At 45.9% G+C, this 57,671-nt stretch carries 55 protein-coding genes and 1 other annotated feature; of the genes, 4 read left to right on the top strand and 51 right to left on the bottom strand.

Annotated elements, in window-relative coordinates:
* Positions 1 to 411: 411 nt before the first annotated feature.
* On the top strand, positions 412 to 1,584 hold the full coding sequence (gene trpB / locus VB077_RS02285) for a tryptophan synthase subunit beta (protein WP_323413684.1): 1,173 nt from the start codon (positions 412 to 414) through the stop codon (positions 1,582 to 1,584).
* A 178-nt stretch (positions 1,585 to 1,762) separates the two neighbouring features.
* Here the strand turns inward: trpB and mltG are convergent, their stop codons facing one another.
* The 15 genes from mltG to VB077_RS02210 all read right to left on the bottom strand — a co-directional run bounded on the left by mltG (position 1,763) and on the right by VB077_RS02210 (position 14,740).
* A complete protein-coding gene (gene mltG, locus VB077_RS02280; protein WP_323413596.1) occupies positions 1,763 to 2,803 on the bottom strand; it encodes an endolytic transglycosylase MltG in 1,041 nt (346 codons plus the stop codon).
* A gap of 24 nt (positions 2,804 to 2,827) precedes the next feature.
* Positions 2,828 to 4,132 (bottom strand): VanW family protein, encoded by a 1,305-nt coding sequence (locus VB077_RS02275; RefSeq protein WP_323413595.1) that lies wholly within the window; start codon positions 4,130 to 4,132, stop codon positions 2,828 to 2,830.
* A 142-nt stretch (positions 4,133 to 4,274) separates the two neighbouring features.
* A complete protein-coding gene (locus VB077_RS02270) occupies positions 4,275 to 4,595 on the bottom strand; it encodes a DUF1292 domain-containing protein (protein ID WP_323413594.1) in 321 nt (106 codons plus the stop codon).
* 54 nt (positions 4,596 to 4,649) lie between these two features.
* On the bottom strand, positions 4,650 to 5,063 hold the full coding sequence (gene ruvX, locus VB077_RS02265; RefSeq protein ID WP_323413593.1) for a Holliday junction resolvase RuvX: 414 nt from the start codon (positions 5,061 to 5,063) through the stop codon (positions 4,650 to 4,652).
* Between the two features lie 30 nt (positions 5,064 to 5,093).
* A complete protein-coding gene (locus VB077_RS02260) occupies positions 5,094 to 6,056 on the bottom strand; it encodes an aldo/keto reductase (RefSeq protein ID WP_323413592.1) in 963 nt (320 codons plus the stop codon).
* 66 nt (positions 6,057 to 6,122) lie between these two features.
* Entirely contained in the window at positions 6,123 to 6,389 is a 267-nt protein-coding gene (locus VB077_RS02255; protein ID WP_323413591.1) for an IreB family regulatory phosphoprotein, read from the bottom strand.
* Positions 6,390 to 6,464: 75 nt separating this feature from the next.
* Entirely contained in the window at positions 6,465 to 9,095 is a 2,631-nt protein-coding gene (gene alaS / locus VB077_RS02250) for an alanine--tRNA ligase (protein WP_323413590.1), read from the bottom strand.
* A 72-nt stretch (positions 9,096 to 9,167) separates the two neighbouring features.
* Positions 9,168 to 9,385: a binding site (T-box leader), on the bottom strand.
* 39 nt (positions 9,386 to 9,424) lie between these two features.
* On the bottom strand, positions 9,425 to 10,507 hold the full coding sequence (locus VB077_RS02245; protein WP_323413589.1) for an AI-2E family transporter: 1,083 nt from the start codon (positions 10,505 to 10,507) through the stop codon (positions 9,425 to 9,427).
* 83 nt (positions 10,508 to 10,590) lie between these two features.
* On the bottom strand, positions 10,591 to 10,722 hold the full coding sequence (locus tag VB077_RS02240; protein ID WP_323413588.1) for a hypothetical protein: 132 nt from the start codon (positions 10,720 to 10,722) through the stop codon (positions 10,591 to 10,593).
* 25 nt (positions 10,723 to 10,747) lie between these two features.
* Complete coding sequence (locus VB077_RS02235; protein ID WP_323413587.1) at positions 10,748 to 10,942, bottom strand: hypothetical protein; 195 nt, start codon at positions 10,940 to 10,942, stop codon at positions 10,748 to 10,750.
* Positions 10,939 to 11,430 carry a PRC-barrel domain-containing protein gene (locus VB077_RS02230; RefSeq protein WP_323413586.1) on the bottom strand — a complete coding sequence of 164 codons (492 nt, stop codon included), beginning with the start codon at positions 11,428 to 11,430 and terminating at the stop codon, positions 10,939 to 10,941. The genes VB077_RS02235 and VB077_RS02230 overlap by 4 nt, the downstream gene beginning before the upstream one ends.
* Positions 11,431 to 11,508: 78 nt before the next feature.
* Positions 11,509 to 12,636 carry a tRNA 2-thiouridine(34) synthase MnmA gene (gene mnmA / locus VB077_RS02225; protein WP_323413585.1) on the bottom strand — a complete coding sequence of 376 codons (1,128 nt, stop codon included), beginning with the start codon at positions 12,634 to 12,636 and terminating at the stop codon, positions 11,509 to 11,511.
* 15 nt (positions 12,637 to 12,651) lie between these two features.
* Positions 12,652 to 13,023: a Fe-S cluster assembly scaffold protein NifU gene (gene nifU, locus VB077_RS02220; RefSeq protein ID WP_323413584.1), complete on the bottom strand. Its 372-nt coding sequence runs from the start codon at positions 13,021 to 13,023 to the stop codon at positions 12,652 to 12,654.
* A 37-nt stretch (positions 13,024 to 13,060) separates the two neighbouring features.
* On the bottom strand, positions 13,061 to 14,251 hold the full coding sequence (gene nifS, locus VB077_RS02215; protein WP_323413583.1) for a cysteine desulfurase NifS: 1,191 nt from the start codon (positions 14,249 to 14,251) through the stop codon (positions 13,061 to 13,063).
* Between the two features lie 36 nt (positions 14,252 to 14,287).
* On the bottom strand, positions 14,288 to 14,740 hold the full coding sequence (locus tag VB077_RS02210) for an Rrf2 family transcriptional regulator (RefSeq protein WP_323413582.1): 453 nt from the start codon (positions 14,738 to 14,740) through the stop codon (positions 14,288 to 14,290).
* Between the two features lie 156 nt (positions 14,741 to 14,896).
* On the opposite strand from VB077_RS02210, the gene VB077_RS02205 reads away from it, so the two are divergent.
* Positions 14,897 to 16,189, top strand: coding sequence for a replication-associated recombination protein A (locus VB077_RS02205; protein ID WP_323413581.1), 1,293 nt, complete (start codon positions 14,897 to 14,899; stop codon positions 16,187 to 16,189).
* 345 nt (positions 16,190 to 16,534) lie between these two features.
* Here the strand turns inward: VB077_RS02205 and trxA are convergent, their stop codons facing one another.
* The 27 genes from trxA to VB077_RS02070 form a co-directional block, all read right to left on the bottom strand.
* Positions 16,535 to 16,864 carry a thioredoxin gene (gene trxA / locus VB077_RS02200; protein ID WP_323413580.1) on the bottom strand — a complete coding sequence of 110 codons (330 nt, stop codon included), beginning with the start codon at positions 16,862 to 16,864 and terminating at the stop codon, positions 16,535 to 16,537.
* A 74-nt stretch (positions 16,865 to 16,938) separates the two neighbouring features.
* Positions 16,939 to 17,220 carry a metal-sensitive transcriptional regulator gene (locus VB077_RS02195; protein ID WP_323413579.1) on the bottom strand — a complete coding sequence of 94 codons (282 nt, stop codon included), beginning with the start codon at positions 17,218 to 17,220 and terminating at the stop codon, positions 16,939 to 16,941.
* Positions 17,221 to 17,392: 172 nt separating this feature from the next.
* Positions 17,393 to 19,168, bottom strand: coding sequence for an aspartate--tRNA ligase (gene aspS / locus VB077_RS02190; RefSeq protein WP_323413578.1), 1,776 nt, complete (start codon positions 19,166 to 19,168; stop codon positions 17,393 to 17,395).
* Positions 19,165 to 20,436: a histidine--tRNA ligase gene (gene hisS, locus VB077_RS02185; protein ID WP_323413577.1), complete on the bottom strand. Its 1,272-nt coding sequence runs from the start codon at positions 20,434 to 20,436 to the stop codon at positions 19,165 to 19,167. Before hisS ends, aspS begins: the two co-directional genes overlap by 4 nt.
* 346 nt (positions 20,437 to 20,782) lie before the next feature.
* Entirely contained in the window at positions 20,783 to 21,280 is a 498-nt protein-coding gene (locus tag VB077_RS02180) for a DNA-deoxyinosine glycosylase (protein WP_323413576.1), read from the bottom strand.
* Between the two features lie 23 nt (positions 21,281 to 21,303).
* Positions 21,304 to 22,521: an EAL and HDOD domain-containing protein gene (locus tag VB077_RS02175; RefSeq protein ID WP_323413575.1), complete on the bottom strand. Its 1,218-nt coding sequence runs from the start codon at positions 22,519 to 22,521 to the stop codon at positions 21,304 to 21,306.
* Between the two features lie 165 nt (positions 22,522 to 22,686).
* Positions 22,687 to 24,252 carry a coproporphyrinogen dehydrogenase HemZ gene (gene hemZ / locus VB077_RS02170; RefSeq protein WP_323413574.1) on the bottom strand — a complete coding sequence of 522 codons (1,566 nt, stop codon included), beginning with the start codon at positions 24,250 to 24,252 and terminating at the stop codon, positions 22,687 to 22,689.
* Positions 24,249 to 24,866, bottom strand: a complete 618-nt coding sequence (locus VB077_RS02165; RefSeq protein WP_323413573.1) for an MBL fold metallo-hydrolase — start codon at positions 24,864 to 24,866, stop codon at positions 24,249 to 24,251. The genes hemZ and VB077_RS02165 overlap by 4 nt, the downstream gene beginning before the upstream one ends.
* 57 nt (positions 24,867 to 24,923) lie before the next feature.
* On the bottom strand, positions 24,924 to 25,373 hold the full coding sequence (gene dtd / locus VB077_RS02160) for a D-aminoacyl-tRNA deacylase (protein WP_323413572.1): 450 nt from the start codon (positions 25,371 to 25,373) through the stop codon (positions 24,924 to 24,926).
* Positions 25,374 to 27,554 (bottom strand): bifunctional (p)ppGpp synthetase/guanosine-3',5'-bis(diphosphate) 3'-pyrophosphohydrolase, encoded by a 2,181-nt coding sequence (locus VB077_RS02155; RefSeq protein ID WP_323413571.1) that lies wholly within the window; start codon positions 27,552 to 27,554, stop codon positions 25,374 to 25,376.
* 35 nt (positions 27,555 to 27,589) lie between these two features.
* Positions 27,590 to 28,102, bottom strand: coding sequence for an adenine phosphoribosyltransferase (locus VB077_RS02150; RefSeq protein ID WP_323413570.1), 513 nt, complete (start codon positions 28,100 to 28,102; stop codon positions 27,590 to 27,592).
* Positions 28,103 to 28,163: 61 nt separating this feature from the next.
* On the bottom strand, positions 28,164 to 30,635 hold the full coding sequence (gene recJ / locus VB077_RS02145; RefSeq protein ID WP_416337013.1) for a single-stranded-DNA-specific exonuclease RecJ: 2,472 nt from the start codon (positions 30,633 to 30,635) through the stop codon (positions 28,164 to 28,166).
* A 60-nt stretch (positions 30,636 to 30,695) separates the two neighbouring features.
* Entirely contained in the window at positions 30,696 to 31,640 is a 945-nt protein-coding gene (locus tag VB077_RS02140; protein ID WP_323413568.1) for a cation diffusion facilitator family transporter, read from the bottom strand.
* Positions 31,641 to 31,879: 239 nt separating this feature from the next.
* On the bottom strand, positions 31,880 to 32,320 hold the full coding sequence (locus tag VB077_RS02135; RefSeq protein WP_323413567.1) for a hypothetical protein: 441 nt from the start codon (positions 32,318 to 32,320) through the stop codon (positions 31,880 to 31,882).
* A gap of 380 nt (positions 32,321 to 32,700) precedes the next feature.
* Entirely contained in the window at positions 32,701 to 33,195 is a 495-nt protein-coding gene (gene ilvN / locus VB077_RS02130) for an acetolactate synthase small subunit (RefSeq protein ID WP_323413566.1), read from the bottom strand.
* A 4-nt stretch (positions 33,196 to 33,199) separates the two neighbouring features.
* The gene (gene ilvB, locus VB077_RS02125) at positions 33,200 to 34,891 is read right to left on the bottom strand and encodes a biosynthetic-type acetolactate synthase large subunit (RefSeq protein ID WP_323413565.1); all 1,692 of its coding nucleotides are present in this window, start codon (positions 34,889 to 34,891) and stop codon (positions 33,200 to 33,202) included.
* 278 nt (positions 34,892 to 35,169) lie between these two features.
* Positions 35,170 to 37,368 (bottom strand): protein translocase subunit SecD, encoded by a 2,199-nt coding sequence (gene secD / locus VB077_RS02120; RefSeq protein ID WP_323413564.1) that lies wholly within the window; start codon positions 37,366 to 37,368, stop codon positions 35,170 to 35,172.
* 78 nt (positions 37,369 to 37,446) lie between these two features.
* A complete protein-coding gene (locus VB077_RS02115) occupies positions 37,447 to 38,109 on the bottom strand; it encodes an HD domain-containing protein (protein ID WP_323413563.1) in 663 nt (220 codons plus the stop codon).
* 148 nt (positions 38,110 to 38,257) lie between these two features.
* A complete protein-coding gene (gene yajC, locus VB077_RS02110) occupies positions 38,258 to 38,653 on the bottom strand; it encodes a preprotein translocase subunit YajC (RefSeq protein ID WP_323413562.1) in 396 nt (131 codons plus the stop codon).
* A gap of 86 nt (positions 38,654 to 38,739) precedes the next feature.
* The gene (gene tgt, locus VB077_RS02105; RefSeq protein WP_323413561.1) at positions 38,740 to 39,876 is read right to left on the bottom strand and encodes a tRNA guanosine(34) transglycosylase Tgt; all 1,137 of its coding nucleotides are present in this window, start codon (positions 39,874 to 39,876) and stop codon (positions 38,740 to 38,742) included.
* A 63-nt stretch (positions 39,877 to 39,939) separates the two neighbouring features.
* Positions 39,940 to 40,965, bottom strand: a complete 1,026-nt coding sequence (queA, locus tag VB077_RS02100) for a tRNA preQ1(34) S-adenosylmethionine ribosyltransferase-isomerase QueA (protein ID WP_323413560.1) — start codon at positions 40,963 to 40,965, stop codon at positions 39,940 to 39,942.
* A 26-nt stretch (positions 40,966 to 40,991) separates the two neighbouring features.
* Positions 40,992 to 42,404, bottom strand: coding sequence for a SpoIID/LytB domain-containing protein (locus VB077_RS02095; RefSeq protein WP_416337012.1), 1,413 nt, complete (start codon positions 42,402 to 42,404; stop codon positions 40,992 to 40,994).
* A 52-nt stretch (positions 42,405 to 42,456) separates the two neighbouring features.
* Positions 42,457 to 43,479 carry a Holliday junction branch migration DNA helicase RuvB gene (gene ruvB, locus VB077_RS02090; protein ID WP_323413558.1) on the bottom strand — a complete coding sequence of 341 codons (1,023 nt, stop codon included), beginning with the start codon at positions 43,477 to 43,479 and terminating at the stop codon, positions 42,457 to 42,459.
* 24 nt (positions 43,480 to 43,503) lie between these two features.
* Positions 43,504 to 44,106 carry a Holliday junction branch migration protein RuvA gene (gene ruvA, locus VB077_RS02085; protein ID WP_323413557.1) on the bottom strand — a complete coding sequence of 201 codons (603 nt, stop codon included), beginning with the start codon at positions 44,104 to 44,106 and terminating at the stop codon, positions 43,504 to 43,506.
* A complete protein-coding gene (gene ruvC / locus VB077_RS02080; RefSeq protein ID WP_323413556.1) occupies positions 44,103 to 44,600 on the bottom strand; it encodes a crossover junction endodeoxyribonuclease RuvC in 498 nt (165 codons plus the stop codon). The genes ruvA and ruvC overlap by 4 nt, the downstream gene beginning before the upstream one ends.
* A 154-nt stretch (positions 44,601 to 44,754) precedes the next feature.
* The gene (locus tag VB077_RS02075; RefSeq protein ID WP_323413555.1) at positions 44,755 to 45,513 is read right to left on the bottom strand and encodes a YebC/PmpR family DNA-binding transcriptional regulator; all 759 of its coding nucleotides are present in this window, start codon (positions 45,511 to 45,513) and stop codon (positions 44,755 to 44,757) included.
* 66 nt (positions 45,514 to 45,579) lie between these two features.
* On the bottom strand, positions 45,580 to 45,999 hold the full coding sequence (locus VB077_RS02070; protein ID WP_323413554.1) for a DUF3842 family protein: 420 nt from the start codon (positions 45,997 to 45,999) through the stop codon (positions 45,580 to 45,582).
* 400 nt (positions 46,000 to 46,399) lie between these two features.
* On the opposite strand from VB077_RS02070, the gene VB077_RS02065 reads away from it, so the two are divergent.
* Positions 46,400 to 46,618: an alpha/beta-type small acid-soluble spore protein gene (locus tag VB077_RS02065; protein ID WP_323413553.1), complete on the top strand. Its 219-nt coding sequence runs from the start codon at positions 46,400 to 46,402 to the stop codon at positions 46,616 to 46,618.
* A 125-nt stretch (positions 46,619 to 46,743) separates the two neighbouring features.
* On the opposite strand, the gene VB077_RS02060 is transcribed toward VB077_RS02065, so the two are convergent.
* Positions 46,744 to 48,375, bottom strand: coding sequence for a long-chain fatty acid--CoA ligase (locus tag VB077_RS02060; protein ID WP_323413552.1), 1,632 nt, complete (start codon positions 48,373 to 48,375; stop codon positions 46,744 to 46,746).
* 198 nt (positions 48,376 to 48,573) lie between these two features.
* Here VB077_RS02060 and VB077_RS02055 point away from each other — a divergent pair, with 198 nt between their 5' ends.
* Positions 48,574 to 50,130 (top strand): ABC-F family ATP-binding cassette domain-containing protein, encoded by a 1,557-nt coding sequence (locus VB077_RS02055; protein ID WP_323413551.1) that lies wholly within the window; start codon positions 48,574 to 48,576, stop codon positions 50,128 to 50,130.
* On the opposite strand, the gene VB077_RS02050 is transcribed toward VB077_RS02055, so the two are convergent.
* The 8 genes from VB077_RS02050 to dsrK form a co-directional block, all read right to left on the bottom strand.
* Complete coding sequence (locus VB077_RS02050) at positions 50,127 to 51,014, bottom strand: nitrilase-related carbon-nitrogen hydrolase (RefSeq protein WP_323413550.1); 888 nt, start codon at positions 51,012 to 51,014, stop codon at positions 50,127 to 50,129. The genes VB077_RS02055 and VB077_RS02050 overlap by 4 nt on opposite strands.
* Before the next feature lie 17 nt (positions 51,015 to 51,031).
* Positions 51,032 to 52,000: a LysR family transcriptional regulator gene (locus tag VB077_RS02045; RefSeq protein WP_323413549.1), complete on the bottom strand. Its 969-nt coding sequence runs from the start codon at positions 51,998 to 52,000 to the stop codon at positions 51,032 to 51,034.
* A gap of 198 nt (positions 52,001 to 52,198) precedes the next feature.
* Positions 52,199 to 53,548: a YeiH family protein gene (locus tag VB077_RS02040; protein WP_323413548.1), complete on the bottom strand. Its 1,350-nt coding sequence runs from the start codon at positions 53,546 to 53,548 to the stop codon at positions 52,199 to 52,201.
* Positions 53,549 to 53,834: 286 nt separating this feature from the next.
* Positions 53,835 to 54,152 (bottom strand): TusE/DsrC/DsvC family sulfur relay protein, encoded by a 318-nt coding sequence (locus tag VB077_RS02035; RefSeq protein ID WP_323413547.1) that lies wholly within the window; start codon positions 54,150 to 54,152, stop codon positions 53,835 to 53,837.
* Positions 54,153 to 54,258: 106 nt separating this feature from the next.
* Entirely contained in the window at positions 54,259 to 55,410 is a 1,152-nt protein-coding gene (dsrP, locus tag VB077_RS02030) for a sulfate reduction electron transfer complex DsrMKJOP subunit DsrP (protein ID WP_323413546.1), read from the bottom strand.
* The gene (gene dsrO, locus VB077_RS02025; protein WP_323413545.1) at positions 55,403 to 56,206 is read right to left on the bottom strand and encodes a sulfate reduction electron transfer complex DsrMKJOP subunit DsrO; all 804 of its coding nucleotides are present in this window, start codon (positions 56,204 to 56,206) and stop codon (positions 55,403 to 55,405) included. Before dsrO ends, dsrP begins: the two co-directional genes overlap by 8 nt.
* Entirely contained in the window at positions 56,203 to 56,667 is a 465-nt protein-coding gene (dsrJ, locus tag VB077_RS02020) for a sulfate reduction electron transfer complex DsrMKJOP subunit DsrJ (protein ID WP_323413544.1), read from the bottom strand. Before dsrJ ends, dsrO begins: the two co-directional genes overlap by 4 nt.
* On the bottom strand, positions 56,667 to 57,671 hold a 1,005-nt coding region (gene dsrK / locus VB077_RS02015; RefSeq protein WP_323413543.1), incomplete at its 5' end, for a sulfate reduction electron transfer complex DsrMKJOP subunit DsrK. The genes dsrK and dsrJ, both read right to left, overlap by 1 nt.

Below are 57,671 nucleotides of genomic sequence, written 5' to 3'. Positions count from 1 at the left end.
AATACTAAAACAAACGATGAGAAGAAATAGTAATCCTCTATGAACTGGTTCAGCGAGTCGGGAAGGGTGGAAGCCTGATGCAATCTCTTGAGGATGAATGGCTCTTCGAGTTGCAATCCGAAAACGATGGTTAGTAGGTGATGCCGGGGGTTTCCCGTTATAGAAACAGGATATCGAGAAGACGCTTATTCAAACGACCTAAAAGTATTTGAAAGAAGCGGGCTGAATCCGTATCTGGGAATAAGGTATTGAATTATATTCTTTTTTGGGGAATTTAAGGGATATAATTCAATATGAACAAGGTGGCACCACGGAAGTAAACCTTCTGTCCTTGCAAGCATATCGCTTGCAAAGACGGAAGGTTTTTTATTTTGCCCAGTAAAATTTAGGGAGGAATTTCTTATGGAAAGAATGCAAAAAGGATACTTTGGAGAATTCGGCGGGAGCTATGTTCCCCCGGAATTACAAACCGTCATGGACCAAATCGAAGCCGCTTTTGAAATGTATAAGAATGATCCGGAATTCAATGCGGAATTAGACTACTATCTCCGCCAATACGTTGGACGCCCTAATCCGTTGTATTATGCCGAAAAACTCACGCATAAACTTGGCGGTGCTAAAATCTATCTCAAACGCGAAGAGCTTAATCACACAGGTGCCCACAAAATTAACAACGCTATTGGTCAAGCCTTGATCGCTAAACGCATGGGCAAGACTCGGGTTATTGCCGAGACAGGTGCCGGACAGCATGGTGTGGCAACCGCTACGGCCTGTGCGTTATTTGATCTTGAATGTACCATTTATATGGGCGAGCATGACACACGTCGCCAGGCGCTCAATGTTTTTCGCATGGAAATTCTCGGTGCTAAGGTTGTTGCCGTAAACCACGGCGACGGAAGCATGAAAGAAGCGATCGATGAAGCCTTGGATGACCTCGCTAAGAACTATGACAACACATTCTATCTGTTGGGTTCCGCGGTTGGGCCCCATCCCTACCCTTCAATCGTTAAACATTTTCAAGCCATTATCAGTAAAGAAGCTCGGGAGCAGATTCTCCAAGCAGAAGGTCGCCTCCCCGATGCAGTCCTGGCTTGCGTCGGCGGCGGAAGTAATGCGATCGGTGCTTTTGCGAATTTTATGGAGGATTCCAGCGTTCGCCTCATTGGGGTTGAACCCGCCGGCTTAGGCTTGGAAACAGGTAAGCACGCCGCCCCCATTGCGGCAGGCAAACCGGGTATTATTCATGGTTTCCGCTGTTACTTGATGCAGGATGAGAACGGCGAACCCTTGCCAACGCACTCTATTTCCGCGGGATTAGATTATCCCGGAGTGGGTCCTGAGCACAGCTATCTCAAGGATTCGGGACGTGCCGAATATGTAAGTGTTACAGACCAAGAAGCCCTGGACGCCTTTTATCTCCTTTCACGAACTGAAGGAATCATTCCGGCTTTGGAAAGCGCACATGCGCTTGCCTATGCAGCCAAGCTTGCCCCAACCTTAAGCCCGGATAAGATCCTGATTGTTAATGTTTCCGGGCGGGGAGACAAGGACGTCCAACAGATCTTTGATATGACCCGTCAATAAAAATAGGTCAGTAAAGAAAACCCGGCTTCGCCGTGCCTTTTAAACACGCATCGAGAAAGGCGAAGTCGTTGGTTGCACTTATGCTGGAGGAAAGTATGCAACGAAGTTATACTCTCTGACAGTATTAAAAAGATTGCGCGTCCCTTTCATTTAGGGTACGCGTAATCTTTTCTACTACTTACTGATACTTCTCCTGATTTTGTAAATGCTCGTCAAAGGTTTTGGCAAAAACATGATAGCCGTCCGGTTTAGCCAAGTAATAAAGATAATCCGTATTTTCCGGATGGAGAACCGCATCAAGGGAAGCATGGCCGGGGCTGGCGATAGGGCTGGGCGGTAATCCGGTATGGAGATAGGTATTATAGGGTGATTCAATTTTTAAATCTTTATTATAAAGCTTTGCTTTTGGCGTCCCCAAAATATATTGGATGGTCGCATCCACTTGAAGGGGCATATTGATATTCAGGCGGTTCTTTAAGACACTCGCAATCATAGCGCGATCTTCATCCCGCAGCGCTTCTTTTTCAACGAGCGCGGCTAAATTAACCCAATCGCGAGTCGACATATTCATGGTTTGAAGCTGTGTCTTCACTTCGGGAGTAAGTTCTTTTTCAAACCTTCGGAGCATTGAATCGATAGCCGAACGGGGCGTCGCTTTCTTATTCAGGAAATATGTATCCGGGAATAAAAAGCCGTCTAAGCGATGTCCATCTTTAGAAATCCCTTGCAGAAAATTATAGTTAAAATCATCTGTTGTGATAACCTTTTGATACTCCTCTTTTGTTCCGATTCCTTTCTGAACAAGAAGATCTATAATTTGATTCGTTGTATACCCTTCAGGGATGGTCACACGAATAGCCTCAGCTTTAGGACCTGAAAGCAATTCGGTCAGCATTTCTTCGGGACTCATATTTGCTGAAAGCAGATAATCGCCGGCATATAGTTTTGAATCTGCCTCAAGCTGAGTTGCTATAATGCGAAAGGCAAAAGCACTGCGGATTAACTTCCGGCGTTCGAGTTCCGTACCGATTTGATTAGCAGTCATTCCGGGAGTAACCGCCATTATCTCAGAAGCGTCCTGCTTTGAATAAGGTTGGGTCGCCCAGTACCACCAAGCCCCACCGCCCATTACAGCCAGCCCAAGGAGAATGACGATTATACTTATTATTGATATGACTCTGTGTTTACCTTTCTTTGATTTCCGTCTCTTTCTCCCCATACCTATTCTCTCTTTCTCTAAAAATCAATCCGCACCTACCCGTATTATTTTTTGTGTCGGAGCGTATTCATCTCGACTTAATAATTTTTGGCTTTCCTTCCCGGAGCCATCTTTCACAATCCGATACGTTTGAACGATATACCCTTTATGCCCCGCTTGCTCTTGGACAACCTCCCCCGGAGAAAGGTTCGAATCCAGCCGCATAATCGTTTGGAATGGGGTCTCTTTTTCTATCTTTTGTTCTAAGCGAACCGTTTTATCTGTCTTTTTTCCATAGATGCGAACCGTTACCTTCCCTGAGTTAACCTCGGTACGAAAATAGAGAAGAGACCCTGTGTCATTCGTAAATTTCAAATCTAAATTAGGATAGTTTATAGTCGCATCCTGACCCATTGGAATATAGGAAATCACAACCGCATGAGGATAACGCTCGGTAATGGGTAAGTTCGCCAGCGCTGCAGCGGAATAAAGGGTTGAAGAAACTTGACATATTCCGCCGCCGATTCCCTGGACATATTCGTTATTGACGATAACGTAAGCGTCTTTATACCCTGTCTCAGCCGTCCTCGGTCCAATCGTTTCGTTAAAAGACAAGGTTTCATCCGGCCGAAGCAGGACCTTATCCAGCTTTTGGGCGGCTTTTGTCAAATTCACGGATCGGTTCTGATCCTTAACATTAAACTGGGTACTATACTCGCCGATAATTCCGTCAAAAGCTAAGGCTTGCATCTCTTCTGTTGTTTTCACGGCAGGCACTTCGACAACAGGAATCTCAAGCCGCTTGGGTAAAGTAGCAAAGGATTGATTTTGAAGCTTGTCCCGGAGAGCATCAACATGAATGACTCGCCCGGAAACAGCGGGAATCGTCACAAACCGATCGTTGTCAATTTTATAGGAAGCGTCCACTGCTGATCGATTAACACCCGGAAACTTTTGGAGCAAAACTTGCTGCAACTGAGCCGTATCAATTTTTAAAGCGCTGGAAATCCTCTGACCGGGTATCCTTCCGAGTTCTTCCCAGACTTTATCCAGATCTAAAGTCACCCCTAATTCCTTCAGCACAACCGGCACTTCTTTTTCATTGTACACTAAGAGCAAATTTTCTGCCAGCTTGTCCTCTTCCCATTTCTTGATCATGGTTCGGGCTTCCTCAGCCTCCCGCCCGGACAGATCCAGCTCATCCAAAAATGTCCCCTTAGGCAAGGCTGTTTGGTCTTTATTCAAAGCAACCTGTGCTGAATCTTTCTGATTAATGAGTGCTTTATCCTGAATGCACCCGGGACTGGCCAGCAGTGTTAAACTTATTAATAATATAAGGCTTATTCTCATGCTACCGGCCCCCCAATGCCCCTAATATCGATATACTCTCATTAGAATCTGCAATTGTGAACTAAATTATTGCTGAAAAATAAAAAAATTCGCTTAAATTTAAGCGAATTTTTAATATTATTTTGTTTAAGGTCTTGAGGAGTTATTCGTCCTCTTCCATGTTCTCCCATGCGTCAGCAACTTTTTCCCATTCGTCATCATCTTCGATGTCCAGTAACATTTCATTACCTTCTGCATCGTGACCAAGCTTCAAGATAATAGCCTCATCTGCATCTTCATCTACGGACTCTTCTTCAGTGATCGGTAAAAGCACGAAATACGTGGAACCATCTACTTCTAAGGTGTCCAGATGAAGGAATTCATGATCGTGACCTTCATCATCTGTTAGGATTATGGTGTCAAATTCTTCTTCTTCATGGTCATGATCATGGTCATGGCCACAATCGTGGTTATGGTCAGTCATTCATTTCACCTCTTATCAAAGATAGTGTCATTTTACCCCAAGAGGTAATGATTGTCAAATTTTCTGTTGCCGATGATCCAGATAACCCTGCAGGATAAAAACAGCCGCCATTTTATCAATCACTTTTTTTCGTTTCGCCCTGGAAACATCCGCTTGAATCAATGAACGCTGCGCGGCAACTGTGCTGAGCCGCTCATCCCAGAGCTTCACGGGAAGATGAAAACGTCCCTGCAGCAACACCGAAAACTCCTCCGACAATTGTGCTCGCGGACCCAATGTTCCGTTCATGTTTTTAGGATACCCCAGAACGATTTCTTTTACTTCATATTGATTAATAATTTCCTCTAATTCTTCGAGTTCATGTTTGGAGCGACGAATCGTCTTAATTCCCTGCGCAGTCCAAAACAATTCATCACTTACCGCTACGCCAATCGTCCGTTCGCCAAAATCCAGCCCCATAATCCGCATCGCACCAACTCCTTTACTTATCTTTAATCTTTAGACGATTTTCAAACAAAAATGCGGGCAAACACGGCCGCAATAACCGCAAAGGACACAGGCTTGGGGATCAACCTCAGCTTGCTCTCCGTAGCCTTCTCTTTGTATTCTCATGGACAACGCTCCTTGCGGGCAGGTTTCGACACACTTTCCGCATCCTTGACACCAATCCGCAATGTAAAGCTTGCGTTCACGGTATTTAACCTGCCGCCGCAAATCCTCAGAGATTTCTTTATCCTCCAGAAAGTTAAGATTGAAGTCCACCTCATCCGTGCTCGACATTCCCAGGGCCATGCCCTGAATTCCGGGAATCGCCCGAACATAATTAAGTGACTCCTCGGGAGTTGTCGCAAGATGACCGCCCCCAAAAACCTTCATCGCATACATGCCGATTCTCATCTCAGCCGCAAAATTAATGGCCGCCAACATCTCCTGTAATGTTCCGTCAATGATCCCAATACCCTGCCGATTGATAATCGGATGGATAACATCGAGTCCCGGTTGAAGTGCCCCGGCTCGTACCCCTGCAACCGCATGGGTGGAAATGCCAATTCCCCGGACAATTCCCTTATCCTTCGCCTTAAGCAGCTCCTCCCATGCTTCATGATGCCCTTTTAAAGTATAGGCGCTTTCCTGTTCATGGAGGAGAAAGAAATCTATGACATCACGATCTAATCCTTTACGGGCTTTTTCCAAGCTTTCGACCATTTGCTGCCCGGTTACCGCATAGGATTTGCTTATCACTCGAATATCCGGAAAATCACGGATTGCCGTTTTGATCTGCTCATAATTAGCATAAATCTCAGCGGTATCCAACCAGTTTACTCCCCGTTCAAAAGCATAGCGCATGACCTTGACCCCTTCTTCAAAGGTCACACGACCTTGCAGCGGAGACACCGCTAAGCTGCCAAACCCTGCCTCAGAAATCATCGGCCCATTCCAGCCCAATTTAACCTGTTTCATCCAAAACCACCTTATTTTAAGCAGAAAGCCCTCACAACTTTAGCAGTGAGGGCTTCTGTTGATATTCTACTTTTTTAAATATGAGCGCACAAGTTCTTCTAATAACTCGTAGCGTTCCATCTTGCGTATTTGGGAGCGCGCTTGATCATAACTTGTGATATAAACCGGATCTCCTGACATAAGGTACCCTACCAATTGGTTGATTGGATCATATCCTTTCTCTTCCAGAGCATTATAAACATGTTCCAGAATTTCACGAGGTGAGGCTTCCCCTCCCTCAGATTTAAACATCATCGTTTCGTCCAAATGGTCATCATCCATATGTCCATCCATGATCATTCCCCCCTTCGCTATCGCACTACGGACCGTATATAGGAGAAGTATTCGCGCCCTCATCACCATTATCCTTTATTTTTTAAGGAAACTTTGGATAATCCGAGGTACCTGATCTAAAGCCTCTCCCAGTTTTGCGGGATCTTTGCCGCCCGCTTGGGCCATATCAGGTCGGCCTCCTCCGCCGCCTCCGGTAATTTTCGCGACTTCCTTAATAATCTGCCCCGCATGCAACCCGCTTAAACCTGTCGGATTAACAACCGTAACCCAATTGACCTTACCCTCAACTGCCGCACCCAGCACGATCACTCCGGATTTCAATTTAGCGCGAAGCATATCTGCCATATTGCGCAGCCCATCCATATCCGGCGCTTGAACTGCAGCCGCCAAGACAGGAACCCCCTCAACCTCTTTCACGCGTTGAATTAAACCTTCAACCTCATACTTTGCCATTTTAGCCGTTTGTTGCTGAAGTTCTTTTTCGAGTTCATGAAGCTGAGCCACGAGTCCTTGGACCCGCTTTGTCAGATCTGCGGGCTGAGCTTTTAAAAGCTCGGCAAGTTCAAGGCGTTCCGTATCAAGCTTGCGCGTATACTCTAGGCTTGACATTCCGGCAACAGCCTCGATGCGCCGCAGTCCGGCACCGATTCCACCCTCAGATAAAATCTTGACAAGACCGATATCTCCCGTAGCGCGAACATGAGTTCCGCCGCAAAGCTCTTTGGAATAGTCACCCATCGAGACAACCCTTACAATATCACCATACTTTTCGCCAAAGAGAGCAGTGGCTCCGCTTTCTTTCGCTTCGCCAATTCCCATTTGAGCCGTCGAAACGGGAAGGTTCGCTAATACCGCCTGATTTAATTGATCTTCAACCCGCAGGATTTCATTCTCGGACATAGCATGGAAATGCGTGAAGTCAAAACGAAGGTGTTCCGGTGTTACCAAGGAACCCGCTTGTTGGACGTGTTCGCCTAATACGGAGCGCAAGGCCGCTTGGAGAAGGTGTGTTGCACTATGATGACGGGCCGTTGCCTTTCTGGCCTCCTGATCCACTAAAGCCTCGGCTGTTTCCCCTGTATGGAAAATCCCTTGCGTCACTTGCAGCTTATGATAATACGTGCCTGTAACTCCTTTTTTGACTTCCAGAAGTTTCGCTTCGGCACGGGCTGTCCGCAGGAGACCCCCATCTGCTACTTGTCCCCCGCTTTCGGCATAGAAAGGCGTTTGCGATAAGAAGCAGAGCACTTCGTCTCCTTCAGCCGCTTCGGTAACTTCTTCACCATTAATAAATAACGCTTCGATCTTAACATTTTCCAGGAGAACTTCATAACCATTGAAAGGAGTTGTTCCCAAGGCCTTGGCTTTTCCGGCAATCGCCGGACTTTCCTGAACGGCTCGCATTTGCTGCGATTGTTCCTTAGCGATGCGGCGATGCTCTTCGGCTGCAGCCTCATAGCCTGCCATATCTACGGTTAAGTCTTGCTCTTTTAACATTTCCGCTGTCAGTTCGACCGGGAAACCATAGGTTTCATATAAGTTGAATGCATCTGCTCCGCTTAATTCGGATTTTCCGGCTTCTTGCAGTGACTTCACTTTTTCTTGGATCAACTGAGTCCCTTGTTCCAAAGTCGCTTGGAAGTTCTTTTCTTCCAGCTGCAAATGGTTGAGAATAAAGTTTTCATTCTCCTTAAGCTCCGGATAATGATGGCTATAGTCCCTTTGGATAATTCTAAACACTTGCTCCAAAAACGGTTTTTCAATGCCAATCAAACGCGCATAGCGAATCGCCCGGCGTAAAATGCGGCGCAGAACATAACCTCGGCCATCACGGCCCGGCCGGATTCCATCCGATAGCATAAAGGAAACAGCACGAGTATGGTCGGCAACAACTTTCAAGGCGATATCCGTCTTCGGATCTTTATGATACTCTACGCCTGCAATTTCAGCGACTTTGTCGATGATCGGACGGAAAAGATCCGTATCAAAGTTTGTTTCCGCCCCCTGCATAACTGCCGCAATCCGTTCAAGTCCCATCCCTGTATCAATGTTTTGCTTCGGCAAGGGAGTAAGCACACCGTTTTCATCTCGGTTGTATTGCATAAACACTAAATTCCAGATTTCCAAGAAACGGTCACAGTCACATCCCACCGCACAATCCGGTTTTCCGCAGCCGCGTTCAACCCCAAGGTCGACATAAATTTCAGAACAGTACCCACAAGGCCCAACCGGCCCTGCAGCCCAAAGATTTTCCGGATCATTCAAAATCCGTTGGGCCTGAACTCCCGCTTTTTCAAGCCAAAGTTGTCTGGCGTCCTCGTCCTCGGGATGAACTGTAATCCAAAGCTGTTCGACGGGAATTTTCAAGACCTCGGTTACATATTCCCATGCCCAAGGAATAACTTCCTCTTTAAAATAATCTCCAAAGGAAAAGTTACCCATCATTTCAAAAAAGGTATGATGACGGGCTGTTACACCAACGTTTTCAAGGTCTGGGGTTCGAACACATTTTTGAGCGGTTGTCGCCCGCGGAATAGGGGGTTCAACCTTACGTAAAAAGTACGGTTTAAAAGGGACCATTCCGGCAACCGTTAAGAGAAGCGTAGGATCATCCTTCGGAATCAAGGATGCGCTCGGCAATCGTTTATGACCTTTAGACTCGAAAAACTTCAGAAACATTTCACGCAGTTCGTTTCCAGTATACATATTTACCTCCTATAAAATTCAAAATTAGTCCATAGTAAATAAAATAAAAAAATAAATAAAACCCGCCCCCTGATCAGGGACGGGCTATTACCGTGGTACCACCCTGCTTACCCATCCAAACTCATAATAATGACGTGGATGGATCGCTTTGTCATTGCACTTAACGCGTGCTTTCGTCAAGTTTTACTTGCCCTCGGAACTAGCGTTCATATCTAACCCCATAACTCTTCACACCTGCCAGAGTCTCTCTGAAAAGGGAAAAATACTATTGATTTCCTCATCGGTTTAGCCAAAATCTATGTATTCCTGTTGTAAAATTATAGCGGAGATCAGGGCAACTTGTCAACAGACGGTGCAAGGTTAAGCACTTCGTCATCATTTTTTAATTCCGGGGACACCAGCCTAAAGTAGATGTGTCTGAAGATCACCCGCAGTACGGCCGCAATGGGAACAGAAATGAGCATTCCCCAAAAACCGGCAAGCTCTCCTCCCGCTAACAGAACGAAAACGATGAGCAAGGGATGAAGCCCCACGCTGTCGCCCATAAGCTTGGGCGAAATTACATCGCTCTCCAGCTGCTGAACAATAATAATCACAATGGCAACCTTTAACCCCATCATCGGCGAATCCGTTAACCCGAGCAGAATGGACGGTACCGCCCCAATCACAGGCCCAAAATAAGGGATCAAATCAAACACGCCGCAGATGATCCCAATTAAGAGGGCATAGTCCATCCCTACCAACTTGATCCCGATTCCGGTGAGGATGCCTACAATTACGGCTATGATCATATCTCCGCGGATATAACGACGGACAACATGATTGATATCTTGGAGTAAACGCTGCCACCCCAAGCGCCACTTTTGCGGGACAAGACGCAAGCAGCCTTTATTCAGCCTTTTCCAATCCGCTAAAAAATAGATGGCTAAAACCGGGGATAGAATAAACAGGCTTAAGGAGGCCAGCATTTGCGGGAGAGTTTGGAGAAAAGAGTGCAGATGCTCAACCACGACTATTTCCATTCGAGCAAGATTTTCATCGATCACTTGGGCAACCTGGTTCGGCAATCCTGTTGAACGAAAGTGAGTCCGAAAATCTTGTATAGCTTGGTCGATTGTTTGCATCGTCATGGGCAAAGAAAGGGTAAGTTTCGAAAGTTCAATATATAGCTTTGGCAGCATTAAAAAAATGGCTGCGCCTATAACAGCAATAATTCCGATAAAAACCAAGGCAATCGCCGTGCGGCGGCCGATTCTCCTCTTTTCTAAAGCCTCAACGACAGGATTAAGCAAATAAGCAAGGCCAAACGCCAGTAAAAAAGGTCCAAGCACAGGCTTAACCAAAATAAGCAAAATTAATCCAAAGACAGCGATGAAGGAAACGAAAAGCCAACGCCAACTTTCTTTCTTCAAGCGAGCTCCCCCTTAGGAAATAAAAAAGCGCAAAAAGCGCGACAATGCGCGCTTTTAATTTTCAATTAAATATCCAGAGAGACTTACCATCTAATCATTCGTAATCCCTTACGCATCATAGACTTGGTTTTATTTCGCGGGCGAACCATATAACCAATTGCAACTCCGACAAGACTGCCTGCCACAATTCCGCCAACCATTTGTCCTGATTTCAAGGCTCATCCCTCCTTCAGTTTTAATTTATTCTAATGCAGCTTCTGAAATTCCGGCATCTAGAATTGGATCTTCCCAAGCGATTAAAGAACCGTCTTCGGCTAGATCGTAAATAACGACCTTATCGGGTTGGTTGCTAAATTCAACACAGCATTCCCAGCAATAATACTGATCTACTCCGACCTTGCCAATCACCCGGCCCGCGCATACCGGACAAATCATGATAGTGAACCTCCTTCTCTATGGTCCCACGGTGATATGTGGTCTTCAACGATTAAAACGTCCTTCCCATCTATCATGACATTTTCCTGCAAAATCGCGCCCCGGCCTTGGATTAGATCGGAAAATAAACCGTCTGAAACCTCGAACCCGACAATGCTCTCAGCCGAATCGTCGAGAAAGACATCTTGAATCGTGCCTTTTGCTTCCCCACCTTGAGTAAATATCTGATTTCCAACTTTCTCAGTCCATTTAATACCTTTAATATCTTGAACTACATTGTCCTTAACGGTTAAAGCATCCTTCCCGACAGCAGCAACCATGCTTCGCGGAAGTCCTTTCCCTGTACGGAAAATATGACCGTTCTCTAAGAGCAAGCCACTAACCCTTTGAGCTGTTGAATCAAAAACAACATCCTGGATCCAACCGATGGCATTACCGCTTTTTAAATCCAAGACAGGTAAACCAATGAGATCTCGGGCGCGCCTCATATTTTCCTCCTCAACAAAATAGTTCTTTAATACTATTTCCCGAGTCGGTTGAATTCATTCATTGATCTTATTTTTTGATTATATCCCTCTTGGATCCGTAATAATTTTCCCGCCGCCAACAACCTTGTCGCCATCGTAGAAAACGACAGCTTGTCCCGGTGTTATCGCCCGCTGCGGCGTTTCAAATTGAACCCTTACACAAGATCCAATCGCACCCTTGATTTGTTGCGAATTTTCCACCGGAGAAATTGTCGCCGGAGCTAAGGAAGCCTTGTAGCGAATTTTAGCGCTTACCTTTAAAGGCTTTGTCAAATCTTCAATGGCCATCCAGTTCAGATCTGTCGCATAAAGCACATCGGTAAACACTTCCGGGTCCTCGCCGAGGACAACTTCATTGCGCTCAATATTAAAGCCGACTACAAACATAGGCTTTCCGAATGTCATGCCAAGGCCTTTGCGTTGTCCCACAGTGTAGTGGATAAGTCCCTGGTGGCACCCTAAAATATTGCCTTGGGTATCGACAAAGTTTCCCGGCTTGATCGGTTCCGATGCTCTCTTGGCAACAAATGAGACATAATCATTATCCGGAATAAAACATATTTCCTGGCTGTCGGGTTTGCGGGCCACGCGAATAAGACCCCGCTGCTCGGCCATTTCGCGAATCTGATCCTTCTTGTAAGCGGCTAACGGAAACAAGGTATGAGCCAGTTGATCCTGTGTCAACGTATAGAGCATATAAGTCTGATCTTTCCAAGTATCGGCCGGCCGATTTAAGTAAAGCCTGCCATTTTCCGGATTGCGTAAAATTTGGGCATAATGACCGGTCGCAATATAATCCGCACCTAAAGCCCGGGCTTTATGCAGCATTTCCCCCCAGCGGACAACACGATTGCACATTACGCAAGGATTCGGGGTTTCTCCTTTAAGATAAGATCCGGTAAAATAATCGATCACATTTTCTTCGAAGAAAGAGCGGAAATTCAAGACGTAGTGCGGGATTCCCAATTGAAAGGCGATGCGCTTGGCATCATCGATCGCCGAGATCGAACAGCATCCCCCTTCCACATCCGGGCCTGCCGAAGGCCAAATCTGGAGGGTTACACCGATCACATCATATCCTTCTTCTTTAAGCAAAGCAGCGGCCATGGAACTATCCACGCCGCCGCTCATGCCGACGACTACCTTCGGTTTATCGGTAATTGTCATTTGTTTATCCTATCCTTACTTTTGATGTTTTTCACGATAATCTTTGATTGCTGCATGCACGGCATCAGCCGCTAAATTGGAACAGTGCATTTTGTTCGGGGGAAGTCCGTCCAATGCTTCGGCAACAGCGGCATTGCTTACGGCTAAAGCTTCATCAAGGGTTTTACCTTTAACCATCTCGGTGACCATGCTGCTCGTCGCAACAGCCGCACCACAGCCAAAGGTTTTAAATTTCACATCTTTAATAATATCTCCCTCAACGTCTAAATAAATGCGCATGATATCGCCGCATTTAGGATTTCCGACTTCACCGATTCCATCAGCATCCGGTATTTCACCGACGTTCCGAGGATTTGTAAAATGATCCATTACTTTTTGTGTATACATATTTTAACACACTCCTTTAAAAAACACATTAAATAACTTATTGGGCTTTAGCGGTATTATGAATGATTGCATCATAAAGCGGAGACATCGCCCGCAATCGTTCCACTATTTTAGGCAACTGTTCCAAAACATAATCGATATCTTCTTCCGTGTTTTGACGTCCTAAAGAAAAACGCAAGGAACCATGAGCAATCTCATGCGGAAGCCCCATCGCCAGCAGCACATGGGACGGATCAAGCGAGCCTGAGGTACAGGCCGAACCGCTCGAAGCTGCGATTCCCATCATATCTAAACTTAACAGCAGTGACTCCCCTTCAACATATTGAATACTTACATTGACGTTATTCGGGAGACGCTTGTCCCCTCGCGGTCCATTCACCTTAACATAATCAATGCGCTCCAGGATTCCATCCATGAGTTTATCCCGCAGAACTTTTAACCGCTTTTCTTCTTCTTCCATCCGTTTGCCTGCCAATTCGCAGGCTTTCCCGAAACCGACGATTCCCGGCAGATTCTCTGTCCCGGAACGGCGTTTTTTCTCTTGACCGCCCCCGTAAACACGGGGCACCAGCTTAATCCCTTTCCGACTATAAAGGGCGCCAACCCCTTTGGGGCCGTAAATCTTATGACTGGACATGGTCAGGAGGTCAATATTCATTGCTTTTACATCAATGGGAACTTTGCCAAAGGATTGTACCGCATCAACGTGAAAGGTCACTCCTTTTTCTTTGGCAATCTTTCCGATTTCCGCGATAGGCTGGATTGTTCCGACTTCATTATTCGCATGCATGATCGAGATTAAAATCGTATCCGGGCGAATAGCCTGCGCAACGGCTTGAGGATCAACAAATCCTTCTTCATCAACAGGGATAACGGTCAAATCAAAACCGTTTTTGGCGAGATATTCACAGGTTTCCAGGACCGCATGGTGTTCTACTGCCGAGGTAATAATATGTTTTCCTTTTTTACGCAGAGCATCTGCGGTACCCAATACGGCAAGATTATCCGCCTCTGTGCCGCCGCTTGTAAAGGTAATCTCATTGGCTTGCGCTCCAATCAATGCCGCAACCTGTTCTCTGGCAATTTCTAAACCTTCTTTAGCTTCTTGACCAAAGGAATGAACACTGGATGGATTGCCATACTTCTCCGTATAATAAGTCATCATCAATTTAGCAACTTCCGGATCCACCGGAGTTGTCGCGCTATGGTCTAAATACACTCTTCTCATTTTGGGTCCCTCCATAATATTTTCATGAGTCAATTTCTATTGATCAAATATATTAAAATTGCACTCGGATTCCCGTCCCTTAGCATCCTGAACCATATCTTCCAGGGTAATGGAATCAACCACCTCCGTGATTGAATCCCGCATTTTTTCCCAAACGGTTCGGGTTACACAATATCTTGAGTTTTGACAGCATTCGGGATCTTCTTCGGAAACACAATCGACAGGCGCAATGGATCCCTCAAGGACACGGATCACGTCCCCTACGCGAATCTGGCTGGCTTCTTTTCCTAAAAAGTATCCCCCTTGAGCGCCGCGAGTACTTTCGACTAACCCCGCTTTGCGCAAACCTGAAACAAGTTGTTCCAAGTAATGTTCCGAAAGTCCCTGTCGTTCGGCAATACTTTTTAGAGAAATCGGTCCTTCGCCCTCATGCTGGGCTAAATCAAACATTGCCCGTAAACCATATCGGCTGCGTGTGGAAAGTTTCAAGTGTCCCACCCCTTTCCTCTACAGTCATATCTTATTAAAACACTCGGGATTTGTCAAGGTAATTCCGACTGTTTTAATGAGATATTTTTACCTTTGCTTCAAGGAGAGGATTCGTTATACTAAGATCAAAGATTGAATTAGGAAAGGGATTAGAAAATGGATGATCTTTTTTCGGCAGCCTTTAATCCAAATCAAGTCGCCCCTCTCGCTGAGCGAATGCGACCCCGTACCCTTGAAGAATATATCGGGCAATCTCATATTCTTGGGCCAGGCAAGCTTTTACGGCGAGCCATCGAGGCTGACCGCGTCAGTTCACTTATCCTTTATGGTCCCCCCGGAACAGGCAAAACATCGCTGGCTTATGTGATTGCTCAAGCGACCTCTGCCAATTTTGTGCGCATCAATGCCGTATCTTCAGGGGTAAAAGAGATTCGCGAGATTATCCAGACCGCGACAGAGCAGCTCCACCTCTATGGGAAGAAGACCCTGGTCTTCTGTGATGAGGTTCATCGCTTTAATAAAGGGCAGCAGGATGCTTTATTACCTGCCGTTGAAAATGGAACAATTACCTTTATTGGGGCTACAACCGAAAATCCTTTTTTCGAAATCAATTCTGCTTTACTGAGCCGCTCGACCTTGTTTCAGCTGGTTCCCTTGACCCGGGAAGAACTGCGCCAAGGTTTGGAACAATCATTGCTGGATAAAGAACGAGGCTTGGGCCAATATAAGGTTGAGATCGCACCCGAGGCTTGGGAACACTGGCTCAATTATGCCAATGGGGATTTGCGCCGGGCTTTGAATGCTCTTGAGCTTGCCGTCCTGACCACTTCACCTGTCGGCGGAATCCGCCATATCAGCTTAGAAGCGGCCGAGGAATCCATACAAAAGCGGGCGATGCGTTTCGATAAAAACGGGGATAATCATTATGATATTATTTCAGCTTTTATTAAAAGTATGCGCGGCTCAGATCCGGATGCCGCCCTTTACTGGCTGGCAGTCTTATTGGAGTCCGGCGAAGATCCCCGCTTTATCGTCCGCAGAATCATCGTCCATGCTTCCGAGGATGTCGGCTTAGCAGATCCCCAGGTGATGCTTCAGGCCCAGGCTGCAGCTAATGCGTTAGAATGGCTGGGAATGCCTGAAGCTCGTATTCCGATTGCCCAGGCGGTTCTTGCCATCGCTACCGCGCCCAAAAGCAACAGTGCCTATGTCGCTATCGATAACGCCCTCAATTATGTCCGGACCCATCCCACAGGAGAGGTTCCCCTTCATTTACGGGATGCGCACTATCCCGGGGCCAAACAATTGGATCATGGCAAAGGATATCGCTATCCCCATGATTATCCCGGTCACTGGGTTGAACAGCAATACCTGCCGGATAGTGCAAGGGAGGCTGCCTTTTTCACGCCCTCCGGCTTAGGCCAAGACAAGGGCAACCGGGGAAAATAAAAGGAGGGGCTATCGCAAAACCTATGGTCGTGTAGTTTCGCGCATATCCGTTCACTCTAGCGCTCTGGGACTGGTTCACTTCGCCTTCGCAGCAGCTACGCCAAACCTCTGGGCAATACCTGATGTGAACCCCTGGCTGCGCTACGCTTCGAAAGCTTTGTTCACCTGCACGTCCCTCCGCGAATCGTTCACTTCTATGCGCGAAACTACGCTTTCGGGTCTTTTGTAATAGTTCATGATTATGCGTGGCGCACCACCAAGAAGAAGGGGCTGTTTTGCGACAGCCCCTTCTTCTTTATTGAAACCGATTCAATTTCTTTGGTAATTGTCTATGCGTTGAGGTTCTTAAATGTGGGCATTCAGCATTTTAACAAGATCAGCCTTGCCGCGGAAGCCTACAATTTTATCAACCATTTGACCGCCTTTAAAAATACCTAAGGTTGGAATGCTCATTACACCATACTGGCTGGCCACTGATCCTTGTTCATCAACATTGACTTTGCCGATGACAATTTTGCCCAGGTACTCATCTGCTAACTCCTCAACGATCGGCGCAACCATGCGGCATGGATTACACCACGGGGCCCAGAAATCAACTAAAACCGGTTTTTCCGAACCTAACACCTCTTGATTCCAATTTCCTGCGGTAAACGTTTTTACATTTGCTCCTGCCATATAAAATCCCTCCTCAAAATACCTAATAGACTTAGCTTCAAAAAGTTTAAGGGTAAAGGCATCGTAAAATTAACTCATTTTATGAATTTGGTGAGCACTGTGACAAGGTCCTCGATCGCGGCGTCTTTATCACTGACATCCTCAATCGCCTTTTTTAAACATCCCCGAGAATGGTATTCGAAAATCATTGTACCCACTTTGTTCATCGCCGCTCTGACTGCGGCAACTTGGACTAATACATCCACACAGTACTTATCATTTTCGATCATGCGTTGGATTCCTTTGACTTGACCCTCAACTTTTTTTAAGCGGCGAAGCAGGTCCTCCTTCGCGTCAGAATAAGGGCATTCATTCATATGCACTCTCTCCCATATACCCTCTGGGGGTAGCTCTGTGATTATTATAGCCTTTAATTTTTCCCCTGTCAAACCTAAAAATAGAACTTCCCCATCTGTTGAAAGCACCTCTGTTGAAAGCACCTCTGTTGAAAGCATTCCCTATATTACTATTAATAATTAAGGGATTTGGTTATTTTTTAGTTTCGGGGATTTGGGTTCGAATATGCAATTCTTTAAGTTGTTTATCTGAGACAGACGATGGGGCTTGGCTCATTAAATCTGCCGCGCTTTGTGTTTTCGGGAAGGCAATAACATCCCGAATCGTCTCTTTTCCCGTGAGCAGCATGATTAAACGATCAAGGCCGAGGGCAATGCCGCCATGCGGAGGGGTTCCGAATTCAAAAGCATCCATCAAAAACCCAAACTGTGCCCGTGCATTTTCCGGGGTAAAACCGAGCAATTCAAACATCTGCTCTTGAACATCACGTTTGTGAATCCGGATACTGCCGCCCCCTAATTCAATCCCATTGAGGACAACGTCATAAGCTTTGGCCCGCGCTTTGCCGGGCTCCGTTTTCAATAAGGGGATATCTTCGTCCATCGGCGAAGTGAATGGATGGTGGATTGCGACATAACGCTTCTCATCCTCATCCCATTCAAAGAGAGGAAATTCAGTGACCCAAAGGAAGTTTAAAGCGCCTTCGGGGATCAGACCTAAACGGTTAGCGAGTTCTAAGCGAAGATGTCCCAAAGCATCGGCTACGACGGATTCCTTATCAGCAACAAAGAACAAAATGTCCCCTGTTTCTCCTCGCATCCGCGAAATCAGCGCTTGAAGCTGTTCATCCGTAAAGAACTTGGCAATAGGAGATTTGACGCCTTCCTCCCCTAAAACTATGTAGGCTAAACCTTTTGCTCCAAACTGATGAACAAATTGGACCAGACCGTCAAGTTCGCGGCGCGGCATTCCCGCACAGCCTTTAGCGCAGATTGCTTTAACCCGGCCTCCCTTGGCCAGAACATCGGTGAAAACCTTAAAGCTGGAAGCTGACACAACATCGGCCACATCTACAAATTCCATGCCGAAACGCATATCCGGCTTGTCCGATCCAAAGCGCTCCATCGCTTCCTTATAGGTTAAGCGCACAAACGGACGAGGAATTTCTTCTCCCGTAAACTCTGTAAAGATATTAGCGATCAATTCCTCCATCATCGTTAAAATATCTTCAACTTCAACAAAGGACATCTCGACATCCAACTGCGTAAATTCAGGCTGACGGTCAGCCCGTAAATCTTCGTCACGGAAGCAGCGCGCAATTTGGAAATATTTCTCCATGCCCGAAACCATCAAAAGCTGTTTATAAATCTGAGGGGATTGGGGCAAAGCATAAAATTCACCCGGATGAACACGGCTCGGTACAAGATAATCTCTTGCCCCTTCCGGTGTGGATTTCATCAGCATCGGAGTCTCAATCTCATAAAAATCATGTTCATGGAAAAAATCGCGCATGATCTGAGTGACTTTGCTCCGTGTTTTAAAAACTTTCTGCATCTCCGGACGCCGTAAATCAAGATAGCGATATTTGAGACGAATCGTTTCATCAACATCCACATCATCTTGAATATAAAATGGGGGCGTCTTAGCCGAGTTAAGAATTTCTAACTGTTCGGCCACGACTTCAATTTCGCCTGTTGCTAAATTGGGATTCGCCGAACCCTCAGGACGAAGCCGAACTCTTCCTAAAACGGAGATCACAAATTCAGATCTTAAGCGCTCCGCAGTTTCAAAATTCGGAAGCTCAGGATTAAAAACAACTTGTACTAACCCCGAGCGATCGCGAAGATCAACAAAGATTACACCGCCATGATCCCTTCGGCGTTGCACCCACCCCAATAAACGAACCGTATCTCCGGCATTGTTCCCTCTTAAGCTTCCTGCTTCAATCCGTTCTGCTAAAACTGTCATACTTCTTCCTCCCATTTATGTATAAGATCTTCTTTCACTTCATCTAGCGGAACTTCTATTTGTTCCCCCAGGGCTAAATCACGCAGGATAACCACCTGACGGCTTAATTCATCTTCGCCCAGAATAGCCGCAAAGCGGGCTTGCGCCTTATCCGCACTCTTGAGCTGTGATTTTAAACTTCTCCCCAGCAAATCAATGCTCGCCGGAATTCCTTTACTTCTTAAAGCGCTGACTATAGAAAAGGCTTCTTTTTGCGCAGCCTCACCTAAAGCAATAAACATGACAAATTCTTTAGGCCTGCGGTCTGAACCCTGTCCGGAAGCTTGCAGTGCGGCAAGGACCCGTTCCACTCCCATAGCAAAACCAATTCCCGGGGTTTGAGGACCGCCCACTTCCTGAACCAGTCCGTCATAGCGCCCCCCACCGCAAATTGCGCTTTGGGCACCGATATCTTCCACGAGTACCTCGAAGGCAGTCTTCCGGTAATAATCCAAACCGCGCACAAGGCGGGGATCTACTTTATAGCGGACACCTGCCGCTGTCAAAAGTTCCCGTAACTCCCGAAAGTGCTCAGAGCATTCCGGGCAAAGTGTATCTAACGTCGTGGGAGCTCCTTGCGTAATTTCCTGGCAAGTCGCATTTTTACAGTCCAAAATTCGCATCGGATTGCGTTCAAAACGATCCTGACAATCCTTGCAAAGCTGTTCACGGCGCGGAGCTAAGAATTTCTGCAGCTTCGTACGATGTTCGGCCCGACAGGTCGGACAGCCGACAGAATTGACATGGACTTCTAAACCTTTGAGTCCCAAACGAGTATACAGATCCCAAACCAAAGTGATCACTTCCGCGTCAACAATGGGTTTGTCAGCCCCCAAGACCTCGACCCCAAACTGATGGAACTGACGGAACCGACCGGCTTGAGGCCGCTCATAACGAAACATCGGACCCATATAATACAATTTAACAGGCTGCGGGCCGCCGTATAACTTATTTTCCACATAGGCCCGGCAAACTGAGGCCGTTCCCTCGGGACGCAGGGTGATAGAACGATCGCCTTTATCAAGGAAGCTATACATTTCCTTATTGACAATATCGGTTGTTTCCCCGACACCGCGTTGGAAAAGTTCAGTCGCTTCAAAAATCGGGGTACGGATTTCTTCATATCCATATTCCCGGCAAATCTTTCGAATGTGTTGTTCCAGATCCTGCCACTTTTCAACAACACCCGGCAAAAGATCCTGTGTACCTTTCGGACGTTGAATCGCCACTTGTAATCCCCCCAAAACTTATACTGTTCTGTTGCATAAAAAAAGCCCCTCATCTCTTGCTTATCAGCAAGGGACGAGAGCTCCCGTGGTGCCACCCTTATTGACGAAAAGTTATCTTTCCGCCCACTTATTGGTTCATAACGGAACCACCCGACTTATCTTTCCTTTCTTAGGGTGTCCTCCTAAGCATCTCCCAGGCCGTTTTCAGTTATCGGCCCTCCCTGCTGAGAGATTGTGCACAGTCTCTTCCTAAGAATTTTCAAACAGAAATCCAAGTTGAAATGCTCTATATAATTCTAAATCATACAAAAGAAATACAAGCTTGTCAACACGCTCCAAGAATACATCATTTAATCCAATTGAAAAGGGTTTGCCATTCGTCCAGTTTTCGCTCCCAAGATAAAGTATTGGCCGGACTTGTTGAAGGCAGCGTATGATAGATAATCCCCTTCTTAAGATTAAAACCAACTTGTCGTTTATAAACTTCAAAGGCTTTCTTCCCATTAAACGCAACATAACGAATTTCGGGGTATTGAGCAAAAATATCGGCAAACGGATTCGCCAGAGGGGACTTTATGCGGGAATCCAAACTGCCTTCACGTTCACAGGAAGCAATAACGTCCCAGAGCGCTAATTTATGTTTAAGAATGAACTCCAGTTTTTGCCCATATTTAGCCTCGGTCAGCTGTTCGCTTGAAAACAGTGTACCAAGAATCCGCCAAAACTGGTTGCGGGGATTTCCATAATACTCTTGTTTGCGAAGTGATTCCTCACTTGGCATTGAACCCAGAATCAGAACCTTAGAATCCTGATCAATAACCGGTTTTAACCCTTGAATAGCCATAGCTGCCTCCCAATTGCGTGGTCTTAAGCTATCCCTTGCGCAATGAAAAGATCCGCTTTTTTCAAGGACTGTACATAGAGCTGCGGGATTCGCATCTGAACCAGATTAAGCTCATTCACAATATCATTGAGCTTTAGCCAATCGCCTTTTTCATAACAAATTATTAAATCAAGGATATCGCGATAGACGTTTTTTGATCCTTGGAAAGCACGAATAATATCATCACTTAAGGGGAGCACCTTACAGATATCGTTCATCGGCTGATCTAAAACCGCATCGATTACGGAAAATAATCCCATCAGAAAGGCCTCAGAGCTCTTCTCGCCCAAGCCCAGTTCGAGGGCAAGAGCCTCGGCAAAGGTTGCTCTAATATTGGCCTCGACAACCAGTTCATGCGGTTTTTCTTCGTTAATATTGCCCATCGTAATCAAAGAAACCCATTTTTTTAATTCTTGATGACCCAGTAACGCCAAAGCTTGACGGATAGAAGAAATTTTTGATTTAAAGCCAAAGAATGAGGAATTAATAAATTTTATCAGTTTATAAGAAAGCGAAACATCGGCCTTGATGATTTGTTCGATGTATTCGATGTCAAACTCCTCACGGTAAACTTCCTTAAGCAAACGCAAGGCATTCCTTTGGGACAAAGAAATATCCTTTCCTTCAATAATCACCGGCTTGCTGAAATAATAACCTTGAAAATATTGATAGCCAATCCCAAGCGCCTCCTGATAAGCCTCAACCGTTTCTACTTTCTCGGCCAGGAACTTAACCTTTCCTCCCAAACGTTCGCATAGAACTCGCCGATGCTCAGGTCGTGTTGCTAAAAAGTCAACCTTAATGATATCTGCATATTGAAGAAGAGGAATAATAGCGGGAGTCAGGACAAAATCATCCAGTGCTAATTGATAGCCGGCTTTTTTGAGATTTTTACAAGCTTCTATAATTTCCGGATCAGGCTCGACCGTCTCTAAAATTTCAATGATTACTGAATCTTGAGGAAGAATTGTTGCGATATCACATTTGAGAAGATTATCTGTGAAGTTGATAAATGCCTTCTTACCTCCTGTAAACTGCTCAATTCCCATTGAGAAAAAGCTGCTGGAAATAAGCCTCCCCGTAGCCTGATCTCCATTAAGCGTTTGAAAGTAGTTATCCAGGCCCTCACGAAATAAAAGTTCGTATCCCACTAACATTCCTTTGCGGTCAAGAATAGGCTGTCTCGCGACAAATACATTCATTTGTCTACCTCCCCTTGCGGCCCGGCTACAATATGCTAGTATATGCGTGAATATCATATTCACAACATTCGCTGGCTTAATTCATAATCCTTCTTATTCAGGGAAGTTTAGCTAACCCTATTTTTATGAAAATGGGGCTATTTCGCGACAGCCCCATCCTCTCCTTTATAAAGTTAAGAAAGCTTTTACCCTCTTCTGATGGATCTCCGGCCACCGCTTGAGGTAAACCTGCCAATTCGAGGGATGTTGCATATTTGTCAATGAAAAGTCTTGCGGATTTACAACCTTGCTGGATGCCCCGGCCCCAATTCCAATGACGGATTGACGCTCTTCCATAATGCCGATATTATAGCGACCTTCCGCGCCCGGAACGGCAAATCCGATATTCTCCAAATTCCCGGCGATGTGTTTTTGTCGATAGAGATAGTAGGGGTATAGTCCAAAAGAGCGTGCCTGTTCAAACGCTATTTCCTGCATCGTTTCAAGTTCTTTGTCTAAATTTTGAGCCAGGCCCATTTCATGCTCTTTCGAACCTCGTTTAATCGCTAAAGCATGAATGGTCAGATTATCGGGTCTGAGCTTGCCAATCTGGGCCATCGTTTCCTGAACATCTTGCGCCGTCTCTCCCGGAAGCCCTAAGATCAAATCCATATTGATCACCCCATCTGAAATCTCACGCGCAAGCTTATACATTTGCAGGATATCTTCAACCGTATGTGCTCGCCCGATCCGTCTCAGCGTCTTATTATGCATCGTTTGAGGATTGATGCTTAAACGATTGACCCCTTGCTCACGCAGGACAAGAAGTTTTTCCCGAGAAAGTGTATCCGGACGCCCGGCTTCCACCGAGAACTCCATATTTTTCTCCGCCGGAATGTGTTCCCGAATCCATTGCAGTAAATCGGAAATTTCGGCAGAGGTTAAAATCGTGGGAGTTCCTCCGCCGAGATAAAGAGAACCTGCTGTTCTCTTGGTTTCCTTCATCCAGGCCCCTGTGACTCGAATCTCCTCATAAAGTCCTTTTAGATATTTCTGAAGAGGCTCTCTGCCCTGCTGCAAAGAATACGCCGGGAATGAGCAGTAACTGCACCGCGTCGGGCAAAAAGGAATCCCGACATAGAGGGCAATCTTCTTGGGATGATCCATAATCTCTTGAAGATAAGGCCGCTGTATGGATACGACTTCTTGTAAAAGACGAATTTTATCCTCTCGGATTAAACAGTAATCTTCTAAAACTTTATTTTCTAAAGGTTCTTTTAGCCCCAGGTCATTTAGATGGTGCAAAATTTTGCTGGGCCGAATACCGGTTAAAATTCCCCAAGGAGGGGTATGCCCCGTTGCTTGGGTCAGAAGATGAAAAAGGGCATGCTTGAGCAATACCTTGCGTTCCGTTTCTTTACCGATCTTAGGATGGTCAAGGATTGGCTTGATCTCTTCGGCATCAAGTTTGAGTTCAAAGCGTCGGGGCTGTGAACTACTGTCAGCCCTTTCCCTTTGATCACTGAATTCAGCACGAATACCCTGCGGATGTTCAGGATAATGAACGTCTACCCTGATCGTAGCCGCAATCTCCTCTTTGGCTGCACCTAATGGACTGATTTCGGATTTTCCGGGTTCTCTAACCGTCACATTACCTTCCGGGTAAAACGCACGGATTAAGGAAAGACCCGCTTCCAGTTCGGAGCGGGATAGAGTCATACTCGTTAATTCAAGATTCGTGTGCAGGTTCATACTAAAAACGGATTCTCCCGTTTTTCCCTCCCAATCGTCGTTGATCCCCCATGACCCGGAAAGACCCGGGTTTCATCGGGTAAGACCATCAGCTTTTCCTTGATCCCCCTCATAAGCTGTTCCATTGACCCCCCGGGGAAGTCGGTGCGACCGATCGAACCCTCGAATAGGGTATCGCCGCTGATCAGTCCATCCGGGCCCAAGAAACAGACTCCCCCTAAGGTATGACCGGGAGTTGTCAAAACAGTCAGGGTAATTTTGCCGAATGTAATCGTTTGCCCATCTTCAAGGAAAAAGTCAGCGGCCTTCCTCTCGATTGAGGAGCCAAAAGCCCTTGACATATTTTCTTGGGCATCTGTGAGCATCCCGGCATCATTCACATTGATTCCGACTTTGGCACCGCAAGCTTCTCTGACCTCATCCACTGCACCAATATGATCGACATGCCCATGCGTGAGGAGAATATATTCGACCTGATAGCCCTTTTCCCGAACCCAGCTGCAGATTCGTTTTCCCTCAGCCCCGGGATCGATGATCACTGCTTTTTTGGTCTCCGGACAGCTGATAATATAGCAGTTCGCCCCAAAAGCACCTACAGCCCGACCTTCAATCATTCACTTCACTCCGTTTCTTCTCATCATTTCCTATGTTTTTATAATTGTTTATAATGTCTAAAACGTCTTCTGACTATCCAAAAGCAAGGTTACAGGTCCATCATTGACTAACTCAACCTTCATTTCAGCCTGAAAGATCCCGGTCTCGACAGTCACCCCTTTATTTTTCAATTTTATGATGGCATCTTCATAAAAAGACTTAGCCTTATCGGGTGAAGCCGCAGATGAAAAACTCGGGCGTTTTCCCTTACGGCAATCCCCATAAAGAGTAAACTGGGAAACGAGGAGAATCGCACCCTGCTGCTCCATTATGGATTGATTCATTTTTCCTTCCTCATCCTCAAAAACCCTTAAACCGATAATTTTATCAACCATCCACTCCAAGTCTTGAAGTGTGTCTTGTTCACCTACGCCCAGCAAAACAAGAAATCCTTTGCCAATCTTCCCCACAATTTCTCCTTCAACACGGACTGAAGCCTGGCTCACACGTTGCACGACACTTCTCATTTACTTTCCTCCAGAACATATGCGTTCGACAGAACTCACATCTTTAACCCGGCGAATTTTCTGCATAACGCTATCTAAATGGCCTAAGTTCCGAATCTCAACGCTCAGTTGAATATGCGCCATTTGATCTTTGCTGACTCGGGCATTGATCCCCAAAATGTGAGTACGTGTTTCCAAAACGGCATTCATCACATCGGTAACAAGCCTTGAGCGATCCACTCCAAAAATATCGAGGTCCACTTGATAAATAGTATCCGGTTGAGAATCATCCCAAACCACTTCTATCATGCGATTTAATTCGTCATCGTTGTGGGCTTTGACATTTTCACAATCCTGGCGATGAATCGATACGCCGCGTCCTCGCGTGATATATCCGATGATATCATCTCCCGGCAAAGGGTTGCAACAGCGTGAGAAGCGAATCAGGATATTATCCACCCCTTTGACGCGAACTCCTTGCGTCGCTTTACCATAGGCAACCGACGGTTTTCCGTCTCCTTGCTGAAGTGCTGCCAACTGGAGCTTCTCTTTTTCCTCTTTGCTCAAATCCTCGCGCAGACGCATCAAGAATTTATTGACGGTGACGGCTCCGTCCCCCATTGCCGCATAGAGGTCATCCACATTCGTAATATTATAGTTTTTGGCAAACGCTAACAAAGTCTCCGGTTTAAGGATCGCCGAAGGGTCAAGGCCCAATTTGCGGATCTCCCGCTCCAGACTTTCCCGGCCCCGAAGAATATTTTCTTCCCGCTTTTCTTTCTTAAACCATTGACGAATCCGGCTTTTTGCCTGAGATGTCTTAACAAAGGACAGCCAATCCTTGCTCGGCCCATTGCCGGTTTTGGAAGTCAGGATCTCCACAATATCGCCATTGACCAGCTTGGTATCTAAAGGAACGATGCGGCTATTGATTCTCGCGCCAATACAGCGGTGCCCTACATCCGTATGGACGCGATACGCAAAGTCGATCGGACAGGAACCTGCCGGAAGCTCGACAACATCGCTTTTCGGGGTAAATACAAAAACGGTATCTGAAAAAAGGTCAATTTTAAGGGATTCCATAAATTCCCCGGCATCTTTAGATTCATGCTGCCATTCCAATAGCCGGCGAATCCAAGAAAGTTTTTGTTCAAAACTCCCGCCGACTCCTTTACCACCCTCTTTATATTTCCAGTGCGCGGCAATCCCGTACTCAGCCGTCCGATGCATTTCCCACGTTCTGATCTGAATTTCAAAGGGTTCCCCATGTGCTCCGACAAGCGTTGTATGCAAGGATTGATACATATTCGGTTTAGGCATCGCGATATAATCCTTAAAGCGGCCGGGAAGGGGCTTCCACATCGTGTGGATGATTCCGAGCGCACCATAACAATCATTGACCGAATCAACGATAACCCGTATAGCCGTTAAATCATAAATCTCGCTCAGTTCTTTATTCTGGCTGACCATTTTCCGATAAATGCTGTAAAAATGTTTCGGCCGTCCGGCAATCTCGGCATGGATTCCGACCTCGCCTAAACGCTGCCGAAGCTGTTCAATGACTTCATTGATTTGGTCTTCCCGCTCGCGGCGCTTATAAGCAATACCTTCGGAAAGATCATGATATTCCTGCGGCTTTAAATAGCGAAAGGAGAGATCTTCCAGTTCCCATTTTATTCGGAAAATCCCCAGGCGATTAGCTAAGGGAGCAAAAATCTCCAATGTTTCCTGAGCAATTTCTTTTTGTTTCTCCGGGCTGTGATATTTTAAGGTTCTCATATTATGAAGCCGGTCTGCTAATTTAATCAAAATGACACGGATGTCTTTGGCCATCGCCAAGAACATCTTGCGAAGGTTTTCGACCTGCTGCTCAACCTTTGTCTTATAAGGAATTCGTCCAAGCTTGGTTACACCATCCACCAAGATAGCAACCTCGGGACCAAACTCCTTCTCAATCTCTTCGATCGTGCAAGGGGTATCCTCTACTACATCATGCAGCAAAGCAGCAGCTATTGTCGCTTCGTCCAGTTCCAACTCCAGGAGGATCTTTGCCACTTCGAGAGGATGCTGAATATAGTCTTCCCCCGAATTGCGAAGCTGGCCGCGATGAGCCTCTTCCGCATAATAATAGGCTTTTTCCACCAACTCCGCGCTCTGGGGAAAAACGTGTTTCAGTTTATCTAAGAACTCGCTTTCCGACATTCCTTGACTCCCTCTCTGCCTAAATATCCAAAATTTTAATATTGAACAAGCGAAAAAATCGGATAATTCCCGAGCTTTTCACGACCTCCAAGGTCTGTAAGCTCGATCAGGAAACCCATTCCGACAACCTCAGCCCCGGTTTTCTCGACGAGACGGGCCGTTGCCAGCATTGTTCCTCCTGTCGCTAATAAATCATCCACAAGGACAATGCGCTGACCGGGATGGAGGGCATCATCATGAACTTCTAAGGTATCTGTTCCGTACTCAAGCTCATAAGTTTCACCGACTGTCTTTCCCGGCAATTTTCCGGGTTTGCGTACGGGGACAAAACCCACGCCTAAAGCATAGGCCACAGGAGTCCCTAATAAAAAACCGCGAGCTTCCGGGCCAAGAATGAGTTCGGGATTCCACGGCCGAATCTGTCCGACTAACTCATCAACAGCCTCGCGATAAGCCTCCCCCTCTTTCAACAAGGTCGTGATGTCTTTAAAGGAAATACCGGGTTTGGGGAAATCTTCGATCACTCGAATTTTCGCTTTGAAATCCATGAATCTTCTTCCTTTCATTGTCTATTTTAATGTACACCCCGGAAAGGTTTCCCGTCAAAATTCAAAACTTCTTTTTCTCCAGCAAGTCTGTCCAAGATGTTTGGATAAACTCCTTAGCGAAAGAGCGTAAGTCCTCCCACGATCTCTTGCCGCTATGATAACGGAGAGAAGCATCCAAATCAAGTTTTTCCCGGGCAGGAATCCATTCAAGCTCAATATGTTCCGAACCGCCCAATATCTTAATTAAACCCAATTCTTCAAATATCTTGAGAGCTTCCCCCGGATCTGCTTTCCCCGGGGACTCGGGTATCCAGGAGAAACACGGAGATGGCCTTGCCTGTTTCGCCAGCCGGGCTAAAATACGATAGACCTGAATTAATTCTTCCCGGGTTTGGTAACCGGCCCTTCGCTGTAAATCCAATTCGGTTAACCGAGCCTCGGCGGCAGCCCAGGGCAAATGATAATACGCAATCTCGTCTCTAAGCCGAGTCCATTCTTCCCAACCGGACGGAAGTCCCAGAACAAGGATCATCCGCCAGGACTTGCCTTCCTTCGCGCTTGATGCCGAATCGTTTTGAAAAAAGTCCTCCAGAGAAGTCCATCTCGGCTGGGCCTGAAAACCATTCCAAACTAAAATGTCTGACCAGTCCTTCGACACAATCCCTGCGCTTTCCTGTAAAGCTTGGACCCATTGTTTCCTTTCTAAATTCCGCCAATCATAACCCTTCGATATATCGCCATTGGTGGCAGCTATTTCCGTTCTTCCTTTGACAATCTCAGCTTCGGCTTTTTCTCGTTCGCGGGGATCAGCCTGTTCCTCCCACACCGCATGAGCTTCAACGTCCTTGAGCATCATCTGAACTGCCCCGGGTCCTCGATAGGTATTCCAATCCAGTCCAAAGGTAACATCAACGCTCTGAATATTCCTTAGGTCATCAGCTGCTTCCCCCTTGCGGAAAGCAATTCCCTCACATTCCCCCTTTAAACCGAAATGACATTTAAGATGAGCTTTATCTTTTCCTACTGTATTCACCTCATATAGGGGGAATTGCGCTCCGGCCAAAACCGGACTTGGGTTGCCGAATCCGAAGGGCGCCATTTGCTCCAGTTGGGAGAGGAGAACCCCATCGATCTTTTCAAGAGGTATGAGGTGGTCCACTTTTACACGTTCGCAAAAAAGGTCTTCCGGATAATCCGCAGCCGCTTGATTTAATCCCTCGCGAAGAGCGGAAATATTTGAACATTTTAAGGAAAAGCCCGCTGCCTGGCTGTGACCGCCGAAACGTTCAAGGATAGCGGCTTGTCCACGAAGCGCGTTCAGCACATGGTAGCCCGAAATTCCCCGAGCCGAACCTTTAGCCTCTTCTCCCTCCTCCTTCATTAAATACACAGGACGATAAAAGCGCTCAACAAGCCGTGAAGCAACAATTCCGATAACTCCCGGATGCCAGTTAGGTGAGGAAAGAACAATCACACGAGGCAAAGGCTGCCCGTCAAGTTGGGCAAGGGCCTCCGCGAAGATTTCCTTTTCCGTAACCTGTCTGTCCGTATTTTCACGGCTCAAATAATGCGCTAATTCCCCGGCACGATCGGGTTTACCGGTTATGAGCAGTTCCAGACCCGCTTTGGCACTGTCCATCCTGCCGGCTGCGTTGATCCGCGGCGCAACCATAAAGGCGATCTGACCTGCCTTTAACGGTTTATTCCCCAAGCCGCATTCTTCCAGCAAAGCTTGCATTCCTACATGGACCGTTTGCTCCATCTGTTTTAAACCATAGGACACAATAATTCGGTTTTCATCAATCAGGGGCACAAGATCGGCAATTGTCCCTAAAGCAACTAAATCCATTATTTCAATTTCCGAAATGATGTCACCCTGGTTTCTGCCGGACTTTCTGTCGTGTTCAAGCAAAGCTTGGGCAAGCTTAAAGGCAACCCCTACTCCGGCAAGTTCCCGAAAAGGATACCCTGATTCCGGGACTTTCGGATTAAGAATCGCCCACGCCTCGGGTAAAATCTCCGGGGGTTCATGGTGGTCTGTCAGGATAACCTCAATTCCCAACTCCTTGGCATATGCGATTTCTTCGACAGCAGTAATCCCGGAGTCAACGGTAATGATCACTTTGACATTGGATTGCGATGCTTTCAAAATAGCGTCTTTATTGAGTCCATACCCTTCATCCATTCGGCTGGGTATATAGGCGACAGCCTGAAAGTTTAAATCTGTCAGCACTTTATAGAGCATGGCTGTACTCGTCACACCGTCAACATCGTAATCTCCGTAAATTAAGACTTTTTCATGATTGTGCCGGGCAAGAGTAAGCCGCTCGACCGCCTTTATCATATCATGAAACATCCACGGTGAATTTAAATTAAGCAGGGACGGCCTTAGAAAGTCCACCACCTGCTTAATTGTATGCAATCCCCTTCGTGCTAAAATATCGGCCACGATTGGCGAAAGTCCAAGCTGCGTTTGAATTATATCAGAAGCAAAGCCTGCATGCTGTGGTTTAATCCATATCTTATTCAAAATATCTCCCCCACAGCTCATTATAATCTACTTAGAAATCCGCTTGCAACAAATTCCTGCTCCTTATCTTTTAGAAATCAGAATTTCGTTATTTAAAGTTTTATGGCAAACAGCATGGCTCTCATCACAAACATTACATTTTCCGGGCTCATCTCCGCAAGGCTCCGCGTGAATCAAAATGTGCGTCCCCGGCAGTTTTTCCATAATTTCATGCTCGATCTTATCGCAAAGCTCATGTACAACATAGACAGATTCATACTTTGGAACAACTAAATGGAGATCAATATGCCGTTCTGCACCGGCACGGCGCGTTCTTAATTTATGGAATTCTACAAATTGACCTGCATAATTATCGAGTACTTCAAAAATAATCTTATATTCTTGAGGATCGATACGAACATCGACTAAGGGCATAAACGCCTCTTTCGTTAAATCATACGCTGCTTTAATGATCAAACTAGCGACAAACATGGCAATCAGCGGGTCGATTATAGTCCAGCCTGTAATTTTGATAATCAATAAGCCGATAAAAACCCCGATTGACGTAAGCACATCAGTACGAAGATGCAGCGCATCTGCTTCAAGTGCAACAGAATCCGTTTTCTTGGCCACTCTCATAAGGTTGGCAGAAACCAAGACATTCGCAGCCGCCGAAAAGCCCATGATGACAAGTCCCCAACCCAGATTATTAACCGTTACTCCTCCTGTTAATTTCCCGAAGGCTTCCTTGATGATTAATAGAGCGGCTACAAAAATAAGCATTGCTTCAATCGTCCCGGAAACATTTTCAATTTTTCCATGCCCATACGTATGCCGATCATCAGCCGGTTTACCCGATTCGCGCACGGCAAATAAAGCGATGACCGCTGCAATCAAGTCGATGCCTGAATGAATTCCTTCAGAAATAATACTGACTGATCCGCTCAAAAAACCAATCACGACTTTACCTGTCGTTAAAACGGAATTAGATAGAACTGAAATTGCCGCCGCTTTTGTTTTCTCTTGCATATCATAGCACTCCCTAAAATTAACGTTAGAACTGCTCAACCCATTTATAATACTCTTCTAAAGATATAAAAATGGGACTTCCTAAGGAAGTCCCACGGATTTCTCCGTTGCCCCAATAAGAAGGCCCAGCTGATGCCTGACATCATGTTATTGTATATGATACTTATATCAAAAATGAACCCGTCCGTCAATGTTTTTTTTAAATTTATTTTTATCTATTTTCATATATTTTTATTAAGTCAAACAAGAATATTCCCCCCAATAATCCAACCCAGTCCTATGACCGTTCTCCATACAGTTGGCGCAATTCCCCAGAAAATCTGTTTCTTCGTCATACGCGGCATTAACCCCGTACCCATAATCATAACCCAGGCCATTAAAGCAATTATCGGGGTTAGAAAGGTCCCTAAAACGACGAGACTGCTGATTCCCCCGGCTAAGCTCGCGATCAATTCACCCTCTCCGGCTTTTCGGCTTAAGTACACTAAGATAGCTGCTGCCCCGCTGACTCCAATCAATAAAGGGAATTCCCAGTTCCAAAAGTCTTCTGCTCTAATCCAGCCGATTAGACCCGACAAGATTACAGCCGATCCAATAATACCTCGAATTCCGGCCGCAATCGTCATGCCGGCTGCTAATAGAAGTAACCCCTCAAAGATGATCAGTTGCCAAAAAGCCAAGGCTGCGCCTCCTGTCAAAGATTGCCCTTCTCTATTCGTGTAAAGTCTGTATCTATTATCTCACGAGAAATAATTCTAATACGGTTTAAATTAAGCTTGTACTATATTGTCATTTTTTTCCTTTAATACATATTCTATATTAGTCTTTGATCTATCTAATGATTCTTACGAAGGAGGTTTTCTATATGTGGTGGGGTCGTTGGGGTTTCCCGTTCTTTCCCGGCTTTGGATTTTGGGGTTTCCCGTTCTGGGGATGGCGTCGTTGGTGGTGGTAATCTCTAATAGCTCATAATTTTGTGCACACTGAAAAAGGGGCTGTTTTGCGACAGTCCCTTTTTCAGAATTGTAAAATTTCCTTTATCGGCTATTTCGGGTTGACACTACATCTCTTTGGCGGGAATAGGACCACGGGACAGAGCAATTTTACCCGTACGGACGATTTCGATAATTCCGTAGTCTTTCAAAACCTCACAGAAAGCATCAATCTTGCTTTCTTCTCCCGAAAGCTCAATCACCATTGTTTCACGATTAACGTCCACAATCTTAGCCCGAAAAATATCGACAACATCAACAATATGTGACCGGAACTCGGCGCTGGCTTTCACCTTAATTAAAGCTAAATCCCTTTGAATGGAGTCCTTCGTTGTCAGGTCAACAATCTTAATGACGTCGATCAGCTTGGAAAGTTGATTGACGACCTGTTCTAATTCATTCTCATCCGCTTGGACAACAATCGTAATTCGAGTCGTATCAGGCTCTTCCGTATAGCCGGCGGCAATACTTTCGATATTGAAGGCACGGCGGCTGATAAGACCGGATATATGGGTTAAAACCCCGGGCTTGTTTTCAACAAGAACACCTAAAGTATACCTCATCACATTAACCTCCCATAATCATTTGATCTAGGCGGGCCCCGGCCGGAACCATAGGAATCACGTCCTCATCTGCCGGGATCTGAATATTGACGACGATCGGCCCCTTGGTCGTTAAAGCCTGTTCAAGAGCCGCTTCTAATTTTTCGGGTTGATCGACTTTTAATCCGGGAATTCCCATAGCTTCGGCAAGCTTTACAAAGTCAGCCTTTATCTTTAACGCGGAGTGGGAGTAATGTTCGTTATAAAACATTCTTTGCCATTGCGAAACCATACCCAAAACCTGATTGTTTAAAATAAATATTTTCACAGGTAAGTCCAAATCCGCAATTGTTGATAATTCCTGACAATTCATCATAAACCCGCCATCACCGGTTATTACAACCACAGGCCGGTCAGGGCATCCCACTTGAGCCCCTAATCCTGCCGGCACTCCATATCCCATCGTTCCCAGTCCCCCGGAAGTGAGGAAATGGCGGGGATGTTTAAACGTATAAAATTGAGCGGCCCACATCTGATGCTGACCCACATCGGTTACCACAATCGCTTCTCCTTTTGTCAAACGGCTTACCCTTTCGATAACGTCTTGAGGCATAACCTGACCCGGGCGATTCGTATAGCTTAAAGGTTTCTCCTCTTGCCAAATTTTAAGTTGATCTCTCCATTCGCTATTCTTATCGAGCCACTCTTCAGCAGGACGCTTGCGGACTTGCTCAAGCAAGGTCGGGATGGTCCAACGCAAATCGCCAACGACTCGCGTATTGGCGATAACATTCTTATTGATTTCTGCCGCATCGATATCACAATGGATAACCTTGGCCTTCGCTGCAAAATCTTCAACCAGCCCTGTTACGCGATCATCAAAGCGCACTCCGAATCCAAGCAAAACATCGCACTCTGTCGTAGCCATATTGGCGGCATAAGTCCCATGCATTCCGACCATACCTAAATTGAGTGGGTGATCGTCAGGTATACAGCCCAGGCCCATCAAGCTTGTAATGACAGGTATTTTCATGTATTCAATGAGTTCCCGCAATACCAAAGATGTATCCGATAGATTAACGCCGCCGCCAACAAAAATCAGAGGCTTCTTAGCCTTTGTTAAGATTTCAGCGACAGCTTGAACCACGTGCAGATCCCCTTCAAATACGGGATGATAACCTCTTAGGCTAATCTTTTCGGGATACTCAAAATCAAATTCAGCCGCGAATACATCCTTGGCAATGTCGATCAATACCGGACCCGGACGTCCTGTGCGGGCAATATAAAAAGCTTCCTTCATAATCTTTGGAAGTTCGTGAACATCTTTAACTAAATAATTATGTTTTGTTATAGGCGTAGTTATCCCCGTCACATCTGATTCTTGAAAAGAATCCCGTCCAATCAACGGAACAGCAACTTGACCCGTTATCACTACAAGCGGAACAGAATCCATATAGGCAGTCGCAATCCCAGTCACCAGATTCGTCGCACCGGGTCCGGAAGTAGCAATACAAACTCCCACCTTACCGGTCGACCGCGCATATCCATCCGCGGCATGGGCGGCTCCCTGCTCATGGCGGGTTAGAATATGGGGGAAATCCGCTTCATATAAAGCATCATAGAGCGTTAGAACAGCGCCCCCCGGATACCCAAAAACGATCTCAACACCCTCATTTTTCAGGCTTTCAATGACAGCCTGAGCTCCCTTCATCCTCATAAACGCCCTCCTTTTTACCTTTAATGTATTATAGTACACATTGGTATAAATTGCACTATATTAAATAAATAAAATTACAGAATATTTAAAGAAAACCCGGCTTCGCCGTGCCTTTTTAACACGCATCCAGAAAGGCGAAGTCGTTGGTTGCACTTATGCTGGAGGAAAGTATGCAACGAAGTTATACTTTCTGACAGTGAGAAAAAGGACTGCTGCCTCGTGCAACAGTCCCGCGTCAGGATTATTAAATCAAAATTAAATCCGTTTGTAATTCCGAATCAGGTATGTGATGGTTTTCTGCCTCGGGTCGATTTCATCCGAAGTTTAATCTCAACAAGAATCTGGCTGGCATTAAATACGGAGGAATAGGAACCAATAATCACCCCTATGACCATCGCCAGTGCGAAGGTACGTGTTGAGTCTCCGCCCAAAATCAAAAGTGCCAGCAAGGCAACCAAAACGGATGGAATGGTTTTCAAAGACCGGCCCATCGTTTGCCAGTTAGACTTATCCACCATATCTTCATAACTATCCCCTCGCTTCATGCGAGGCTCATTCTCCCGAATCCGGTCGAAAATAACAACGGTATCATTGATCGAAGAACCAAAGATCGTTAAAATGGCCGCAACAAAAGTTGAATCTACCGGCCACCAAAAAATTGAGAATATCCCTACGGTTACTAGGATATCATGGAACAATGCGGCAATTCCCGAAACGGCATAAGCCCATTGAAAACGAAACGAGATATAAATAAGCATCAAAATTGCGGCAACACCTAAGGCTAATAACGCGTTTCTAGTTAACTCTTTACCGATCGACGGACCGACTTTATCTTCTTTTAAGCTCGCCTTATCATAGCTTCCAACTTTATCCTCTAAAGCCGTCAGCATGGCATTCCGTTGATTTTCTTCGAAAGCTTCCGTTCTGATCAAGGCAATATTATCTCCGGTCAGCTGTACGCTTCCGCTTAGTCCTACGGATTGAAGGGTATCGGTAATCGCAGCTTGAGTAACCGGTTGATCAAAGGTTATTTCATACATCGAGCCCCCGGTAAAATCAACGCCCAAGTTCAGGCCCCGCGTAAACAGAGAGAACAGCCCTGCGACGAGAATTATTCCCGATATCGCAAAATACCAATATCTCTTTCTTACAATATTAAAGTAAAAAGGATAGTTCTTGACTTCTTCATAACTCCCGGGCTTAATTTCCGTGTTTGAAGGATTTTTTTCGGATATGTTCTTATCCGTTTTTGGCTTCCTAACGCCAAACCATTTCGTATCCATCTTCGGGTTGATGTGCACAATCCAACGAAGGAACGCACGCGTAAACGTAACTGCTGTGAATAAGCTGGCTATAATTCCAACACCTAACGTAATTGCAAATCCCCTAATCGAACTTGTCCCAAAGAAATACAAAGTAACAGCAGCGAACAGTGTCGTAATATTCGAGTCAAAAACGGCAAGAAAAGCACGGCTGAAACCTGCCTCAACAGCTGCGCGCAAGGACTTACCCAGCTTGAGTTCCTCTTTAATCCGCTCGTAAATAATAATATTCAAATCGACGGCCATGGCGAGGGTGAGGATAAGACCGGCTATTCCCGGTAGCGTTAAAACTGCACGGAAGCCCTGCAGCACCCAAAGGTTGATGAGTATAAGTAAAATAAGAGAAAGATCGGCAACTATACCCGGCAGCCGATACATTGCAAGCATAAAAATGAAGATAAATGCCAATCCAAAAGCACCTGCATAAAGGCTCTTGTTCAAAGAATCCACACCGAGAGATGCTCCGACTTGACGTTTTTCAACAATGGACAAGCTCACCGGCAATGCACCGGAACGCATGAGAACCGCATAATTCGCAGCATCTTCTAAGGAAGAATAACCTGTAATTTCGGCTTGCCCGTTGGCAATCGGCGTATTAACCCGGGGATTTTGAAGCAGCTTATCATCGAGATAGATTCCCATTTGTTGTCCCACAAGCCGTGTTGTGGCATCTGCGAATTTATTGGCTCCCGCAGCTGAGAAGGTTAAATTAACGACAAAACCGCCTTGTTGATCCGTGGCGGCACGGGCATCTTTCAAATCTGATCCTTCGACCAACACATTGCCCTGGGGATCGCGGAACGTTAATTTTGCCGTTGTTTTCAAAATATCGACTGCTTTTTCCGGATCTTGGACTCCCGCAAGATCGACAATAATCCGCTTGTTGGGCAGATCAGTCTGGACAATGGGTTCAGACAAACCCATTTCATTAACCCGTTTTTCGATTACGGATTTAGCGTTGTCCATGTCTTCATTGGTCACTTCAGCCCCGGTCTCACCGGGTTCAGCTTGCAATATCAAATGGACCCCGCCGCGCAAGTCAAGTCCCAACGGAATTCCTGTTTTGGGATCCGTAAGGGGCTGAATTGAGAAAACACAAGCTACAGCCAATAGCAAAACGGTTGCTATCAGCTTAATGATACTTCCCCTTTTCATTTTATTCCCTCCCTGTTCTTTTGCCTGGGACTTGCCCACGACAGAATTTATTATAGGTCAGGCTTGTCCTAGTGTCAATTAGAGCAGCTTGACTTCATTGATCTTGAGTTCAAAACGCGTTTCCAGAAAGCTTGCCGCTTTACGGCATAATAGCATACGGGCTAAAAATATTTCAAAATAATCAAGAACCGGACAAAGCTCCGTATTGATCGTGATTTCCAGGGCGATCCTTTCCTTTGGATAAACACGAAGGAAAGAACGCTCCACTGCATAATTGACACGGTCGTGGATGTCAAAGGTTGCCGGATCGGGATTACGCACACGCGAGCGGTGAACATCCGATTTATCGGCGAGGATTAGGGCTGCCGATACTTCATTGACGGGATGACCGTCTGTTTCATCGTGATTGCCAATGGCCCCAATAATAATGGCTATCTCCTCCGGGGACATCCCCTTGCGTTCTAATATATGTGAAGCCATAATTGCTCCCGTCTGGGCATGGCCGACTCGGTTTACCGCATTGCCAATATCATGGAGATATCCGGCAATTGCTGCCAACTCACAGGTTCTTTGCGGATAATCCAGCTTCTCTAAAATATTCAAGGCAATATGAGATACCAAGCCAACATGCCGTAATCCGTGTTCGGTAAATCCTATTGCCCCCAGGTGCCGATTTCCGCCCTCTATATACCCCTGAACAATACGATCTTCTTTAAGATCGTCTATTGTAAGCTTAGCCATGCCCTTGTCCTCCCTCACTGCTGCAAATTCAGTCAAAACGGGGCTGTCGCCAAACAGCCCCGTTTTCGTGCGTTCATAATTATGGACTATTGCAAAAGACCCAAAGCTATACAACCATAGGTTTTGCGACAGCCCCCCTTAAACATTATTAAGTCTCATTTGCTGCTTCAGATTCTTCCTTAGCCGTTTCTTCCTCAGAAGTATTATTGGAGTCATCTTCATTTTTCGTTTTTACCGGTTTATTCTTATCTGCCTTTTTATCCTTTTCAACGGTAATTTCACGATTTTCAACGCTGGCGATTCCATTCTTGGTTACTTCGATCTCAACTTTATCAGCGATCTGTACCATCACGGACTTTTCTTTGACTTTAGTGATCTTACCATAGATTCCGCCTGCGGTGATCACCTTATCCCTTACGCGCAGACTGCTGAGCAAGGCTTGACGTTGCTTTGCTTGTTTTTGCTGGGGACGAATCAATAGGAAATACATAATCCCAAAAAATACTACAAAATAAAGAATCATTGTTACGGTAGAATTATTCATATGAAGTCCTCCTTAATTAAGTTTAGGCTATTTTCGATATTCCTCACTAATGTGGAAAATCCTTCTTAAAAGAACGCAGCAGAAGATCATTCGTCATAACCATAGTCTGTAAAGAACTTCCGGCGGTATTCCGGTAAACGTTCTTCAGCAATTGCCTGACGGATCTCTTTCATCAAAGTTTGCAGGAAGTGAATATTATGTATACTCATTAGGCGTAAACCGAGAATCTCATCCGCTTTTAACAAATGACGGATATAGGCTCTTGAATAATTGCGACAGGCGTAACAATCACAAGTCGGATCGATGGGCGTAAAGTCATGGGCAACCGATGCATTTCTTACAACAAGCTTCCCATAACGCGTCATCGCCGTGCCGTTACGCGCAATTCGTGTTGGCAAGACACAGTCAAACATGTCAATTCCGCGGATTACGCCCTCGATTAAAGCATCGGGAGAACCTACTCCCATCAAATATCGCGGACGATCCTTCGGCAGCAAGGGCACTGTGTAATCCATGACCTCATACATGAGTTCTTTCGGCTCACCGACGCTCAGTCCCCCAATGGCATACCCCGGCAAATCAAGGTCTGTAACTTCGGCTGCGCTTTGTTTGCGGAGTTCCTCAAACATGCTCCCCTGCACAATGCCGAAAAGGGACTGGCGGTCTGTCGTTGTTAATGTATCTTTGCACCGTTTTAACCAACGTGTCGTTCGCTCTAAAGATGATTTTGCATATTCGCGGGTGGCGGGATATGGCGTACATTCATCAAAGGCCATGACAATGTCTGAGCCTAAAGCCATCTGAACCTGTGTTGCAATTTCGGGACTCAAAAACTGCCGCGAGCCATCGAGATGGGAACGGAATTCTACGCCTTCATCCGTTATTTTTCGCAAATCCCCGAGGCTGAATACCTGAAAACCGCCGCTATCCGTAAGAATCGCACCGTCCCAATGCATAAAAGAGTGCAGTCCTCCCGCTTCGCGGATAAGTTCTTGTCCCGGACGGAGAAACAAGTGATACGTATTGCTGAGGATAATACCGGAGCCGGTATCCTTTAACTCTTCCGGGGTCATGGTTTTAACCGTAGCTTGTGTCCCAACCGGCATGAAAACCGGTGTATCGAATACTCCATGCGGAGTGTGAAGTTTCCCCAGACGTGCTTTCGTTCGGGTATCTTCTTTTAAAACTTCTAAACGTACCGCGGGCAAATGGTTCACATCCATTTCTGTTTAATACCTTACATTATACGGGCAATTGGCAAGAAGTACAACTTTTGGCAAAACGATTTACAAAATGATCATCGCATCACCGAAGCTATAAAACCGGTAGCGTTCCCGCACGGCTAATTCATAGGCTTTCATGATCAAGTCTCGCCCTGCCAAAGCGCTGACAAGCATGACCAAGGTTGATTTCGGAAAATGGAAATTAGTAATAAGGGCATCGACAACCTTAAAAGAATAACCGGGGTAGATAAAAATATCGGTCCACCCTGCTCCCGCTTGAATCAATCCATTCACCTGACCCACCGATTCGAGCGTACGTGTGGCTGTCGTACCAACGGCAATCACGCGCCTGCCTTCTTTTTTAGCCCGGTTGATCCGCTCGGCTGCTTCCGGGGTAACACGATAATACTCGGAATGCATCTCATGTTCCTCAATCTTTTCCACTTTTACGGGTCTAAACGTTCCCAGTCCGACATGGAGCAGGATCTCGACGATTTCAATTCCCTTTTGCCGTAACTTCTCCATCAGCTCCGTCGTAAAATGCAGTCCTGCCGTGGGTGCTGCCGCCGAACCACTCTCTTTAGCATACACCGTCTGATAACGTTCCTTATTTTCAAGCTTTTCCGTAATATAGGGAGGCAGAGGCATGTTCCCCAGCTCATCGAGAACCGCCTCAAAAAGTCCTTCATAGGAAAAGCGAATTTTTCGATTGCCATCCGGCAGGATTTCCAATAGCTCGCCCATGAGTTTTCCCCCGCCAAAACTGACCCGTTGTCCCACTTTCAGACGCTTGCCGGGTTTAACCAATACTTCCCAAACATCCCGTTCCACGCGTTTTAAAAGCAGACATTCAATATGAGCCCCGGTTCCTTCCTTCTCTCCGATTAAACGGGCGGGGATAACCCGGGTGTTATTGACAACCAAAACATCCCCCGGCTTGAGCAAGTCCGGCAGCTCATGAAAAATATGATGCTCAATTTCACCGCTTTGGCGGTTAACAACCATTAACCGCGAGGAATCTCTGGGTTCAACAGGGTGCTGAGCGATAAGCTCTTGAGGCAGATAATAATCGAAATCTGATATCTCCACACTGATTCTCCTTTAATCTTGAATCCTTACTGTTGCGCAAGGTCAGTATTATCATAATAATAGTTGAGGATTTCCCGATAGCTGTAACCCAGTTGGGCCATATGATATGCCCCCCACTGGGACATTCCGACTCCATGCCCCCAACCTCGCCCCCAAAAGATAAATATTCCCTCAGAAGACGGAAATTCACGAACGCCAAGTGAGGAGCTCAGAACTCGATCTAAGCGAGGACCTGAGTGTATCGCTGCATCCCTATTTATCAGCTGCGGCTCGATCAATAGTTTCCATTGGCTGGGCTGTCCGGGCATATATGGCCCTCGGGTCTCTGCTTGCCCCGGAACTTTCTGGACCTCAAAAAGGCTTCCTAAGAAAGCCTCACTATGAATGGGATGGCCAAAGGGATAAAAAGCTTGAACAAAAGTTCGTCCCGGGATCTCCTTTGATTTTCCTTTTAGATCGGTCATCCTAACCTTTTTTACTCTACCGGATGGGTATTTGTCAAGTTGAATCTCTTGAATCGGGTCAAGCTGAAAGGTCTTGCCGAGTTCATCTGCACTAATAATGAAACGCCATTGATCAGCCGCTCCGCCCATTCCCATCGAGAAAGGGTCGGGATGAGAAGAAAAATGAGGATCTCGATTGCTCCAGACATTCTCCGCTTTTTCCGTAAAACCGCCATTATGGGATGAGTATAAAGCATCGATCGGAAGCCGGGTCTGATTGTCAACCAATATTTCTCCTTTTGTCGCGGCAATCGCTTTCGAGGCTTGTCCTTCAACCTCTTTGCCGAGATACGCCTGATCATAATCCGGGTAATCCGTAATTTGCGAGGCCGTTTGCAGTTTTTTGACGAGATAGGTTCGTGCCGCCACGGCTTGAGCTTTTAAGGCTTCTAAACCATCCTGTGCCCAAGCATTGCTCATCTCGATCGGTACAACTCCTTTAAGATATTCCTCCTGATCAATAAGGTTAATCAATGACCAGTGATCTCCTTTCCAGCTCAGGAGCAGGCTTCCGCGATAGCGAACCGCCTTTCCGTCGGGAGTTTGAACTTTAAATACGCCATTGGAATCGAGGGTACGCAATTCGATTTCCGCACCCCGCCAGATTTCAAACGGTTTATCTTCTAACCGAAAAATCGGTGCAAATCCTCCCCAACCGCATTCAAACGAAGAACCGGAGGTACATGCCGTTTCTTTGGTCGGTACCGTCAGCTTCCCACCGGTCTTTTCGTTAACCACTATCAGTCGATAGTTCCCCGCTTCAATGGATACTCCCAGCCAACCCGCATCTTTAAAATTCCATACCAGTTCAACCGGAATTTCTCGAGCGATACAAGGCTTAGCATTCATGAAGGCTAAAAAAAATATAAAGAGCACCGTCAAGATGCACTTTTTTAAGGAGGACAATCCGTTCCCTCCTGGTAAGTAAGGCAGCATCCGGAACCACCTCTTTTCCCGTTTAAGAACAGATTACCCTATTTCTTTTATCTTATTCTTCCAAAGGCTTTACTTCTTGTGCTTGAGGATACGGAATACCTAAATGTTCATAGGCTAAGGCCGTAGCCACTCGTCCCCGGGGTGTGCGCTGTAAAAACCCCTTTTGCAGCAAGTAGGGTTCAACTACGTCCTCAATGGTTTCGGCTTCTTCACCGATTGTTGCGGCCAGAGTATCCAACCCTACCGGCCCCCCTGCAAACATATGGATAATCGTATTAAGCGTATTGTGGTCAATTCGATCCAGTCCGGCGGGATCTACTTCAAGACGATCCAAAGCCTTGCGAGCCAGTTCTGCGGTGACCACGCCATTATCCCAGACTTGAGCGTAGTCACGGACCCTTTTCAGCAAGCGATTCGCAACCCTCGGTGTTCCGCGGGAACGCTGGCCGATTTCTGCCGCCCCATCCGCAGTGATCTCAAGATACAATATGCCGGCAGCCCGCCGTACGATCTCAATCAGATCTTCCGCCTCATAAAATTCTAAACGGCTGATTACGCCGAAACGATCCCTTAAAGGAGAAGCTAACTGACCGGCCCGTGTCGTCGCTCCAACCAAAGTAAAAGGAGGCAGAGTCAGACGAATCGAACGAGCACTGGGTCCCTTGCCGATCACAATATCTAAGCAACCATCTTCCATAGCCGAGTATAAAATTTCTTCCGTCGTCCGGCTTAAGCGATGAATCTCATCAATAAATAAGACATCCCGTGGTTCCAAGGCTGTTAGGATAGCCGCCAAATCTCCGGGTCTTTCAATGGCAGGTCCGGAAGTTGTTCGGATATTTACTCCCATTTCTTGAGCTATAATATTGGCTAAGGTCGTTTTACCCAAACCGGGCGGTCCGTATAGCAAAACATGGTCCAACGCTTCCCCACGGGCTAAAGCCGCTTGGATAAAGATCTGCAGGTTATCCTTAACCTTATGCTGCCCAATATAATCTGCCAGCCGGTGCGGGCGAAGGACTTCTCCCTCAAAATCTCCCGGTATTTCCTGCGGAGATACCATACGTTCTTCCATGCCGATTTTCCTCTTCCTTTACCATTATTTCGGAGCAGCGATTGCGCGCAAGGCTGCCTTTACCTGTTCTTCAACCGTTAACTCGCGATCCTCCGTCTGAACCTGTGCTAACGCCTTTTGGGCTTCCTCAGCACTAAAACCCAAAGCTAACAAAGTCTCCTTAGCTTCCGATTGGATCGGTGTTTCTTCTAACGAGAGGTATGCTTCACCGCTTTTCGTCTCTGCTTTTCCTTTGAATTTCTCCCGTAATTCAAGAACAAGGCGCTGTGCGCTCTTTTTACCGATTCCGGGAACCTTCGTCAGCATCGTCAGATTCTCTCCGGCAATAGCACTTTGCGCTTGGGCCAAGCCTAAAGTGGAAAGGATTGATAGAGCGGCTTTCGGACCGATTCCCGAAACAGTAAGCATTTGAAGAAATGTTTCCTTTTCGGCAAGCGAGGAGAATCCATAAAGTGAAAGTTCCTCCTCCCTTAAAACAAGATGAGTATAGAGCACAACTTCTTGCCGCGGATGAAGCTTCGCTAATAATCCGAGAGGCACTATGACCAAATACCCTGTCCCTTGAACATCAAGAACAAGCTTATCCGTCTGTATCTCCCAAACCTTTCCGCATAGCATCCCAATCATTTAATTTCCCCCATCCGATTCAGCAAATGGACACTATGAGCATGACAGATGGCAATCGCAAGCGCATCTGCAGTGTCATCCGGTTTGGGAATCTCATTTAAACCCAGCAGCGCACGCACCATCTGCTGAACCTGCTTTTTATCAGCCTTACCATATCCTACAACAGCCTGCTTCACCTGAAGAGGTGTATATTCATACACCGGAATTCCCGCTTGGGCAGCCGCAAGCAGAACAATTCCGCGAGCCTGCCCTACCGAAATAGCCGTTGTCGTATTGCGATTGAAAAAGAGTTCTTCTACGGCAATATGATCAGGATGATGCTCCTCAACAAAAGCTTGCATTTCCTGATAAAGCATCAATAGTCGTTCCGACATCGGGATATGTGCCGGCGTCCGCCAAGATGCATATGTAATGGGCATTAAGCGATTCCCTTGTTTTTCAATTAAGCCATAACCCATTATCGCTGTTCCCGGATCTATTCCCAGTATCTGCATAGCCGCCTTCCTTTCATAGAGGAGCATTCGACAGGAAAGCGTGGGATTCCTGTTTTCCACGAAAGGAAACGGTGCCCGCCTGAGCACCGTTCTTTTTACTCCCAATCTTACTACAATAATTTATGCACTCATTCTATTCTAAAGCTTCATCCGTCTATTCTAAATCTTCATCTGAAAGGGAATCCGCAAGCTCAAAGTTGGCATAAACACCTTGTACATCATCATGATCTTCTAAGGCATCCATTAAACGGATCATTTTCTTGGCTTGTTCCGGATCGGCAATTTCAACCGTATTCTGAGGAACTTGGTTGACAATGGCTTCCGAGACAGGAACTTTTTGCTCCAGCAGGGATTGTTGAACCCCTTCTAAATCTTCTGCAGCAGTGTAAACGAGATAATTCTCCCCATCATTATCGATATCTTCTGCCCCGGCTTCTAAAGCCATAAGCATAAATTCATCCTCAGAAAACTCCAGATCCTCGAGTGGGACGGTTAATTGTCCTTTTTCGTTAAACATCCAATTAACGCTTCCCGTCTCCCCGAGATTTCCCCCATTTTTAGAGAAAATGTGGCGCATTTCACCCGCCGTTCGATTCCGATTATCGGTTAGAATATCAATCATTACGGCAGCTCCGCCCGGGCCATAACCCTCATAACGAAGTTCTTCATAGTTGGCGCCCTCACCGTCACCGTCACCCTTTTGAATTGCACGCTTAATATTGTCATTGGGCATATTCGCCGCTTTTGCATTATCAATTGCAATTTTCAAACGGAAATTATTGTTTGGGTCACCCCCGCCTGCACGAGCGGCTACAATAAGCTCACGTCCAAGCTTTGTAAAAATTTTACCCTTTTGAGCATCCGATTTTGCTTTTTTATGTTTAATATTTGCCCATTTAGAATGTCCTGACATTAGAAAGTCCCCCTTAATTAGTTCAAAAATCATTTTAACATATACTTTTTTAAGGTGTAAAGGGAGTTACTCCTTTTTTTGTTCTACTCTCTGCTCTACCTCATTCACTAAACTTTCAACATAATGGGGCAACGGAATTCGGTTCGTCCCGATGATTCGAATATTCCCTCTCTGAATAGGAATTAAAATCTTTTCAGCTTTGCTTAGCGAGAGTGCTGCGGCAATTGCCGGTGTAATCTCACCCAATAACCCATACACTGTCATAATTGCAAAAGATCCAATAATTAAATCGACTCGATCAGCGTTAAAACAGATTGCGGATTCTCCGGATGCTCCTTCGGTTGCGCCCGCTCGCAACATCGCTCCTGTAGCTAGGGCATTTGTACCTAAAGCCAGGATTTCCAGTTCAGGCATCCGTTTCCGCAACTGCTCAACAATGTGTTTTCCTATACCTCCACCTTGTCCATCAATTACCGCTACCCGCAATTGTGCCCCTCCTTAATCTGATCAGGTCTAATCTATAATTCATTCTACACGTCATTTGGCTAATCCACAATCCTCAAATAAACTTAAGATTCTGACTATTAAAAAAGGGCTGGTAAAACCTTGCGTAATAGGTTACAATCAAATTGTGAAAGCACCAAGTTTCACAACTCAACTAGTGTATAGCACTGGTTACCTTCTCATCTCACTCCTCCTCAATCTAACCCCTCTGCTCTATGCCCAACTCCGTTGGGCTATTTTTTTTAATCCTTTTACCCTGAAGTCGTTTTTAAATTTACGAATGAATATTTTAAGTTGAATAAGGGCAATTTAATATTGCTTCCCTATTTATTTTCTTTTTTTAACTCTGCCCACAACTGTTTTTGAAAAGGAGGAAGGTCAGATGAGCCGTAACAAGCCAGAGGTTCCAGAATCCGAGAAACAGTTAGATTCACTTAAGTGGGAGGTTGCTGAGGAACTCCACCTCGACGATGACATTCAGGAAAAAGGTTTTGAAAATATGACAACGCGCGAGGTAGGAAAAATCGGCGGCAATATGGTCAAAAAGATGGTTGAGTATGCCGAAGAACAAATGGCATATGGTGCAGACATCAACGATTAAACGGTTGAATTACGATTGTAAGGATTTCATGACGGCCATCACGAAATCTTTGCTATGAAGTGACTCTTTTATGAGCACTTACACTGAGGAGCGGGCAATAGCCCGCTCCTCAAATTATTTGTCCATTATACTCCATTTAAAACTTGTAATTTTGCTTTTTCTTCTTCAACCAAAAAGCGCCTTAATACTTTTCCTACCGCGGTTCGTGGCAGATTTTCGCGAATTTCGATTTCTTTGGGTATTTTAAAGGCAGCTATCTCACCTTTTAAGAAGTTCAAGATTTCTTCGATTGAAACCCCGCGTCCCTCTTTTAAAACGACATAGGCTTTAATTTTTTCACCCCAATATGAATCAGGGATACCTGCACAGGCAACCTCCTGAATGGAAGGATGTTTATATAGGACTTCCTCCACCTCACGCGGGTATACATTATACCCCCCGGAAATAATCATATCCTTTTTCCGATCTACGATATAAACATATCCTTCTTCATCCATTTTTGCCAGATCACCGGTGTGAAGCCACCCACCTCTCAACACCGTCTGGGTCTCCTCCGGTCTTTGCCAGTAACCCAGCATAACCTGCGGTCCTGATACGACAAGTTCACCGACTTGATTCGGTGCTAAAACATGTTTTCCGGTTTCTATATCAACAATTTTAGCTTCTGTATTCGGCCCTGCAATTCCAATAGATCCTACCTTTACTCGTGTCAATGGATTGATATGGGTTACAGGTGAAGCTTCCGATAGTCCATATCCCTCAACTAAACGTGCCCCTGTCAGCTCCCCAAACTTGATGGCAACTTCAATGGGCAACGGTGCGGAGCCGCTTATACAACCTCGAAGTGATGAAAGATCGTATTTCTTAATATGAGGATGGTTAATCAGAGCAACATACATCGTCGGTGCTCCCGGGAAGAGTGTCGGCCGCTCGGTCGCTATCTGCTGCATAACCTCCTCCGGATCAAATTTAGAAAGAAGGACCATTGCACTTCCGGAAAGAATCGCCAAGTTCATTCCCACGGAAAGGGCGTAAATATGGAACAGCGGGAGAACAATCATAATTTTCTCCTGTCCTTCTTTTCCGTGAAGCCACTCCCAAATCTGCAGCGCATTAGCCACGAGATTCGTGTGTGAAAGCATAACTCCTTTCGATGTCCCCGTTGTCCCCCCTGTATATTGTAAAACGGCAGGATCACGTGCCGCATTGATTTGGGGCCATGGAGCTTCATTATTTCCTTTATCCTCCCGGATAAGCTTGGGCAAATCGAGGATGCCCTCTGATTCCTTCATTCCCATAGCTAATAAACCATCGATGATAATATGCTCAAAGCCTACTTCCTTTTGAATCGCTTGGAGCCTAGGTAATAATTGAGGAATCGAAATTATCGCTGTTGCCTGGGCATCGGACAGTTGTGCTTTGAGTTCGTTCTCCACATACATGGGATTGGTCTGAACAACAATACACCCCAACCGCATCAAGGCAAAGAAGGAGATAACCCAGTGAGCGCTATTCGGCATATCAATGGAAACGCGATCCCCCAATTTGATCCCTCTTCGACTCAGGGAAAACGCCAGACGCTCAACCGCTTGGTCCATCTCTTCGTATGACCAGGTTTTTCCGTTAAAAATAAGTGCGGGTTGTTTAGGATATTTTCGTACCGATTGTTTAAACATCTCCAGTAAACTCACGTTAGGGATCTCAATGTGTTTTCTTACACCCGGCTCATAAAAGGCCTGCCAAATCGGATAGCTCATCTCTCTTCCTCCTCTAAACGTTCCCAACTCACTTAGTTACAATAGTTATACTCCAAATATTCTAAATACTCTATCAATTCGTCTTGAACTGTTGTTTTCATCCTTCCAATGGTTCGCATGACCATGGGAATTGACTTCTGCTTCACTGTTTTTTAAGATAGAGGGTGTGCTTATTGATAAAATAAAAGGAGTGCCTAAATGAGTATATTAAATGTTGAAAACGTTTCCCACGGTTTTGGCGGCCGTCAAATTCTTGAAGATGCCTCTTTTCGCCTGCTTAAAGGAGAACATGTGGGATTAGTGGGAGCTAACGGTGAAGGCAAATCCACCTTTTTAGATATAATTACCGGCAAACTTATCCCTGACAGAGGGAAGGTTGAATGGTCCAATCGTGTGACAGTCGGCTATTTAGATCAGTATAGCGTTTTAAATAAAGGAAAAAGTATCCGCGATGTTTTAAAGGAAGCGTTTCAATCCATGTTTGAATTAGAAAAGGAAATGCTGCACCTTTATGATGCAATGGGTTCTGCCGGTGAAGATCAGCTGACAAAAATGATGGACGAGGTCGGTGAAATTCAAACGATTCTCGAGTCAAATGGCTTCTATTCCATTGACGCCAAAATTGAGGAAGTCGCCAATGGCTTAGGTTTAGGTGAAATCGGCCTGGACAAGGATGTTACGGATTTAAGCGGGGGGCAGCGAACCAAGGTTTTATTAACCAAACTTCTGCTTCAAAACCCAACTATTCTTTTATTAGATGAGCCGACCAATTACCTGGATGCGGAACACATCCAGTGGTTAAGCCGTTATTTGAAAAACTATGATAATGCCTTTATCTTAATCTCTCATGATATTTCTTTTCTGAATGACGTCATCAATGTGATTTATCATCTTGAAAATGCAACGCTTACTCGGTATACCGGTAATTATGAAGAATTCACCCAACTCTTAGCCCTAAAAAAGGAGCAGGAATTAAAAGCCTACGAAAAACAACAAAAAGAAGTCGATCGCCTCGAGGATTTCATCGCCCGTAATAAAGCCAGAATCTCTACGACCGGCCGAGCCAAAAGCCGTCAAAAGCAACTTGATAAAATGGAGATTCTTGAAAAACCCAAAGAAAAGATTAAACCGATATTCAAGTTTCATGAGGCTCGTACTCCGGGACGGGTGATTTTTGAAGCGAATAATTTAATCCTCGGTTACGATGAGCCGTTAACCCGCCCCATGAAGCTTAAGCTGGAACGCGGGCAAAAAATCGCCATACGCGGCGTGAACGGCTTAGGTAAAACAACACTCTTGAAAACCTTGCTGGGAATTCAACCGCCCATCAGCGGTCAAATTCAGCTCGGTGATTATCTATTCCCGGGATATTTCGAACAGGAGTCTTCTTCACATAACACCAATACTCCGCTTGAAGAAGTATGGTCTGAATACCCCGGGCTTACCAACGCGGAAGTCAGGCAAGCGTTGGCTCGCTGTGGTCTTACTAATGAGCACATCTCCAGTAAAATGATGGTTCTTAGCGGGGGTGAAAGTGCGAAGGTTCGGCTTTGCAAACTCATGCTTAAAGATGTCAATTGGCTGGTTCTTGATGAACCCACAAACCATCTTGACATTGATGCAAAAGAAGAATTAAAAAATGCCCTTAAAAAGTTTAAGGGCACCATTCTTCTCGTTTCACATGAACCCGAGTTCTATGAGGATTGGGTATCCGACGTTTGGAATCTTGAACAGTGGACAACTAAGATCGTTTAAGTCCTATTCCCACGAAAAACATCAAGCTCGATGATTTCCCGATACAGCTCTTTCTGACGATCGGCCAAAAAGAAACTATCCTTCATCGAAACCCGTTCAGTATTGCGCAAATTATTGATGCGTTGGGCGGAAATTTCCAGGGTAATCAACTGCTCATGGTTATCCTGGTTATCTAAGCTTTCAGCGGTATTAAAACTTTCGGCTATTGTTTCCCCTTTAGGCCCAAAAACAAGTGCCCCGCCGCTGAATTCTTGCCCCCGATTATTTGCACCTACAAGGTTACAGGCTGCAAGATAAACGGAATTATCATAAGCTCGGGTTCCAAGATAGCGCTTCCAAATCTCTTTACGATCCCCTGCAACAACCGGAGATGCATGGGGAGCAAAAAGCAGTTCAGCCCCTTTCAGAGAATAGATTGTCGCCATTTCCGGAAAATGCCAATCCCAGCATATGCCTACGGCAAACCGGACTCCCTTCGCCTCGAATACCGGGAACTCAGACCCGGGCATAAAATACGCTTTCTCACTTCGACCCAGATGAACTTTTCTGTAAACTGCGGGATCCCGATTAGGATAAATAATGATCTGTGATAAGTACGGTTTTTGACCTCGCTCTGTTTTTTCAACCATCCCTACAAGCAAAATAAGATCTAAATCTGATGCACATTCTTTCAGTTCTCTAATCTCTTGACTGTCAATCGTATTCCCTATTTCAAGAGCGTCTTTAGGGGAATAACCATGAAGTGCACTCTCGGGAAAACAGAGCATCTTGACTCCTTGTTTTGAAGCCTTTTCTGTCCAATGCAATATTTGTTTAAGATTTTTACGGGTTTCTCCCACTTTAGCTTCCAGTTGAACTAGACCTATTCGTATATCTTCCTGCATTTAATCCCTGCTTTTCATTATCCGACTTTTGTATCCTTGTCCTTGGCTTTATCGTTCATTGAACAATAATCTTTAGACATAATATCGGAAAGAAGTTTATGATCCTGTAATAAATTAATAAAATAGCGCTCATCCTTCGTTTGGGCGGTCTGCGAAAGCGTCAAAATATTTAAGGGCCTGTAAACGGGTGAATCCTGGATCCTTAAGGCTTTGAATATTCTTTGATCACACTCGCGGGCTACAGTCAAAGCCGATATAATGGTTACCCCTAAACCGGCATAAACCACCTGTTTTATAGCTTGGGTACTCCCCAATTCCATCGTGATATTAAGCTGCGATGGATCAAGCCCTCTTTCCTCTAAGGCTATTTCCATGACTTTACGCGTACCTGAACCGACCTCCCGTGTTATCAGGCGCTCATGGGATAACTCTGCTAATGTAATACTATTCCGGCTGGCCCAGGGATGAAAATAGGGAACAACCACAACCAACTCATCTTGCCAGAATTTATGGAGAACAAAATCCTTATGATCCGGCTCAGGTCCCTCTATCAAGCCAATATGTAGTTTTCTTTCGAGAACATCTTGATCGATAGATACCGTATTGGCGATCTTAACTTTGATATCAATATCGGGACGTTTTTGATAAATATACGCAAGAATATGGGGGAGTATATATTCGCCGATGGTTAATGTCGCCCCCAGACAAATTACCCCGCGCTTATCCTCATCCAGAGCACTCACCTGTTGCTGAGTATCATCGAGAATATTTAATATCGCCTGGACGCTATCATAAAATACTTTTCCGGCTCGGGTTAAACTTACGCCCTTGTTCGTCCGATCAAAAAAACGAGCATTATACTGATTCTCAAGATTTTGGATCTGCAGACTTATGCTTGGCTGACTCATATGCAGTTTTTTAGCGGCAAGCGTTATATTCTGAGTTTCCGCAACCTCCTTAAAAACAAGTAATTGTTGCTCGAACATAGATTGCACTCTCCTTCCGTATTTATAATATTTACGAATTTCGGAGTTAAATGGCAATACAAGTCTTGTTTATTATACCATAAAATACGTAAAAAAGCCTTCTAATAAAAGCCTTGTTACGTTGCGTTTCATCTTGTCCACTTATGACTTAAGGGGGAAACTCAAATGAGTCTCCCCCTTAGCTTCCGGAAAGATATTTTAGAAAACACCTTGCCAGTAATTACCCAAAACGAGTACAGAGAGTATATAACCGAGAGGTACGTTCACCAAGACACCTATTGTAAAGGTTGCCCACGGTTTCCACCCGGTAGAAGCAAGCTCTTTGAAACGAGTCGTTAAACCAATGCAAAGGAATGTGAAAGCAAATGCCCAAGATCTTAACTGTTTAATAGGTCCGATGATATTTTTATCAATGGAACCGGAAGCTGCTGCATCCGAAGCAGCAACAAGAATTGTCACAATAATTGAAGCGACAAAGAAACCGATTACAAATTTGGGGAAACGATACCAGATATCCATACCACTCGGTTTTGTGCCATCTTCTCTCTTTTCCCATTTCGTAATTGAAATGTAGGCCATAACAAAACACCAAACTCCGACGAACATATCACGGCCTACAACCTTCATCAAGGTGAAGGTTGTAAGTGCCTGATCACCAAGTGTTGCAGCCGCAGCTACACCGGCAGCATCCGCAAATTCAGAGGTGCCAATCCATGCCCCACCGGGTCCGGCAGGAATACCAAATGCCTTAATAATAGCGGGAAGCAGGAATACCATGATCATCGCGTAAACGACAACTAAGGAAATTGCTACCGAAACATGTTCCTTTTCAGCCTTTACAGACCCCCCGATGGCAATTGAGGCCGATACACCGCAAATAGAACCCCCTGCTGCCAGACAGGTTGAAAAGCGCTTATCCAAATGGAAGAGTCGAGTTCCTACAAAATAGATGGTAACAAACGTTGTTACAGCAACGATCGTTGCTTGTAAGAAAGCCACAGGTCCTGATTGGATAATGAGAGTAAAGGGCAGTGTCGCGCCCATAAGAACGATACCGGTCTTAACATAAAACTCAGTTCTTAATGCAGAATCAAGCCATGCAGGTATTTTTATGAAGTTTCCAATGATTAGACCAACAATCAAGGCGATAACAGGAGTTTCCAGACTCCAATCTTTCATAACTTTCCAGGAACCCAGAATAGTAATGAAAGCACTTAATATATAAACTACGGTAAAACCACCGATAAATTTTTTGACATTGTACCCCAGGAATTTAATGGCAATTGAAAAGAGAATTCCGAACAAAATAAATAAGCCAATAAAAGCCCCCATGCGGTCAGAGACTAACTTCCCTGCATTACCCCAGTCGGTAAAGGTAGGAATCGACACCGCAACCCACTTAAAGAAAGTGCTTCCTGTAGCCCAGATAATCATACAAGCAATAGTTAAACCAATACCGATCCAAACCGCCCAGTAATCTTCCTTCTTCCACAGATCGGACAAGTGATTTGATGGTGCCGTCGGCTTAACAGGATTTTCAGTACTCACATTAAAGACCCCCTTATTCTGTAGTTGTCTTTGTGGTTACAATAACAAATAAAGAAATGGGTACCTATAATGAATAATGTTTACCTTGCTGCGATTAAACTGTATCACTTATTGTCTGCTCAAGTTTTGGGAATGACTGTTACTATCACCTTCTTTCATTTGTAGTATTAAATGAATTTATTGATGACGTGAATTACCCCGCAAAGCGGTGTGCTTTTTCGATAGATGTCGGAACAGATGTTTAACTATTTCTGCTCTGCGGGTAATTCGCGTAGCATCCCCTTAATCAGACGCAACCGGTTGGTTTAGGAAGTCCGGCAATTTTACAGGCACCCTTCCCAGGGCCTGTGGGGAATAAATCATAGATTGTTTTTTGGGTGTAGCCCGTATCCTTAAGAAGCTTACGAACCATCGGGGCCACACCGAATTGATCATAGTAATCACGAAGGTAGTTGATGACCTTCCAATGTTCCTCCGTCAGTTCCTCTACTTCCTCATTGGGAGCCAAGGCTCTGGCTACATCTTCATTCCAAGTGGATGCATCTTCAAGAAAGCCATCTTCGTCTAATTCATAGGTAACGCCATTGACCACTAGTTCTGCCATTTGAATCATTTCCTCCTTTGATTTATCTTGAATTTTAGTTTTTGAAACCGCTTATTTAAGGCATGCTTTTTTAGAGGGCAACACCTCCTTAAATGGATATCTTCACCTAGACTTGTTTTCGCACAGCAATCACAATCTTATAGAAAATCGTAATCAATAAAGCCCCGACGGCGTAGACTCCCAAGGTGATCATAATCTCTGTCCCGGTCGCAATATACTCGGTGACATGACCCAGAGGATTGGGAACAAATCCGCCGAGCACTAAGCCCAGTCCTTTATCAATCCAGCAGGCCAGGAAAACGGAAACTAAAGCAAAAGGTAAGATCCTTTCATTCCTGCGAGTCTTAGGAATCACCAAAAGCGCAATGGAGACAAAGGCTAAAATTGTGGCGACCCACATAAAGGGCACGAGATTGTTATGCCCGTCTAAACCGGCGAACAAATAAATCAAGGGCTCTTTTGCTTCCGGGATACTGCTATAGAACGCCGTAAAGACCTCCAGCAGATAGAAGAAGACATTGGTGATCATCGCATAGGTCACAATCTTCGCCAGCGATTGAATCGCTTCTTTATCCGGGCCGAATGTCCCGACCTTGCGGACGAACAAACAGAGCAGAATGAGCAGGGCGGGTCCGGCCGCAAACGCGGAAGAGAGGAAGCGGGCGGCCATGATGGCGGTTAACCATAAGTGTCGGCCCGGCAGACCGGCATAAAGAAAGGCGGTGACGGTATGGATGCTGATCGCCCAAGGGATAGAGAGGTAGATAATCGGCTTAACCCAAGCCGGAGGTGCAAACCCTTTATTTTCAGCACCGAGCGTCGTCCAACCGATCACGAAGTTGATGATTAAATAGCCGAATAAGACACACATATCCCAAAACATCATGGAATGGGGGGTCGGATGCAAAATAACATTCATGACCCGGGTCGGCTGCCCCATATCCACGACGATAAAGAGCATGGCCATGATCACGGCAGACACCGCAATAAATTCTCCGAGAATCACGATCTTGCCAAACTTCTTGTAGTTATGAAGATAATAGGGGATCGCGACCATGACGGCGGAGGCCGCGACGCCGACTAAAAACGTAAACTGGGAAATGTAGATGCCCCAGGATACATCGCGGCTCATTCCGGTGACTCCGAGTCCCAGGCGGCACTGCTTGGCATAAGAGAGAACCGCTATGAAAATCACGACGAGAAGGGCGGCAATCCAGAGCCCGTATTTTTTACTCCCGTTCAGGGCTTTCTCAAGCATGCTCTTCACCCCCGATCAGGTAAAAGATACTGGGTTCCGTCCCTAAATTCGGTTTGCGGCGAATGGTGTAATGGGTATTGAGGATTTTACGGACTTCCGAATTCGGATCGTCCAAATCCCCGAAGACCATCGCTCCTTTCGAGGCTTCGACACAGGCGGGCTTTAAGCCCTGATCAATGCGGTCCATACAGAAATTGCATTTCTCCACGACCCCTTGGGTTCGGGTCGGATAGTCCGGGTTAATCTCTTTTAAGGCGGTTCGCGGATCGATGAAATTAAAGCTGCGGGCGCCAAAGGGACAGGCAGCCATACAGAACCGGCAGCCGATACACCGGTGAAAGTCCATGCCGACGATTCCGTCCGGGCGTTTAAACGTGGCTTGGGTCGGACACGCTCGCACACACGGCGGATTATCACAATGATTGCAAAGGGTCAGGAAGGGCAGCTTCTTTGTCTTTTCATCCAGATAGGGGTTTTCGGTTCCCACAAAGACGTGTTCATAACTGTCGCTCCAGATCCACTTGATCTCGTGCTTCGGATCTTCAATCTGGGGGACGTTATGGAGCTTATGGCAGGCGTCAATGACGCGTTGGTAATCCTCGGGGGTCTTGAACTTTTTCATATCAATGACCATGGCCCAACGGGACGCTTTGGCTTTTGGATTTTGCGAAGCAAACTCCGAAGCCTCGGCAGGTTTAGCTGCCTTTAAGCCATTGAAGCCCAATGTGGCGCCCCCTACGCCCAAGGCAGTGATCACTCCTGCTTTTTTCAGAAAATCTCTGCGATTGATGCTCATTTTATCGCCTCCCTTGGGTCGGAATGGCAGTTCCAACAGTTGGGCTCCACGGAAGAATACGTATGACAGGAAAAACAGAATTGATTCCCTTCTGTATTGGTGGCCGCTGTTGTGCCCGCTTTATCGTTCACGGAGTAAACATCACTGATCGGGATATTATTATGGCAGTTCAGGCAGGTCCCTTGCAGGCTAATATCATACGCTTTGCCTTGACTATTGATATAGACGGTTTTTCCGTCCCGTACGGCTGAATCCCGCCATTCCAGCAAGAGTTTCATATGGTTCTCTCGCATATATTCCTTCGGCTCCACGCACTCTTTGTCGGAGAGCTGGGCTATGACAGGGGTATCCAAGTTGATTTCCGGGCTTGTATTCTTTTTTCCGAGATTGTAGAGAATCGGGGAAACGACAATCAGAACAAAGACTAACAAACCGAGGACAATCCGACCGTGTTTCTGCATTATGCTTCACCCTCCTTTGCGGGGGATTCCGTTTGAGGAACCGCTTTGGGAGGTAAATCATTGCCGCGCAAATCGGTGGTTCTTTCTTTCTCGCCTTTCATGACCAGGGCATTGGCGACGAGCTCATGAACCCCAATCACGCCGACTCCCGGACACCAGTAGTCCATTAAGGCTGGGAAGGCGGCACGGTCGACGGCACAAACATTCGCTAACATATTGACGCCGTATTTCTGCTGCACATATTTCACGGCATTCGCCCGGGCGAGTCCGCCCCTCATCCGCTCTTCCATGTTCTCTGTCGCATTCAGTCCGGACCCAGCACCGCAACAGAAGGTCTTTTCCCGAATGGTGTTTTCCGGCATTTCATAGAAATTGTTGCAGACGTTTTTAATAATATAGCGGGGTTCTTCCAGCATTCCCATGCCGCGCGATACGTTACAGGAGTCATGGAAGGTGACCTTATAAGGGTCATTCCGGGAAGGATCCAGTTTAAGTTTATTGTGTTTGATTAAATCCGCGGTAAATTCAGCGATGTGGATCATCTTGGTCGAGGCGGCATGGTCAAAGCGGGTCCCCGTAATCGGGGAAACCGGGACTTCCAGGAAATCCGCGGGTTCATTCCAGGTGCCCATATATTGGTGGACGACCCGCCACATATGACCGCATTCGCCGCCGATAATATACTTCACGCCCAGGCGCTTCGCTTCGGCATACATTTTGTAATTTAAGCGCTTCGCCATTTCGTTGGAGGTAAAGAAGCCGAAGTTCCCGCCTTCCGAAGCATAGGTGCTCCACGTATAGTCGAGGCCTAATTCTTCAAAGAGCATCAGGTAACCCATACAGGTAAAGATTCCGGGATCCCCCATCAAGTCCCCTGAGGGGGTCACAAAGAGGATTTCCGCGCCTTTACGATTAAAGGTGGGATTGACTCGGATTCCGGTAATGTCTTCGATATCATCACACATCATTTCAATATTGCCGGTGATGGCATGGGGTTCCAGTCC

Origin of the sequence: Desulfitobacterium sp. (assembly GCF_034927245.1) — a bacterium.
In the GTDB taxonomy this organism is placed as follows: domain Bacteria; phylum Bacillota; class Desulfitobacteriia; order Desulfitobacteriales; family Desulfitobacteriaceae; genus Desulfitobacterium_A.
This window is presented reverse-complemented; position numbering and strand designations above follow the sequence as displayed.

Excerpts from the sequence above, each read along its gene's own strand:
- VB077_RS02205 (WP_323413581.1), top strand. The coding sequence starts at position 14,897 with ATGGATGATCTTTTTTCGGCAGCCTTTAATCCAAATCAAGTCGCCCCT.
- VB077_RS02195 (WP_323413579.1), bottom strand. The coding sequence starts at position 17,220 with ATGAATGAATGCCCTTATTCTGACGCGAAGGAGGACCTGCTTCGCCGC.
- tgt (WP_323413561.1), bottom strand. The coding sequence starts at position 39,876 with ATGGATGTGAACCATTTGCCCGCGGTACGTTTAGAAGTTTTAAAAGAA.
- VB077_RS02275 (WP_323413595.1), bottom strand. The coding sequence starts at position 4,132 with ATGAGAATAAGCCTTATATTATTAATAAGTTTAACACTGCTGGCCAGT.
- VB077_RS02260 (WP_323413592.1), bottom strand. The coding sequence starts at position 6,056 with ATGAAACAGGTTAAATTGGGCTGGAATGGGCCGATGATTTCTGAGGCA.
- dsrJ (WP_323413544.1), bottom strand. The coding sequence starts at position 56,667 with ATGCAGAAACACGGTCGGATTGTCCTCGGTTTGTTAGTCTTTGTTCTG.
- dtd (WP_323413572.1), bottom strand. The coding sequence starts at position 25,373 with ATGAGAAGTGTCGTGCAACGTGTGAGCCAGGCTTCAGTCCGTGTTGAA.
- VB077_RS02095 (WP_416337012.1), bottom strand. The coding sequence starts at position 42,404 with ATGCTGCCTTACTTACCAGGAGGGAACGGATTGTCCTCCTTAAAAAAG.
- VB077_RS02150 (WP_323413570.1), bottom strand. The coding sequence starts at position 28,102 with ATGGATTTCAAAGCGAAAATTCGAGTGATCGAAGATTTCCCCAAACCC.
- yajC (WP_323413562.1), bottom strand. The coding sequence starts at position 38,653 with ATGAATAATTCTACCGTAACAATGATTCTTTATTTTGTAGTATTTTTT.
- ruvX (WP_323413593.1), bottom strand. The coding sequence starts at position 5,063 with ATGCGGATTATGGGGCTGGATTTTGGCGAACGGACGATTGGCGTAGCG.
- VB077_RS02230 (WP_323413586.1), bottom strand. The coding sequence starts at position 11,430 with ATGAGGCGCGCCCGAGATCTCATTGGTTTACCTGTCTTGGATTTAAAA.
- VB077_RS02050 (WP_323413550.1), bottom strand. The coding sequence starts at position 51,014 with ATGCAGGAAGATATACGAATAGGTCTAGTTCAACTGGAAGCTAAAGTG.
- VB077_RS02060 (WP_323413552.1), bottom strand. The coding sequence starts at position 48,375 with ATGAGCTATCCGATTTGGCAGGCCTTTTATGAGCCGGGTGTAAGAAAA.
- mnmA (WP_323413585.1), bottom strand. The coding sequence starts at position 12,636 with ATGACAATTACCGATAAACCGAAGGTAGTCGTCGGCATGAGCGGCGGC.
- VB077_RS02055 (WP_323413551.1), top strand. The coding sequence starts at position 48,574 with ATGAGTATATTAAATGTTGAAAACGTTTCCCACGGTTTTGGCGGCCGT.
- ilvN (WP_323413566.1), bottom strand. The coding sequence starts at position 33,195 with ATGAGGTATACTTTAGGTGTTCTTGTTGAAAACAAGCCCGGGGTTTTA.
- trpB (WP_323413684.1), top strand. The coding sequence starts at position 412 with ATGCAAAAAGGATACTTTGGAGAATTCGGCGGGAGCTATGTTCCCCCG.
- nifU (WP_323413584.1), bottom strand. The coding sequence starts at position 13,023 with ATGTATACACAAAAAGTAATGGATCATTTTACAAATCCTCGGAACGTC.
- VB077_RS02155 (WP_323413571.1), bottom strand. The coding sequence starts at position 27,554 with ATGTCGGAAAGCGAGTTCTTAGATAAACTGAAACACGTTTTTCCCCAG.
- VB077_RS02180 (WP_323413576.1), bottom strand. The coding sequence starts at position 21,280 with ATGGCTATTCAAGGGTTAAAACCGGTTATTGATCAGGATTCTAAGGTT.
- VB077_RS02045 (WP_323413549.1), bottom strand. The coding sequence starts at position 52,000 with ATGTTCGAGCAACAATTACTTGTTTTTAAGGAGGTTGCGGAAACTCAG.
- VB077_RS02270 (WP_323413594.1), bottom strand. The coding sequence starts at position 4,595 with ATGACTGACCATAACCACGATTGTGGCCATGACCATGATCATGACCAT.
- nifS (WP_323413583.1), bottom strand. The coding sequence starts at position 14,251 with ATGAGAAGAGTGTATTTAGACCATAGCGCGACAACTCCGGTGGATCCG.
- VB077_RS02035 (WP_323413547.1), bottom strand. The coding sequence starts at position 54,152 with ATGGCAGAACTAGTGGTCAATGGCGTTACCTATGAATTAGACGAAGAT.
- secD (WP_323413564.1), bottom strand. The coding sequence starts at position 37,368 with ATGAAAAGGGGAAGTATCATTAAGCTGATAGCAACCGTTTTGCTATTG.
- hemZ (WP_323413574.1), bottom strand. The coding sequence starts at position 24,252 with ATGAACCTGCACACGAATCTTGAATTAACGAGTATGACTCTATCCCGC.
- VB077_RS02075 (WP_323413555.1), bottom strand. The coding sequence starts at position 45,513 with ATGTCAGGACATTCTAAATGGGCAAATATTAAACATAAAAAAGCAAAA.
- dsrO (WP_323413545.1), bottom strand. The coding sequence starts at position 56,206 with ATGAGCATCAATCGCAGAGATTTTCTGAAAAAAGCAGGAGTGATCACT.
- ruvB (WP_323413558.1), bottom strand. The coding sequence starts at position 43,479 with ATGGAAGAACGTATGGTATCTCCGCAGGAAATACCGGGAGATTTTGAG.
- ruvC (WP_323413556.1), bottom strand. The coding sequence starts at position 44,600 with ATGCAGATACTGGGAATAGATCCGGGAACAGCGATAATGGGTTATGGC.
- VB077_RS02115 (WP_323413563.1), bottom strand. The coding sequence starts at position 38,109 with ATGGCTAAGCTTACAATAGACGATCTTAAAGAAGATCGTATTGTTCAG.
- VB077_RS02165 (WP_323413573.1), bottom strand. The coding sequence starts at position 24,866 with ATGATTGAAGGTCGGGCTGTAGGTGCTTTTGGGGCGAACTGCTATATT.
- VB077_RS02140 (WP_323413568.1), bottom strand. The coding sequence starts at position 31,640 with ATGCAAGAGAAAACAAAAGCGGCGGCAATTTCAGTTCTATCTAATTCC.
- VB077_RS02175 (WP_323413575.1), bottom strand. The coding sequence starts at position 22,521 with ATGAATGTATTTGTCGCGAGACAGCCTATTCTTGACCGCAAAGGAATG.
- VB077_RS02235 (WP_323413587.1), bottom strand. The coding sequence starts at position 10,942 with ATGATTTGTCCGGTATGCGCGGGCCGGGTGATTGGCAAGGTCGGAGTA.
- ruvA (WP_323413557.1), bottom strand. The coding sequence starts at position 44,106 with ATGATTGGGATGCTATGCGGAAAGGTTTGGGAGATACAGACGGATAAG.
- alaS (WP_323413590.1), bottom strand. The coding sequence starts at position 9,095 with ATGTATACTGGAAACGAACTGCGTGAAATGTTTCTGAAGTTTTTCGAG.
- mltG (WP_323413596.1), bottom strand. The coding sequence starts at position 2,803 with ATGGGGAGAAAGAGACGGAAATCAAAGAAAGGTAAACACAGAGTCATA.
- aspS (WP_323413578.1), bottom strand. The coding sequence starts at position 19,168 with ATGACAGTTTTAGCAGAACGGATTGAAGCAGGAAGCTTAAGAGGGAAC.
- VB077_RS02255 (WP_323413591.1), bottom strand. The coding sequence starts at position 6,389 with ATGGATGGACATATGGATGATGACCATTTGGACGAAACGATGATGTTT.
- VB077_RS02065 (WP_323413553.1), top strand. The coding sequence starts at position 46,400 with ATGAGCCGTAACAAGCCAGAGGTTCCAGAATCCGAGAAACAGTTAGAT.
- trxA (WP_323413580.1), bottom strand. The coding sequence starts at position 16,864 with ATGGCAGGAGCAAATGTAAAAACGTTTACCGCAGGAAATTGGAATCAA.
- ilvB (WP_323413565.1), bottom strand. The coding sequence starts at position 34,891 with ATGAGGATGAAGGGAGCTCAGGCTGTCATTGAAAGCCTGAAAAATGAG.
- dsrP (WP_323413546.1), bottom strand. The coding sequence starts at position 55,410 with ATGCTTGAGAAAGCCCTGAACGGGAGTAAAAAATACGGGCTCTGGATT.